The organism is Mariniflexile sp. HNIBRBA6329 (assembly GCF_043558645.1).
Lineage (GTDB): Bacteria > Bacteroidota > Bacteroidia > Flavobacteriales > Flavobacteriaceae > Mariniflexile.
In genome coordinates this window covers 57672-115342 of the sequence record NZ_JBIFXS010000010.1, presented here as the reverse complement: position 1 = coordinate 115342, position 57671 = coordinate 57672, and the positions used below count along the sequence as shown (strand labels likewise).

Below are 57671 nucleotides of genomic sequence, written 5' to 3'. Positions count from 1 at the left end.
GGAAAATAATCACCTTTATTCCCTTCTGCTAATTGTGAAGCAGCATCATAACGAATAGATGCTGTTAGAAGGTACTTATCATCAAAGCCATAGTTAATTCTACCCATGTATGAGAATAACCCAGTTTCTAAAAAATTTGATGAATGGTTTAGTAATGGACCATTTGCAGGAATTAAGGCATTCCATTTGAATTTCGATACTGGTACATTTTGCGAAGACATGGCACTTGACTCTTCTGCGTATTGCGTTTTACTTTGTAATAGCGTTAACCCAAAATCGTGTTTGCCGAATGTTTTGTTATAAAGCAGTAAATTATCTAAAGTATATGAAACTAATTGTTCTTTATTTAACGAAGCAAAACTGGTGCCTGAACGTGCTGAAGATTGACCATCTAAAAACACACCATTACGGTATGATGTTAAATCTGGACCAAAATTCACACGGTATTTTAAACCTGATAATGCAGGAATAAGTCCACCAAAATCTAATTGCGCATAAAAACTACCAAAAGCACGTATGGTTAAACGTTGATCTTGTGATAATTTATGCTCGTCTAAAACATTTCTAATAGTAGAATCTGCACCTGGGTTTTGAATTCTATTACCATTAGCATCTAAAGGAAAAGCATAAGGAAGATTTTGTCTTGCAGTATTATAAATACCCGCAGATGTTGCTACAGCCGATCTACCTACGGTTGATTGACCAAATTCAGTTTCCCCATAACTAACATTAAGATTAACCCCCATTGAAAACCAATCGGTCGGTGTAATATCAACATTAGCAATACCTGTATAACGTTTGAAGCCTTGTCCTTTTAAAGTACCTGTGTTATTAATGTATCCAAAAGACCCATAGGCTTTCATTTTTTCAGTACCACCACTAACACTTAATGTTTGCTGTCTGGTAATGCCAGTTTGGGTTACAAATTTAGCCCAATCGGTTGTAGTTAATTTAGAACCGTCCCAAGTGCCACCAGCCCATCCTTTCTCGATGTTTGCCCACGCAGTAGGATCACCAGTATCAAAAAATATAATACGGTCATTAGCAATGGTTGGTGCATTTCCTTTTGGGAAAACTGTTGGGGTTTCGTAATGTTTCGCCCAACGACGTAACTCAATATAGTCGCCAGCACTCATTATTGGCGCTCTTTCAAAAATTCGTTCTGTTGTAACAGCAGTGTCGAAATTTAGGGTGAACTTCCCGCTTTTACCTTTTTTAGTTGTTACAATAATAACCCCATTAGCTCCACGCGATCCAAAAATGGCGGTTGCAGAAGCATCTTTTAATACGTCTATAGATTCGATATCTACTGGATTTATAAAATCAATACCTCCAGAATTTAAAGGGATACCATCAACAACATAAAGCGGGCTGTTTGATCCAGTGATAGAACGATTACCACGAATTCTTATGGTTCCTACTTGACCTGGTCTCTCATTTGAAGAAATGTCGATACCAGCAGCTTTACCCTGCATAGCTTCAACAGCGTTATTTACAGGACGAGATGCGATATCTTCAGAGTTTACACTAACAAGCGCTCCTGTAACGTCCCTTTTCTTTTGAACGCCGTACCCAACTACTACAACTTCGTCTAATTGAGACGCATCTTCCTCTAATGCTATACTGTAACTGGATTTTGAATCCACTTTAATTTCAGTTGTTTTCATTCCTAGAAATGAAATCACTAAAACATCTCCTGGTTTAGATTGCAATGTAAAATTACCATCAAAATCTGTTTGCGCTCCTGTAGTAGAATTTTTAATAATCACATTTACTCCAGGAAGTGGAATGCCACTGGCATCCGTTACTTGTCCGTTAATAGTTTTTACTTGGGCAGATACTGTAAACCCAGAAAAAACTAAAGAAAGGCAAATCAAATACTTTAAAAATGATTGTTTCATAAATAATTTAGTTTGTTAGTTAATAAATAGTTTGTTGGTTGTGTAGTTTCAACTGTTTTAGAAATGAATGGCTTAATTATTATCAACTATTATCCACAATAAACGGTTATTATAAACAATTGCTAAGCAATAAAAAGTATACATTATTTCTTAAAGAATATCTTTCAAGGCTATCGAACCTCAAAAAATTAAAAAATAGAACGGAGAAAAAAATATGATTTCATAAGCGGTTTAATTGGTATTTTTATAGCTTAATATAACTAACCAAATTACTAATTAATTTTTGACCAAACTATCCTGTACTTACCTGCCTTTATCGCCTAGTTTTCAGTTTGTTACAACAAAAACACAGAATTAAAAAACTAATTATTTGTTAATCAATATGTTAGTTTAACAAAATATTAATAAAATTGTAAGATTTTTTTTAAAAAAATGTTAATAAATTGTCTTTTTTATAAAATAATAATTATTTTGTTGTCATATTTATAGATTTGATAAATTATATTTAAAGATATCTCAATCAATAAAATTCAAATATTAAAACAGGATGCCACAGGATAGCATTTATTAGGTTAGGTTCTATTTTTACTAAATCCTAAAAAGCATTAACTAAAGGATTTATGAAAACAACTAAAACACTACTACTTATCTTAATCTCCATAATATTTTCATGCAAAAAAGAAGATGCTCATATTAAAATAATCGAAATACAAGTTGAAGCACCTTTCGAAATGCCCACTATTAAAATACCTGATTTTAGTAACTGCAAGCAATTTTTAATTACCGATTTTGGTGCTGTAAAAGGCGATAAAGAAGCTACTAGTAAAGCTATTCAACAAGCCATAGACAAAGCTAATAGCATTGGCGGCGGCATTGTAATAATTCCTGAAGGCGAATGGCTTACTAAAAAAATTCATTTAAAAAGCCATGTTAATCTGCATTTAAAAAAAGATGCGGTGTTGCTTTTTTCTGAAAAGCCTGAAGATTATCTACCAGCAGTTCATACAAGCTGGGAGGGTATGGAGTGCTATAACTATTCGCCCCTTATTTATGCTTACCAATGTAAAAACATTGCCATTACTGGTCAAGGGAAACTAAAAGCCAAAATGGATGTATGGAAAGTGTGGTTTGCACGCCCAAAACCACATATGAATAGTTTGAAAAGACTTTACAATTTAGCATCTTACAACAAACCTGTTGAAGAACGTCAAATGGTAAACGACACTGCAAATTTTCGTCCACACTTTATTCAGTTTAACCGTAGCGAAAACATTTTACTAGAAGGTGTTTCAATTGAAAATAGCCCGTTTTGGACCATTCACCCTTACCTTTCAAAAAACGTGGTTATTCGTAATATTAAAGTAAAAGCACACGGCCATAACAATGATGGTGTAGACCCGGAAATGAGTCAAAACATTTTGATAGAAGATTGCATTTTCGACCAAGGTGACGATGCTATTGCTGTAAAATCCGGAAGAAACCAGGATGCTTGGCGATTAAACACGCCCTCAAAAAACATTGTGATGCGAAATTGCACCATGATAAATGGCCACCAATTATTGGCAATTGGTAGTGAACTATCTGGTGGTATTGAAAACGTATTTGTTGAAAACTGTAATGTAGTTGATGGTGCTAAAATGTTTCATTTGGTATTTATAAAAACCAACGAACGGCGCGGTGGTTATGTAAAAAACATCTATGTTGATAATATAAAAGCAGGAGCCATACAAAACGGTATACTTGGCATTGAAACCGATGTGCTTTACCAATGGCGCGATTTAGTACCAACTATTGAAAGAAGGTTAACGCCCATACATGATGTGCATCTTACTAATGTATCGGCCACTAAAACAGAATTTTTATCACGCATTTTAGGTCAAGAAGAACTTCCTATAAAAAATATTTTCTTAAACAATGTGACGGTCGATTCCATTAGCAATCAAAAACACATTCATGAACATGTTATTAATTTTAGTGAGTTACCAAAAATTAAATAACATAAGCCAACTACAACCTAAATGTCAGTCTGAGCTTGTCGAAGACTTTATAAAAAGAAACATTTCGACAAGCTCAATGTGACTAATAGTACATAATTGACTTTTTAGAATGATTAGACCCAACGGGTTAACATATATAAATAAAGACAAATAAATTTACAGGATGCCACAGGATAGAATTAATTCCCGCAAATTATATTTTTACTAAAATTAAAATGTTACCTGTTATCCATACAAAAAAACTTAATACATTAAAAGATGAAACTTATTAAAACGCTCCTTTTATTATTAATTTCAATAAGTTTCTCTTGTAAAGGAAAACTATCAAAATCGGATGTTGTTACAGACACCAAAACAACTAAAATGGAAATTCCAGTTATGGAAACAAGCAAAGCTAGTTCACTAGTTAATGTTTGGATAGATTCTACTACTGGGCATAAAATTGAAAAATTGGTAACCAGAACTGGTGATAACCGTAGTTTTTACTTTCATAACAATCCTTTTTTAAAATCAAAAGACGGAAAAAGCGATTTAATGATTTTCTCTGGGAGCACAGAAACCGGTAACCAATTCTTTTCTATCAATTTAGAAACCAAAGCTATTGACCAAATTACAACACAAAAAGGCAATAAAAGAGGCGAAATTGTTGGCACAAAAACAAGAAAAGTATTTTACATGGTAAAAGATAGTATTTTTGCAACCCATGTTGATACTCATGAAACTGAATTCATTTACAAATTTAATGATGATATTATAGGATCAATCACCAGTTTAAATGCCAATGAAACTTTATTAGGTGGCGCTTTAATAACTAAGGAAGAGAATGATATCTTCAAAAAGAATCCTAAAAAATCGGATTATTTTGATAAGATTTACGAAGCTAAACTTGAAAGAAGCCTCTTTACCATCCATGTAAACACCAAAGAATTCAACAATATATATTCTGAAAACGCTTGGTTAAACCACATTCAATTTTCTCCAACAGATCCCGATTTATTAATGTATTGCCACGAAGGACCATGGCATAAAGTTGATAGAATTTGGAATATCAATTTAAAAACCAAAAAAACCGAATTAATTCACAAAAGAACAGTTTACAGAGAAATTGCGGGTCATGAGTTTTTTAGTCCTAACGGAAAAACCATTTGGTTCGATCTTCAAATTCCTAGAGGCGAAACCTTTTATTTAGCAGGAAAACATTTAGACTCGGGTGAAGAAACCAGATATGCATTAAAAAGAGACGAATGGTCTATTCACTTTAACATATCACCCGATTTAAAAACCTTTGCAGGCGATGGTGGCGATGAAGGTCAAGTGGCACATGCTAAAGATGGCATGTGGATTTACCATTTTACCCCAAAAGGAGATAGTTTAGTTTCAAAAAAATTGGTGAACATGAAAAATCATGATTACAATTTAGAACCTAATGTGCATTTTTCACCTAATGGAAAACAAATTATTTTTAGAGCCAATTTTGAAGGAACCACTCAAATTTATGCTGTTGAAATTGAAAAACCTACCTTATAAGTTTCAGAACAACCCATATTTATATTCAATTAGAAAAGTTTATTTTTAGAAATCAATACATATTAAAGCATTAAATAAATGAAAATCAAGCCTAATCATGTACTCCTGTTTTTAGCCTTTATAACTTTATTCACCTGCAAAGTGAATGACCAAGACAAACCGTCGCCTTGGCCAGAGCAAAACAATGTAACCAAGCCTTGGACACGTTGGTGGTGGATGGGTAGCGCTGTAGACAAACCCAATATTAAATCGAGTTTAATTGACTTTCATAAAGCTGGTATTGGTGGTGTAGAAATAACCCCCATTTATGGAGTAAAAGGACAAGAAGACAACTTTATTGATTATTTATCGCCTAAATGGATAGACATGTTAGGCTATACTATTAAAATAGCAGATAGTTTGGACATGCAAGTTGATATGGTTTTAGGTACCGGTTGGCCTTATGGTGGCCCTCAAGTTACTGCTAACTATGCTGCAACAAAATTATTGGTAGATACCTATGAACTAAAAAAAGGAGAAACATTTAACAAAGATATTGTTGCGAAAAACGACAAAAACAAAGACATCGCTCAACTAATAAATGTTTTAGCCTACGGCAACGACTCAACTTACATAGATTTAACATCAAATTTAAAAGGAAACCATTTAGAATGGAAAGCAACCAACAGCAATTACACCATTTATACGGTTTTTGCAGGTAAAACTGGGCAACAGGTTAAACGTGCTGCGCCTGGTGGAAGTGGCTATACCTTAGACCACTATTCATCTGAAGCATTATTCACTTATACCGAACCTTTCAATAAAGCACTTAAAGAGTTCCATGGTAAATTGCGCGCTATTTTTAATGATAGTTACGAAGTATATGGAACCGACTTTACCCCTATGTTTTTTGGAGAATTTGAAACACGCAGAGGTTACGATTTAAAACCCTTTTTACCTCAATTATTAAGTAATGAAGATACCGAAATTGGTAATAGAATAAAAAGTGACTACAGAGAAACCATATCAGATTTACTGTTAAATAAGTTTGATATACCTTGGACTAATTGGGCGCATTTTAAAAATTTTAAAACAAAATTACAAGCTCATGGGTCGCCCGGAAATTTAATAGACTTATATACCTCTGCCGATATTCCAGAATGTGAAACATTTGGTTCAATGCCCTATGACATCCCAGGGTTTAGACGTGAACAAGAAGATATAAGAGAAGGCGATGCCGACCCAGTTATGTTGAAATTTTCATCATCGGCGGCACATATTTCAGGCAAACCTCTAACCTCTTCTGAAACCTTTACATGGTTGCGCGACCACTTTAAAACAGCCTTATCCCAATGTAAGCCCGAAGTTGAAGATTTACTTTTAAACGGCATCAACCATGTGTTTTTACACGGTTCTACCTACTCGCCAAAAGAAGCCGCTTGGCCAGGGTGGAAATTCTACGCGTCGGTTAACTTTAACGCAACCAATACCATTTGGGAAGATGTGCCTTCTTTATTTTCTTATATAGCAAATTGCCAATCGATGCTTCAATCAGGAAAGCCAGACAATGAAACTTTACTCTATTGGCCCATTTATGATACATGGGGCAAAAATTTAGGAGGTAATTTATTTTTCCAATTTAAAATCCATTCATTAGATGAGTGGTTGCACGATACTCCATTTTACAAGACAACAAAGAAATTAATGGAAAACGGCTATGGTGTCGATTTTATTTCAGATAGTTTTATCGCACAAGCTACTTTTAAAGACGGACTTATTGTACTTCCAGGAGGTAATTATAAATCGCTGGTCATTCCACATTGCGAAAAAATGCCGATGGCAACTTTAGAAAAATTGATTGCCTTAAAAAATGCAGGAGCATCTATTATTTTTGAAGGTTTGCCAAATTCCGTTCCTGGATTTCATAATTACGAAGCACAAAACTCAAAATTATCACAATTGATTTCAAAAAACAGCAGCATTTTAAACCTAACTTCAAACGTGTTTAAAGATTTAGAAACGGCGAAGGTTTACCCAGAAACTTTAGTTAAAACAGGGTTGAAATTTATTAAAAGAGATGTTGATGGCGAAAAAATATACTATGTAGTCAACCATACTTCTAAAACAATCGATGATTATATTCCGCTGGCAATAAAAAACAAAGAGGTCATCATTTTAGATCCTTTAACCAAAAAATATGGCAATGCCATTGTAAAAAAAGAAACCAATGCAACCTTAGTAAAGCTTCGTATAGAACCTGGACAATCGTACATTCTTAAAACTGAAAACACAAAATCTTATCAAAATTGGAATTACTTTAAAGTCAACGGAAACCCCATAGAACTAAAAGGCAACTGGCAAATTAACTTTATAAAAGGTGGTCCAGAATTACCTCCATCGGCAAACATAAACACTTTAAAATCTTGGACAACCTTAAGCCCACAAGCCGAATCTTTCTCCGGAACCGCACTTTACACCTTGGAATTTAACGCACCAAATGTTGATGCCGACAATTGGAAATTAAACCTAGGTGATGTTAGGGAAAGTGCCAAGGTTTGGCTTAACGGTAATTATATTGGAGACCTTTGGTCTGTACCTTTCAGCATCAATTTAGGGCAACTTAAAAAAGGAAAAAACAAATTAAAAGTACAAGTTACCAATCTTGCCGCCAATAGAGTTCGCGCCAAAGAAATGAGAGGTGAAGAATGGAAAATTTTCTACGAAATAAATATGGTAGATAAAGATTATAAAAAATTTGATGCTACCAAATGGCAGCCTATGCCTTCTGGTTTATTAGGTCCCATTTCAATAACACCTTTAAGAGAAACTGAATAAAATTAAAACATTATAAAATGAAAAAAACACTCTTATTTATAAGCTTAAGCTTTTTAGTCGGACAAATTTTGTTCGCACAACAACCTTTTAATAAAAAAGAGGTATTGGCTCAAATGGAATTAGCCAACAAATACTTCATGGAAAAATGGCCAGATGTGGGCAAAACCATAGTAACCAACAAAGAACGCCCAAGTAATATTTGGACCCGTGGCGTATATTATGAAGGGTTGATGGCATTGCATGAAATATACCCAAAAGAGGCATATTACAAATATGCTTATGACTGGTCTGAATTCCACAATTGGGGCTTTAGAAACGGTAACGCAAACCGTAATGCAGACGATTATTGTGCGGCACAAACCTATATTGATTTGTACAATTTAGAACCAGACGCTAAAAAGTTAAAAAACACAAAAGCTTGTATAAATATGCTACTTAACACGCCTCAGTTAGATGATTGGTCGTGGATAGATGCCATACAAATGGGCATGCCTGTTTTTGCAAAATTAGGTGTTCTGGAAAACGATAATCGTTATTATGAAAAAATGTACGACATGTATATGTACACTAGAGACAAACATGGTGATAATGGACTATATAACCCAAAAGACGGACTTTGGTGGCGCGATGCAGATTTCGATCCGCCTTATACAGAACCTAATGGCGAAGATTCATACTGGAGCCGTGGCAATGGTTGGGTTATTGCGGCATTAGCAAAAACCTTATCCATAATTCCTGAAGATGCTCCTCACAGGGAGCAATATATGATCGATTTAAAATCGATGGCAGAAGCATTAGTACCTATCCAGCGAAAAGATGGTTTTTGGAACGTAAGCTTACACGACCCAAAACATTTTGGTGGCAAGGAAACCTCTGGTACTGCATTATTTGTTTACGGTATGGCTTATGGTGTTAACAATGGTATTTTAGATAAAGTAAAATATTTACCTGTAATTGAAAAAGCATGGAATGCCATAACTAAAGAAGCACTGCACACTAACGGTTTTTTAGGCTTTTTACAATCAACAGGAAAAGAACCTAAAGATGGGCAACCATTATCGTATGATAAAATTCCAGATTTTGAAGATTATGGGTTAGGGTGTTTTTTATTGGCGGGTGCTGAAATTTATAGATTACAATAAATTATGAACTATTTAGTTTTTATCTGTTCGCTATTTTTCGGATATACAATAACAGCGAAAAATGCATCTACAGAAAATACTAACACAAACAAATTGCCTGATTTTGAGATTTTCACATCTCAAAATCAGGCAATCATTTTATACAATAAAAATAAAAGTAAGCTAGATTCTATTACTGCTCATTTGTTAGCAGAAGATATTTTTAAGGTTACCAATTACAAGCCTGAAGTTATTACAAATATAAACCAAGCTAAAGGCAACGTTATTGTCATTGGAACTATTAATTCCAAACTTATTGCTTCATTTATAAACAAAAAAAACATAAAAACAGGATTTGAGAACCAATGGGAAAGCTATCTCTTTAAAACCGTTTTAAATCCAAATAAAAAGATAAAAAAAGCTTTTATTATAGCTGGAACCAATCCAAGAGGCACTGCTTATGGCGTGTTTTCAATTTCAAAAAAAATAGGAGTATCACCTTGGTATTGGTGGGCAGATGTTCCTGTTAAACAAAGTAAGAAACTCATTTTAAACCAAACCGACTATTACAGCAATGCGCCTTCGGTGGCGTATCGTGGTATTTTTTTAAATGATGAAGATTGGGGCTTGCAACCCTGGGCAGCCAAAACCCTTGAACCCGAAACAGGCGATATTGGTCCCAAAACATATTCAAAAATTTTCGAATTATTATTGCGCTTAAACGCCAATACCATTTGGCCCGCAATGCACCCAAGCACTAAAGCTTTTTTTCATTATCCTGGCAACGCTAAAATGGCAAGCTTATACAATATCGTAATTGGTTCATCACACGCTGAACCTATGTTGCGAAATAATGTAGATGAATGGGATAAAAATAAATTTGGAAGTTTTAATTATAAAACTAATAAAGACAACGTTTACAATTATTGGGAAACCCGTGTAAAGGAATCAAAGAATATTGATGCCATTTACACCATTGGCATGCGCGGTGTGCACGACAGCGGTATGGAAGGCGTAAAAAACAACAACGAAGCCGTGGCTGTTTTAGATGAAGTTATTACCGACCAACGACAGCTTTTAAAAACATATATAAATAAAAAGGTTGAAAAAATTCCGCAAGCATTTACCGTCTATAAAGAGGTTTTAGATTTATACAAAAACGGACTTAAAGTCCCTGAAGACATTACCCTTGTTTGGACGGATGATAACTATGGATATATTCGAGCTTTAAGCAACACCGAAGAGCAAAAACGTGCTGGAGGTGCTGGCGTTTATTACCACATATCGTATTGGGGAAGACCACATGATTATTTGTGGCTAGATAGCACTAACCCATTTTTGATACAAGAAGAAATGATGAAAGCTTACAACCTAAATAACCGAAAAATTTGGATTGTAAATGTAGGCGACATCAAACCTGCAGAATATAACACCCAATTGTTTTTGGATATGGCCTATGATACTGAAGCGTTTCAAAATCCAGAATACATCATACAACATCAACACCAGTTTTATGGCGATATTTTTGGTGATGAATTTGCTGAAAACATAACCAAAATTAAAGATGTTTATTTTCAATTGGCTTTTGAACGTAAACCTGAATTTATGGGTTGGAGCCAAACGGAACCCACAACCCAAATATTTAACACAGCATATAACCCGTTTGGGAATGGTGATGAAATCCAGCAACGTATAGACGCTTTCAACACCATTGAAAACCAAGTTAAAACTATAGACACACAATTGCCAGAACATTTAAAAAGCACGTTTACACAATTGGTGAGTTATCCTGTTGAAGCTTCTTCTGCAATGAACAAAAAATTCCTATATAGAGATAAAGCTTTAAGTTATGCAAAACAAGGCCGTTTAAGCGCATCGACATATAAAGAATTATCTAACAAAGCATATGAAAATATAATGTCTTTAACAGAAAATTACAATCAATTATCTAACGGAAAATGGCAGGGTATTATGGATATGAAACCCCGAAAACTTCCTGTTTACGATAATCCTTCCATAGCATTAGAAGAAAGCGCATCAAAAGACATCATTGGAATTTCAGTTGAAGATACATTGACCACATCAAATGGAACATTTCGTTTACCAACTTTTTATGTTGGAGATACATCCCCTTATTTTATAGACCTCTTTTTAAAAAATTCGAATGCTGCAAATTGGCAAATCAGTAAGCTTCCTATTTGGATAAAAGTGACTAAAACCTCTGGCGTTTTTGATATTTCAAAATCACTATTGGAAGACAGAATTTATGTTTCTATGGATTGGAGTGCGTGGAAAGCTTCAGGTGAACCAAATTCTGAAAGCATAAAAATTCAATTAAATTCTGAAGTTAAAAACATTCAAATAAATATTTCAAATAGTTATAAAAATATTACTGAAAATAGCTTCATTGAAAAAAACGGAATGGCTGTTATTTATGCAAATCATTTTTCTAAAATCGAAAATAAGGACGATTTAAATTGGGAAAAGCTAGACGGTTTGGGACATTCAAAATCGGTTATGCAAGCATTTCCGTTACATGCCAAACCAGTAATAAATCATAAAAATGCACCTGCACTATATTATGAAATTTTCACGGAAACTATTACAAACAATGCACAACTTACACTTGTTGCCATACCAACACACCCAACAACTACAGATGGTGAACTTCGCGTAGCCGTTCAATGGAATGACGAACCTATTCAAATTATTAATTTTAAAACTGAAGGCAGAAGTAACACCTGGAAACAAAATGTACTTAGCAATAAGGCCAAGATACAAATACAAGTTCCTATACATGAGGAAGGGAAACAAGTACTTAAAATTTATATGGTAGACCCTAGCGTGCTGTTAGACTATTATGTGCTCAACACAACTAGCAACAGTTCAATCCCTTATAAATTAATGCCCGAAACTAAAATAAACACTTTAAAAGATTAATTATGATAAAAACATGCAACATACTAAAAACAACCATGCTGCTATTTCTGTTTTCTTTTAATATAAACCAATCATTCTCACAAGATTTCATAAGAACTAAATACAATTTCAATTCAGATTGGAAATTAAAAACGGGGGATTTGCAAAATGCAAAAACCATGAATTTTAATGATGAAACTTGGAAGCAAGTAACACTTCCCTTTGCTTACAATCAAAATGAAGCGTTTTTAAAAGATATTGAACACCTAACTACGGGCATTGTTTGGTACCGAAAAACATTCAAACTACCAGAAGGTATTTCAAACAAAAAAGTTTTTATTGAGTTTGAAGGTATTCGTCAAGGTGGTATTATTTATGTGAACGGACAAGAAGTTGGCCTGCATGAAAACGGTGTTATGGCATTTGGTTTAGATATTTCCAATTTGGTAAAACCTTTTCCATTTGAAAATGTTATCGCGCTTCGCATAGATAACGACTGGAAATATAAAGAGGTTGCAACAGGTGCTTCCTACCGCTGGAACAATAACAATTTCAACGCTAATTATGGTGGTATACCAAAAAACGTTTATCTGCATATTACCGATAAACTCTACCAAACCTTACCCCTGTACTCCAACCTAAAAACCACTGGCGTTTATGTGTATGCAAAAGATATTGATATTGAACACAAAACGGCATCAGTAAACATTGAAACCCAGGTAAAAAATGAATTCAATACTTCTAAAACAGTTGAATTAGAAATTGAAGTATATGATATAAACAACATCAAAATAGCCTCGTTTTCTGGAAATAAAACAACTATTTCTTCTGGAGAAACCAAACTATTAAAAGCAAATGCTCTAGTTAATAATTTGAACTTTTGGAGTTGGGGTTACGGCTATTTATATACTGTAAAATCCATTTTAAAGGTTGAAGGAAAGATTGTAGATGAAGTTAGCACCAAAACAGGTTTCCGTAAAACAGCATTTAGAAATGGTGAAGTGGTACTGAACGACCGCGTTATCCAAATAAAAGGCTACGCACAACGCACCAGTAACGAATGGCCCGCCATAGGCATGTCGGTGCCACCTTGGTTAAGTGATTTTAGCAATAAATTAATGGTTGAAAGCAACGGCAACTTGGTGCGCTGGATGCATGTAACGCCTTGGAAGCAAGATATAGAATCTTGTGACCGTGTTGGACTTATGCAAGCAATGCCCGCCGGAGATGCCGAAAAAGATTCACAAGGATTTAACTGGATGCAACGTGTAGCACTAATGCGTGATGCTATTATTTACAACCGAAACAACCCAAGTATTATTTTCTATGAATGTGGTAATGAAGTCATCAGTGAAGCCCACATGCACGAAATGAAAAGCCTAAGAAACACCTACGACCCATTTGGCGGACGAGCTATTGGCTCGCGTGAAATGCTAGATAGTCAAGAAGCAGAATATGGTGGCGAAATGCTATACATTAACAAAAGTGCCAGAAAACCCCTTTGGGCAACCGAGTATTCTAGAGATGAAGGCTTACGTAAATATTGGGATGAGTTTTCACCGCCTTATCATAAAGAAGGTGAAGGCCCATTGTACCGTGGTAATGATGCTTCAGATTATAATCATAACCAAGATGCCCATGCTATTGAAAATATAACCCGTTGGTACGATTATTATGTGGAACGCCCAGGGACTGGACATCGAGTGAGTTCTGGCGGTGTAAACATTGTGTTTTCAGATACCAATACGCATCACAGAGGCGAATCAAATTATAGAACAAGTGGTGAAGTAGACCCCATGCGTATTCCAAAAGACGGCTTTTATGCGCATCAAGTAATGTGGGATGGCTGGGTAGATATTGAAAATTACCGAAGCCATATTTTAGGACATTGGAATTATACCGATGCAATAACTAAAAACATGTACGTGGTATCTTCTGGCGATAAAGTGGAGCTTTTTGTAAATGGAACATCTAAAGGATTTGGCAAACAAAGCAAACAGTTTTTATTCACTTTTGAAAACATTACATGGGAAGCTGGAACTATAAAAGCAATAAGTTATGATGCCAACGGAAAAATAGTTAGTGAAGCCACAAAAACAACAGCAGGCTCTCCGTATGCCATTAAACTTACCCAGCATACTAGCCCAACAGGGTTTTTAGCCAATGGTGCTGATGTGGCGTTGGTTGATGTTGAAGTGGTTGATAAAAATGGCAATAGATGCCCTATTGATAATAGCCTCATTGAATTTTCTTTAAACGGACATGCAACTTGGTTAGGAGGTATTGCTCAAGGTCCAGATAATTATATCGGTTCTAAAAAACTTCCGGTTGAAAATGGCGTGAACAGAATCATGATTCAGTCGGGTTTAAAGGCAGGGGAAATTAGTATTTCAGCTAAATCAAATCATTTAAAATCTGCAAAAATCACTTTAGAAACACAGCCTTCTATTACTAAAAATGGACTTTCAACGCAGTTACCAAACCACAATTTACCCTCAAATTTAGAACGCGGACCAACTCCAGAAAAACCTTCTTACACCATAAAAAGACATCCTGTTTTTATAAGTCATGCTACTGCAAAATCTAATAACGATGCTGTTTATAATAGTTATGACGACAATGAACTAACCGAATGGACCAATGATGGCCGAATAAGCACAGGACAAATAACCTATGCTTTAACGAAACCATCGGTAGTAACCGAATGTGTGGTTAAACTTACCGGGTGGCGCACTAAAAGCTATCCTATTCGTATTTTAGCCGATGGTGAAGAAGTTTATAAAGGAAATACGTTGCAGAGTTTAGGATACATTACCATACCTTTAAAACCCGTTTTAGCAAAACAAATTACCATGGAGCTAATTGGCGATAATACCGAAAAGGACGCCTTCGATAAAATTGTAGAAGTAGACCCAACAAAAGAATTAGACTTATATAAAGACAAAAATGCCGCCAATGCCAAAGGGCAATTGCGCATTGTAGAAATTGAATTTTATGAAAAACAAGATGAAAAAAACAAGTAAAGTTTTAATTATAGGATTGATGGTTTTGGGATTAGTAAACAACGCATTTTCCCAAAACAAAGAACTTAAACTTTGGAAAAAAGTTCCTGGTGCTATTGAAAATGAAACCTATAAAGAAGAATTTAGATTAGATAACAACGGAAACCCAAATGCCATTAGAAAAGTTACAGAGCCTACACTTAAGGTTTTTTTAGCAAATAACAACAATTTAAAAAATACGGCAGTAATTGTTTGTCCCGGTGGTGGTTATTCGGTTTTATCGCATGATAAAGAAGGTGATAAAATTGCAGAATGGTTAAACTCTATAGGTATTTCTGCTTTTGTTTTGAAGTACAGGTTGCCAAGTGATATTATTATGGAAGACAAAACCATTGGTCCACTTCAAGATGCACAAGAAGCTGTTAGAACACTTAGAAGAAATGCCAAAGAATGGCATTTAGACCCAAATAAAATTGGTGTTATAGGCTTTTCAGCAGGTGGGCATCTCGCTTCAACCATATCAACGCATTATAATGATACCGTTTATGCTTCAGATGAAACGAGTGCGCGCCCCGATTTCTCCATGTTGATTTATCCTGTAGTTTCTATGGAAGATGGCATTACCCATAACGGTTCAAAAGTGAGTCTTTTAGGAAAAAACCCTTCCGAAGCATTCATTGAAAAATATTCAAACGAAAAACAGGTAAATAAAAATACCCCTCCAACCATTCTAATTCACGCTACCGATGATGGCGCTGTACCTGTTGAAAATAGCATCAACTATTACCTAGCTTTAAAAGAAAATAAAGTACCTGCCGAAATACACATTTATGAAAATGGCGGACATGGTTTTGGTTTGGGCAGATTCGGCACCCACCTTAATTGGCCAAAAGCTTGCGAAAACTGGCTGATAGCAAATAATTTCATTCCTGAAAAGGAAATCTATATGTTCTCTTATTTTAAAGGAAACGGTGAAGACGGTTTACATTTAGCTTTTAGTGAAGATGGTTACAAATGGAAAGCTCTTAAAAACGACACCTCTTTTTTAACGCCCGAAGTTGGTAAAGATAAATTAATGCGCGACCCATGTATTATTAAAGGTGGCGATGGCTTTTACCATATGGTATGGACAGTGAGCTGGACAGATAAAGGTATTGGTTACGCTTCTTCAAAAGACCTAATAAATTGGTCTAAGCAAGAATTCATCCCTGTTATGGAACATGAAAAAGGCACACGAAACACCTGGGCTCCAGAAATAACTTTTGATGAAACTTCAAAAGAATATATAATTTATTGGGCATCTACTATTATTGGCGCTTTTCCTGAAACACAATCTACAGAAGATAGTGGTTACAACCATAGAATGTATTACACGGTTACAAAAGATTTCAAAACGTTTAGCAAAACCAAATTATTATACGACCCTGGATTTAATGTGATTGATGCCACCATTCAAAAGCAAGACAACAAATATGTGATGTTCTTAAAAGATGAAACCAAAAATCCGGTACAGAAGAATTTAAAGATAGCTTATAGCGACCATCTTACTGGCCCATACACCAACGCCAGCGACCCCATTACAGGAAACTATTGGGCAGAAGGGCCAACAGCTATAAATATTAAAAATCAATGGATTGTGTATTTTGATAAGTATAGAGATCATAAATATGGGGCCATCCAATCCAACGATTTAAAAACTTGGGAAGATATCTCAGATAAAATTGAATTTCCAAAAGGTACTAGGCATGGTAGTGTTTTTAAGATTCCTGCTTCATTATTTCTTAAATTAAAAAATCAATAAGCTTTACATCTATTAAAAACGTATTTCATCCATATTCTAATAAATAACAGGTAAGTACAGGATGGTAAAAGTAAAATTCATTTGTATTTTTAGAAAGTGTAAAAATTACATTTATTAACTAATTAAAAACAACTTTACTAAATTATGAAAACAACTTTACTAAAAAACTTTTTAACCCTTTGTGTTTTGGTTTTCTCTGTGGGAGCTATAAATGCACAAATTTGGGTAGGCGGAACAAGTACTGACTTTTTAGATGCTTCTAACTGGAATGACGCGGTTTTACCAGATGCTTCTGATGATGTAATTATCGACCCTTCTTCCAACAATCCAATATTAAATGCATCTTTATCATCAGCTGGTAATGCAGATGATTTTGTTAGTCACTTAACTATAAGCCCTGATGGAGACTTAACCGTTGCTGCTAAACTATGGATTTGGTCTAGTGGTGGTAACTTTTTTGGAAGTGGCACATTAAATGTAGAGGATGGCGCTGACATTAATATTAGAAATCAAGGTCGCTTTGGCACTAGTGCTGGAAACCACCAAATAGTTAATGTCAATGGAGGTTTAGTTAACACCAAAAACCAATTGATAATAGGTGATGCTGGTGATTGTACTTTTAATATAAATGGTGGCACAGTAACTTCTACACTTAACGGAATTATTTTAGGAGGATACGCCGGTGTAGGTATATTGAACCTTAATGGTGGTGTTTTAAAAGTAAATGGTGGTTTCCCTATTGACGAACAACCGTCTCGTGCTGGAACAGGCTATATGACCATTGACAATGGAACTTTAGAATTAACAGGTGATCAAGTATCTTTTGTAGAAGGTTATGTTGCTGCTGGTAAAATAGTTGCAGCTCCAGGTAAAGAAATTGTAATTACTTATGATGCTTTTACAATTGATGTAACATATGTTACTGCTGTAGCTGCTACACCTAAAAATGTACTTTATTTAAACCAAATAGGTGTTGGCCAAGGTGCTGGCGCTTCAGCTCCAGGTGCAGATCCAGTTATAAGAATGTTACAAGGTGATGCTAACTTTAATGTAACATATATAGAATCTGACCAAACTGGAACACAAATTCCTGATCTTTCTGGCTTTGATTTAGTTATTGCTCAAGAAAGTTTTAGTTCAGGAGCTGCTGTTTTTAAACCAGGTGGGAAATTAGGTCTTAAAGATGTTACAATTCCTATTATTTACAACAAATCGTATGCGTTTAGAAATACAAGAGCTGTTACAGATGCAGATGCCTCTGTTCCTAATGGGCAAACTGAAGTTGATGTTACCGTAGATCCAACAAACCAATCAAATATATTGTTTAGAGGTATTAGTTTCGCAGGTGGCAATACAGTTCCAATTTTTGCTTCCGCTACCGCTAATGATGATGGTAGTGTTGGTGGAACAAAAGCAATTGATGCCGTAATTAATTTGGATATCACAGTTGGTGGCGGAAGTTTGGCAACAACTTCTATCACAACAGATCCTGCTACTTCTATGGTAATTAATTTCCTTCCTTCTGGAACTGGACTTGGTACATCTGGAACTGATGTTCTTACTGTAGATGCTGTTGCATTATCATTTAGCTATGGTGCTACAATTTTGGGAGATGGAACAAATGTTACTTCTGAAGCATTAACCATTTGGAGAAATGCGGCTTATATTTTAACAGGATTACCTGTTCCAAATTCATTATTTGTTAATCCAGATCTTGGAACTTTAAGTTTAGATAAAAATACTTCTACGGTTTCTACCGATGTTAGAGCTATTGGAAATAGAATTTATGTTTCTAATGTTAAATCTACTTCAGAAATCAACATTTACAGTATTACAGGTGCTTTAGTGAAATCATTTAAAACAAACGAAGACACTAACTTTAGCTTTCAATCTGGTCTTTATATAGCAACTATTAAAACATTTGAAGGTGCAAAATCTGTTAAATTATTAATGAAATAATATTTCATTAATAATAACAATTCATTTTAAAAAGGGTGTGTATTTTTAAAATACACACCCTTTTTTGCATAAAAAAATCAATATTAATATCATGACACCACAATTAAAAATCCCAAAATTACTATCGTGCTTTACCTTATTTGTGTTTTATGCTCCACATTTTCTTTACATGTCCAAACTGACAAAATAAATATAATACACTTTTTAGACAGCCTCTATTCTATATAAAATATTATAAACCTATTTTTCTAAATTTCCATTAACCAAACGCCAAATATTTAATTTATTATCGGCTTTAAGGGCATCGGGTAAAAAGGCATCTGGATAATCTTGAAAACAAACAGGGCGCACAAAACGCTTTATCGCATTAGTCCCCACAGAAGTAGATTGAGGTGCTGTAGTTGCTGGATACGGTCCACCGTGCACCATAGAATGGCAAACCTCAACACCCGTTGGATATCCATTAATTACAATGCGACCTACTTTTAATTCTAAAATATCAAAAAGGTCTTTATAGTCCTCAAAATCTTGATCCGTTCCATGAATGGTTGCTGTTAAATGGCCTTCTAGATTTCTAGCTGCTTCTAAAATTTCATTTTTTGAAGTGGCTTCTACCAACACACTTGATGGTCCAAAGTTTTCTTCTGATAAAGAATCATTTTTAATAAAATTCTCTATGGTCGTTTTAAATACTTTAGGAACAGCCACATTTGTAGACTCTGAAGCCAAGCCCGATGCTAATTCTTCAACATGTTCAATTGCTAAGGTATTTTGAACACCATTGTTAAACGCCTTTAATATGTTTGAGGTTAGCATGGTTGCAGATGGTGTATTCCTTATACCTTCAGACAATTTATTATAAAATGCATCTATACTGTCAGATTTCTGAATAAAAGATAATCCTGGGCTGGTACAAAATTGTCCAACACCTAATGTAATAGACCCAGCCATTCCTGAAGCAATGTTTTCCCAATTCTCCTTTAAAGCACGGGGTAAAATAAAAACTGGGTTTGTACTTCCCATTTCAGCAAACACAGGGATTGGCTCTGGTCTACTATTCGCATAATTGAATAAAGCCTTACCGCCTCTAAATGATCCTGTAAAACCAACTGCTTTAATTTCAGGATGTTTAACCAGTACTTCCCCTACTTCGTTCGAATTACTATGAAGCAAAGTAAAAGTCCCTTCTGGCATCCCTGTCTTTTTGGCTGCTACTATTATAGCATTAGCTACCATTTCTGAAGTTCCAGGATGTGCTGGATGTCCTTTAAAAACTACCGGGCATCCAGCAGCTAAAGCCGACGCCGTATCTCCACCAGCAACAGAAAAAGCTAACGGGAAATTACTAGCTCCAAATATAGCAACCGGACCTAAAGGCAAAAGCATGTGTCGAATATCTGATTTTGGGATGGGTGCTCGATCTGGAATAGCAGTATCAATTCTTGCATCGACCCAAGAACCTTCGCGAACAACTGTCGCAAATAATTTTAATTGGTTCATGGTTCTACCTCTTTCACCTTGAAGTCTACCTAGTGGCAATGCCGTTTCAAGATGACACCTTTCTAAAAGTGAATCACCTAGATTTAAAATTTCTTCTGCAATCTGATCTAGAAAATTAGCAATACTATCCTTTTCCTTCTTCCTGTAATTTCCAAAAGCTAGCACAGCCTTTTTAACAGCTTCATCTACTTGTTCTTTTGATGCATTTATAAATTCACCTTCTAGTTTTTCATTCGTTAAGGCATTTATTCCGTAAAAAACACTTTCTGTACTCATAAAATTCTATTTTATTAAGGTCGCTGCTTTATCTATTAATTTTTTAAGCGCTTCTACTTCATTATTATTTGGTATTGGCAATGGCGCGCGAACATCGCCTGCGCTTTTCCCTATTAATTTGGCTCCTGCTTTAATCAAACTAACAGCATAACCTTGTGAATTACTTCTTAATTTAACAAATGGAATAAAAAACTCTCTAATAATTAAATTAACAGTTTCTTTATCGCCTGCTCTTAAAGATTTGTAAAAATGATTAGCCATATCAGGAACAAAATTGAATACGGCTGATGAATATGTATTCACACCAATTGAAAGATATGCCTCAGAAATAATTTCGGCCGTAGGAACACCACCAATATAAATTAAACGGCTACCAACAGTTTTAATCGTTGTATTTAAGGCTTCCATGTTTCCCGTTCCATCTTTTAGGGCTATAAAATTAGGGCAAGCATCAGCCAACTTCTGAATATATTCCGCCGGAAGAATGCCATTGGCCCGATTATAATAAATGACTGGTAAATTTGTGCTCTGCATAATGGTTTTAGCATACTCATAAACACCTTCTTTAGCACATTCTGTAAGGTATGGTGGCATTAAAAGCAGAGCATCGATGCCAGCCTTTTCTGCAATGGCTGCAAATTCTATAGCTTCAGGAATACTTCGACCAATACTTGATATGGTAGGCACTCTACCTTTTACAGTTTCTGAAGTCACTTTTACTATACTTTTATATTCATCCTTAGACAAGGAGAAAAATTCACCTGTACCACCAGCTACAAATATTGATGACACTTGATGACTCATAAACCACTCTAATCTATCGGCAAATGTAACGCTATTAAATTGCCCTTTTTCATCCAGATCAGTTACTGGAAAAGATAATAAACCATCGCCTAATGCACTTTTTATAATTTCTAAACTTAATTTCATCTGTTTATATTTATTGTTTTTTAACTATCAAATGGAACATCCGTACAATCACTCTTTTATGAGACTAAATTGTAGCCATTCTTAATCATTTTTTTATGTTAATGGTCCAGGATTAAACAACACTAAATCGTTGTGCAACCCTAATTTATCACAAGCTACTTGTTTTTTCCCACTTGCCACATCTAATATCATATGAAACAATTCCCATCCCATTGCTTCAATTGTTTTTTCTCCTGTTGCTATTTTACCAGCATCAAAATCTATTAAATCAAACCATCGATTACTTAACTTAGTATTAGAACCAACTTTAATTACAGGCACCATGGCTAATCCATATGGGGTTCCACGACCTGTCATGAATAAATGCACATTCATCCCTGCTGCTAATTGTAAAGTTCCACAGGCAAAATCACTGGCAGGAGTGGCTGCAAAAGTTAAGCCCTTTTTTCTGATCTTCTCACCGGGGCTTAGTACATCAACTATTGGACTTGTACCTGATTTAGCTACCGAACCTAAAGATTTTTCTACTATAGTACTTAAGCCGCCTCGTTTATTACCTGGAGTTGTATTGGCACTTCTGTCTGCACTACCAAGAAATAAATAGTCATCATACCATTTCATCTCGTGCAAAAGCGCTTTAGCAACTACTGGATTAGCAGTTCTTGGAACTAATAAATGAATGGCATCTCTTACTTCTGTAACTTCAGAAAACATGACACTTCCACCAGCTCTTACAATTAAGTCGGCCGCAAAACCTGCTGCAGGATTGGCAGTCAAACCTGAAAAAGCATCACTCCCTCCACATTGCATACCTACTACCAAATCTGATGCTGGACATGTTTCTCTTTGACGTTTGTTTAATTTTTCTAGATGAACTTTGGCAGTTTTCAAAATACCTTCAACCATCTCGTTAAAGCCATGAAACGATTCGTCCTGCATATAGGTAATACTATCTCCTGAATCTTTATCTTCACTTATCAAACGTTCCGGACGCAATTTTTCACAGCCTAAACCAATGACCATAATTTCTCCTCCAAAATTTGGGTTTGTTGCAATATTTTGAATGGTTCTTATTGGAATAATAGCAGCCGGAGCATCAATCGCAACACCACATCCATAACTATGATTTAGGGCAACGACATCGTCTACATTTTTATAATGTGGAAGTAAGTCTTGTTTAATTTTTTTTACCACATACTCCGTTGTTCCTGCGACGCATTGCACACTAGTAGAGATACCTAAAACGTTTTTTGTTCCAACACTTCCATCGCTATTCTTGTAGCCTTGAAATGTATATCCTTCTAATGGTTCTATTTCAATATTTTTAGTTTTAGGCATAGAAATATATTCTAATTCAGGAGGATCAGGCAACAGTATATTGGTTTCGTTAACCCAAGAACCCTGTTTTAAATGTTTATCTGCGTATGCTATAACTTGTCCATATCTAATAATTTCTTCACCCTCATTTATATCTTGCAACGCTACTTTATGTCCATTTGGAACATATTCAAGAAGTGCAAAACCAGCATCTACTAATGTTCCTTTTTGCATCCCAAGTTCATTGGCTACAATACCAACATTATCATTTTCAGTAGTTTTAATTAATATATTTTTTATTGTTTCCATTTATATTAAAGGGAATAATTTTGAAAAAATCATAATGGAAAATAAGCCACCAAAAGCCATAACCATTAATAAAATTGAAAAATGACGAATGGTTTCCATTTCTTCCATACCACTCATTTTAGTAATAATCCAAAAAGCACTGTCGTTCATCCATGCAAATATTTTAGAACCACATCCAATCACCAATGCCAAATACACAGGATGGAATGCTAAACCTGCACTGGCCACACCACTCATAATACCAATAGTAGTAACCATAGCAATTGTGGCAGAGCCTTGTGCCGTTCTAACAGCTGCTGTTATAAAAAATGCCATGGGTAAAATGGCCATTTGATAATTTGATGACAGTTCCTGAATTCTGATACCAACGCCTGTTTGCTGTAACATTTGGCCAAAAACACCACCAGCCGAAGTTATTAAAATAATCATACCGGCACTTGTTAAGGCTTCGTACATATACTTTTTAAAACTATCTATGTCGCCAATTCTAGACCACATCAAATACATGGCAATGAGTGCTGAAATAAACAAAGCGATGTTTGGATCACCAACAACAGAAAATACGGCAATCAAACTTTCTTGCCATGTGCTCAAATGACTGTTTCCTTGAGACAGCATTTTTGAAAACGTATTTCCGGTTATCAAAATAATGGGCAACACTACAGGTAATAAAGATAACCATAATCTAGGTAAATCTTTTGTCTCCTTTTCTGAAATTTGTTGAAGTTCTTCGATACTAATATCTGGTGTACTGCGCATGGGTAAATCCCATTTTAAATTTGCCCAAACTGCATAACCATAGCCACATAACACCGTAACGATTCCTATTACTATACCACCAATCATCATAGTTCCTAAGTCAATATTCATAGTTTCAGCAACAAATAAAGGCCCTGGCGTTGGAGGTATTAAGGAATGCGCCATAACACCACCAGCTATTACAACCATTAAATAGAGGCTAAACTTTTTAGGATTTTTTATTCCCATTGATTTTATGACTGGTATCATAAGATAAAAAACCGTGTCAAAAAAAACGGGGATTGCTAATGTGAAACTACTAAATAGCAAGGCAATAGCGCTATTCTTTTTACCAAACAATGACAACAGACTTCTAACGATTCGTTCTGCGCCACCACTTCGCATTAATGACGTACCAATTACCGAAGCTAAGGCTATTAAAATTCCTATTTTACCACTTGTATTGCCGAATGCCTCTCCTAAACGTTTGCCAATTGACACTTTAGAAAACTCTAAGGCTTTTTCATTAGACATACCACTACTTACGGCAAAATTATAAATAAGATCTGGTGATGTTAAAAAGGCTGTTACTAAAGCTGCTAACAACAATGAAATGACAGCATGCATTCGTAATACGATAATGCAAAAAAGCACTACAGTTGTTCCTATTAAAATGATTAATATTGGATCCATGGCTATCTGTTTAATTCAAGAGCAGCCAAAATAAATGGACCCAATCCATGAGAATTATCGGTTAAAATAGGTTCACTCAAATAGTATTCATAAGAGCCATCTCTATAAGGATCTCCGCCTAAACCTGCGCTTTTACATATTTGGTTTAGATGAATCTCACCATCTTTATCAATTGTAACTAATTTATTAATTAAACCATCAAAACCTTTATTAGCAATAGCCTCAAATTTTGCAGGTAAATATCCTTTATTCGAACCTTTTGCAAAAGCGTAAACAAACATAGAAGAACCAGAAGCTTCCAGATAATTGCCTTCTCTATCTTGCATATTTGGCACTTGGTACCACAATCCAGATGTATCTTGAAAATGACTTGCCGCTTCTGCCAATTCATTTAAATAGCCTATGAGTTGTTGTCGTTTTTGATAATCTTCAGGCATATAATCTAAAACATCCACCAACGCCATCGCGTACCATCCTAAGGCTCTTAGCCAAATATTGGGTGCCGTACCTGTCTCTTTATTTGCCCAAGGCATTTGCTTGCTTTCATCCCAAGCGTGAAAATACAGACCCGTCTTTTTATCAAAAGCATGATCGTGTAACAACTCAAACTGATGCACTATGTCATCTAACTTTTCGCCGTTTTCAAATTCAACCGTGTACTGGGCATAAAACGGCTCGCCCATGTACAATCCATCCAACCACATCTGGTTGGGATATATCTTTTTGTGCCAAAAGCCTCCTGATTTGGTTCTTGGTTGGCCTTCTAACTGTTTTCTTAAGGTTTTAAGTGCCACTAAGTATTTCTCTTCTTGAGTTTTGTCATACAAATTAAAAAGCAACTTTCCTGAATTGATCAAATCTATATTGTAGCTGTCTAGTTCATATCCCTTAATAGTACCTGTACTATCAATCATGGTATCTACAAAACCTTTAATATAATTATAATATGTTTCATTTTTTGTGGCCTCATAAAGTCTCTCATAAGCCTTAAGTACCAATCCAACTTTATACTCCCATTTTGGAGCTTCAATATGATCGATATCCCAAGCTTCCGGATTACGTTTCATGATGGATAGAGCCATGCGTTCGGACCATTTTAATGTATCGGAAATCACAACTTGTTTTATATGGGTATCTAATACGCTACTTTGTTTCTTTTCTTGTTTACAACTTACCAATAAAGTTGTACCATAAATTACTATTAGATTCAAACATATAATTTTTATTAATCTCATAATTTAAATGTTTAAAATTCTCATTTATTTACTTATATAATAAATAACCCGCTCCATTTATGTAGCGGGTTATTTTTATTATTAATCAATATTTAAAAATCACAATTATTCCGATGCATGCCCGTAACCTTGTGTAAGCAACCCGTTTGAAGTACTTAGCACAACATATGCTATTGGCATAATATAACGTGGTGGTACGCCAGCAGCATAAGACCCATCTGGATATCCTAAGAAAAAGTTATCAGTGTATTCTGCTGCATTTTTTACTAGATTTATACCCCAATCAGATAATTGATAACCATCAGCTAAAAGTGCTAAACCTTCAGCACTTGCAGGATCAATATATCTAAACATACCACGTTGAGCTATGTGGTTGTTTTGCAATACTGGAGACAACGTTGCTAAATAATCTGCCCATCCGTTATTAGTCCCTCTCCATCCTGGTACTAAAACAGGGTATCTTGGATCTGATTCATTTAGACCTGCAGGCGTTTGATAGGTTAATAAATCTAAAGTAGGATCTACATCTTTAATTTTAACTTTTTTGGTAAAAATATAATTAGAAATTTGCACACCATTGGGGAAAGTATAATACCCATCAGCTGCTAAACCAGCAATCATAGCTCTCATATTGTCACGCATTTCTTGGATATGTTTTGGGAACGTTCCAAAAAGGATGGTATCCCAGCGTCTTTTTCCTTCACCGCCTGTTTCTAACTTAAGTTCTTGTTCGATACCATCTAATAAAGCTTGTCCAGACATTCCATCCACATAAGCATTAACTTTAGTCGCTTGATCTGCAGCAGAAAACGCACGTGCACGTACTTTTTTGAAATAGGTTTTAGCAGTTGCCTCATCACCTGTAGCAGCAGCAGCATAAGCAAGGTCTAACATGACTTCTCCCATACGCACTTGTTGCCAGTTTACACCAGATTGGCGTTGTCTTGGAATGTAAGGATCGGACATACGCGCTTCATCAAACTTATTAGTACAAAAGCCCCCTTTTTCACGGTTACCTCGAGCCCAGCTCATTAATATTTCACCCGCTTTACCGGTATTACCCGTAAAACAAGCCGTTACATCACGACGTTTGTCTGACGGATCGAAATCACCATAGACATAATAAGGATTTATACGACCTTGCCCATAGCATTTGTTTGGATGGTCGTTTGAACCAGCACCTCCTGAAGGACGCCCCCAAGAATACGGCCAATCTGAATTTTGAGTACGGGTGTATCCAGCTTCAAATAACGATTCTGGACTCACTTCTAAGTCCAACAAATATTGGAAGTTCCTTTGAAATGGATTATCGAATTTAGCACCTCTGCCATCTGTTTCAATTAAATGAGCAGTGCCTGAGTTGTTTACGGTTTTTAAAAAGTATTCCTTTGCCGTTTGCATATAACTTTGCCAATTGCTATTTCTAACATATTTAGCATTCCAAGTTGAATTTTCTTGTCCCCATTGGTCAAAACTAATGGATCCATAATCGAAATCTGTACGACGTAATTGATAGCCTGCAGCGTCAAAAGCTAATCTTCCTGTTAAATAATAGGCATACGTACCAGAAAAACGTTCTGCTGTTAAATTACCCCCTAATGGATACATTAATGGTGCTATTTTTTTAAGTGCAGCAATCTCTTTGTCATAAATTTTATCACGAACCGTATAACCTAACGTATCTGTTTGAGCTTGAGTTCTAACTGGGTAATCAAAATATGGCACATCACCAAAATAAGAGATTAATAATTTATAATTGGTTGCTCTATGACAAAGTGCCTCTCCATAAAGCTGTGTCCATGCATTAGGTGTTCCTGCGGCAACTGCGTCTTGAAACTCAGCTTTCCCTTCAACAGCTTCTATTATTGAATTCGCTTTATTAATGATTTGATACCCTTCATTCCAGGTATTAAGTGCATTACCATCATTAATATTATAAGGAACAGGAAAAAGTCCCATTGGTATATGACGTGATTGCGCCGAATACGGCTCAGGATGATGCTCTGAATCAGATCCTACTGACATGACATCGTAATATAAATTTTTATCAAGATCATGCCAAATATCATATAACCCCGCTAAAACCTTAGTAGCCTCTTCTGGAGAACCAAAGACGAAATCATTATCTACACTAGAAGGCGCTTGCACATCTAGAAAGTCTTTCTCACACGATATATTCATCAGAACACATGCTGTGAGCATAAAATAAAATATTTTTTTCATAATTTCTTTTTTTTTAAAATTCAACATTTAAGCCAAACGTAAATGTACGTGGACGTGGATACGCATTTAAATCAAGTCCTGGTGTTGGGAAACCATTTGGGTTATACTGGTTATCATTTTGGTCTCTGTCTTCTTTTACATTAATCTCAGGATCAAAACCTTTATAGCCTGTTAGTGTAAATGCATTAAATATAGATCCATATACACGGAATTTACCAATTCCAAATTTATCAACAATGCGTTGAGGAAGTGAATACCCTAAAGTAAACGTATTCAATCTTAAGTAAGATCCATCTTCAATACCAAAAGAAGTTCCCAAACCATTTTCTGGATACGGTAAAAATGTGGTTGCATTCGCATTAAGCGCATCCAACGCCGCAGGATCAACTACTTTTGTTAATTGCCCATTTACAATGTCATAAATTTTGTAAGCTCCTGCAAGTTCTTGATACCTGTTTCTGTATAAACCTTGTTCTTTATTTCCGGCATAGGCTTCAACATGCGATGCGTTATAAATATCATTACCTACACTCCACGTAAAATCAAAATTAAAGTCAAACTGTTTGTAATTTCCTGCAAGGTTAAAACCTCCGGTATGACCTGGATTCGCATCACCTATAACCGTAATATCATCAGCATTAATTATACCATCTGGCACACCATTTGGACCACTGATATCTTTAATTTTTTGTACACCAGGATATTCTGATTGACCAGCTGGTTTATTTCCAACAGTACCATAAACAGTTCCTAATATACCAGATTCTATTTTGGGTACCCCAGCTTTAGTTGTATATATTTGAGTAGTTGGGTCGTAATCAAAATCATCAGTAGTATACCAACCATCATGTATATATCCACGGAATAACCCCACAGGCTTCCCTACTTCTAGGAAATAATCTTGTCTTGGATTAAAATAAACACCTCCAAAGCCAGAACTATATTTTCCGTCAATACTAGGGTCTAATGAGTCCACATTATTTTTGTTAATATTGATATTAATACTAGCCGTTAAGTTAAAATTTTCAGATTTAACAATATCGCCACCTAATGATAATTCAATCCCTTTATTACTTGTTTGTCCAGCATTAGCATATTTGGTTTCAAACCCAGTTAATGGTGGTACCGGAATTATCATAAGCAAATCTTTAACGGTGTTTTTATATAACTCTAAGGTTCCGTTTAATTTGTTACCAAATAATTGAAAATCTAAACCAAGATTTCTCGAAATAGTGGTTTCCCATTTTAATTCTTCATTAAAAAGTGTTGGTGTTGCATAATCATATCCTGGTTGCGACACATCGTTTAAAGACCATCTTACTGTAACTGGCCTCCAATTTTGTTTCCATAATTCGGCTCTAATATCATCATTACCAACAGAACCGTATGAAAAACGTACTTTTAAATCATCTAACCAACTTGCTCCCTTTAAGAAATCTTCTTCTGACGCTCTCCATGCAATAGCACCTGCTGGAAAATACCCCCAACGGTTAGCTGGTGCAAATCTTGATGACCCATCAGCACGAAAGGTTCCAGTTAATAAATATTTATCTTTATAACCGTAATTTAGTTGACCAAATAACGACTGTAGACGATCTGGTGTTCCACCCGCAGAAGACGCTACAGTTGTAGGCGCTAATGTATAAGAAGCCATATTATCCCATGCGCGTTGCGCATCAAATGAAACAGGATATTGATAGCCTTCTACGGTAACAGATTCAGAACCAGAATCTGCAACTTCATAACCTGCTAAAATACCTAGTTTATGATCTTCACCCAAACCTTGAACTTGATAGTTTAAAGTATTCGCCCAACGATAATTCCATCCTTGTTTTTGTGCTAACTTTGCATCTCCTCCTTGAAGTGGGTTTCCTTCACTATCAAGACGATTGGTAGCTGCAGGCCCTCTCCAAGTTTTTGAACTAGACCAATTAGACACTAATTGAATATTGGTTTTAGCTGTTAATCCAGGAACTATTTCCCAACTTAATGCACCACTACTTACCAATGAACGGCTTAATCCAATATTTTTAGAATCATTTAAAATACTAATAGGGCTAAATGCATCTTGAAGAATGCCATTATAATCTCCTAATTGCGTATTACTTGTTACATCGCTATCTCCAAGAATATCTGAGGAGTTTATAGGGCGGAAGTAATAAGCGTGTGAATCGCCATCATTATTCCCTCTATTAACCTGAGAATAACGAGTATTGATAGACAATTTAAGTTTATCTCCTAAATTTTGATCTAATCTAAACTGCGCATTCGTTCTTTCATAAGAAGACCCTACTTTGTTACCTTCTTGATCTAGGTAGTTTACAGCAAACAAATATCTAGTATTCTCTGTACCGCCAGAAACATTAAAATTATGGTTATGGCTAAATGCACTATTATAAAGCTCTTTATTATAATCGCGACTAGCTACAGTTTTATAATAGTCTATTCCATCAGGATTAGAGAAATTGGTGCTTTGTGGCCCGATAGCCCACAATTTTTCCCATGCATCTCTGTAACCAGAACCAATGGCATCTGCATACCCCCAGTTATAAGCTATATAATCATAACCATTCATAATTGGCACATACTCTGGTATTACACTAAATTGTGTATAGCCATTATAAGACACTTTAGTTTTACCTATAATACCACCTTTAGTGGTTACAATAATAACACCATTAGCACCACTGGCACCATAAATAGCGGTTGAAGAAGCATCTTTTAAAACATCTATACTTTTAATTTGATCTCCTGGTATATCACTTATGGAAGGCACACGAAATCCATCAACTATAAAAAGTGGTTGATTACTTTGGGTTATCGAACCACCACCACGTACTCGAATGGCAATATCGGCTCCTGGACGACCATCTTGCGTAGTAACTCGTACACCAGGCAATTTCCCTTGTAAAGCTTGTGCTGCATCAGCAACCGGAACTGACGCTAATTTCTCTCCCGAAACAGATGAAATAGCACCGGTAACATCACGTCTAGTTGTGCTCCCATATCCAATTACCACCACTTCGTCTAAAACGTTTTTGTCTTCACTTAAATTTAAGTTTATAGTAGTTCTTCCTTTAACCGCAACTTCTTGAGTTTTGTACCCAAGAAAACTAAATACTAAAACATCGTTAGTATTAACAGCTATTGAGTAATTACCATCAAAATCTGTTGCAGTTCCTTTAGTTGTGTTTTTTACAATTATCGACACTCCTGGTAATGGTACTCCAGATTCATCTGAAACAGTTCCTTTTACATTGGATGTGTTTTGCCCGTAAATAGGCAAGCAAAATATTATTCCTAAAATAAGGAAACAATATTTGAAATTCATTTTTGTCTTCATCTTTGTTTAGTTTGGCTTTTGTTTTTTTAATTGTTTAGGTTAATTTAATTGTAATTCTCATTTAAGCATAGGCGTTATCTTTAGTGTTAATTTTTAATGCAATTTTCTTTTAAAATTTCCCAAAAACAAAAACAAAAACAAAAACAAAACATACAACCCATGTTTTGCTTTCTATAATTTCCTATTATTTGTTTTTATTTTTGAAATTATTCATATTAAAAATTGCAATCGATTACAACAAATTTAAAAAAAAATATATACCTTGCAATGTATTTCTTAATTTTTTCTTAAAATTAGAGATAGGCAATTTGAAATAACTGAAAAAAGCATAGCTAAAATTGTAGATAATTAAAAATGAAGAAGCAAGAAGAATGTACCTTTAAATAATTTACAATTATTAACAATAAACCACTAAACTGTTTATAAACAAATTAATAAGTTTGCACTCATTAAGAAAAACCAACCAATTAACTCATGAGAAAAAAAACAACCATATATGATATAGCGGAAAAACTAAATATAACAGCTGCTACAGTATCAAGAGCTTTAAACGGCAATACTAAAATAAGCGAAAGCACTCGTAAATTGGTTAACGATACTGCTAAGGAAATGAATTATGAGCAAAACAAACTTGCTCTTGCTCTAAAAAGTGGTAAAAGTTTTAATGTTGGAGTTATTGTGCCTCGTATTGATAGTAATTTTTTCGCATCAGTGATTCGTGGAATTGAAGATGAATTACACCCAAATGGATATCATGTTATTATTTGCCAAACTCATGATCAAGAAAATTTAGAGATTGAAAATATTAACTCGTTGTTAAACGCTCAAGTAGATGGTATTTTTATGTCCATCTCTAGCCCAAAGTTAGAATCTAATAAACACTTTCAAAATCTCCTAAATAAAGGTGTTCCCTTAATTTTTTTCGATAGAAAAAAAGATGTCCCTGGTGTTAGCTCAGTAACTATTGATGATTTTAAAGGAGCCTACCAAGCAACCCAACATTTAATAGATCAAGGATGCAAGCGCATTGCTCACCTATCAAGTAATAGAGAAATTCTAATTTTTAAAAATAGGTATTTGGGATATAAACAAGCCATTATTGATAATGGCCTTGAGTTTGATGAAAGCATTGTAATTGAAACTCCGAGTAAAGTACTTGAAGGCAGAAAAACAACTAAACAACTTTTAGGCATGAAAACACCGCCAGATGCTATATTTTCTGTGAGCGATTTTACGGCATTGGGGGCCATTGAGGAAATAAAAGCAAATGGACTTAGAATACCAGAAGACATAAGTGTTGTTGGATTTAGTAACGAACCGTTTACCAGGTTTATGGAGCTTTCTATAACCTCAGTAGATCAATCTCCTATAGAAATGGGCAGAATTTCTGCTCAAGTATTTTTAGAGGAAACTAGTAATAACAGTAAAAAAATTAAATCTGAAAAACAAGTTGTTTTATCACCTGAATTAATAATTAGAGATTCTTCATTAAAATCTATGGTTTTAATTGACAAATAACAATCACTGTTGAAACAAGAAAGCATAAAAAAGCCAAGAATTAATTCTTGGCTTTTTTATGCTCTAAATGTTTAATTTTTATAAAGACACACCTCGTCTCCAAGGTATAAAATCATTTTGGTTTAATAATTTTGCTTTGGTTTGAACTTCTCCACTAGCTACTTTTATAATAAATTCAAGCATTTCATCAGCCATTTCTTCAATGGTTTTTTCACCACGAATTACTGCACCTGTTTCTATATCAATAATGTCTGGCATACGCTCTGCTAGCTCTGTGTTTGATGACACTTTAATAATTGGCGCAATTGGGTTTCCTGTTGGCGTACCTAAACCAGTAGTAAACAAAACTACATTGGCCCCTGAACCTACCAATCCTGTTGTGCTCTCCACATCATTACCTGGTGTGCATAATAAATTTAAACCTGGTTTTGTAATATATTCACCATAATCTAAAACGTCTTGTACCGGAGATGTACCACCTTTTTTGGCTGCTCCTGCTGATTTCATTGCGTCGGTTATTAAGCCATCTTTAATGTTTCCTGGAGATGGATTCATATCAAACCCTGAACCGGCATCAACCACCGACTTCTCATAAGCTTTCATTAACTGTAAAAACTTTTTACCATCTTCATCATCAACACATCGGTTTACCAATTCTTGTTCAACACCACATAATTCCGGGAATTCAGCTAAAACAGCAACGCCGTCTAAAGCAGCTAATAAATCTGAAACAGCTCCTAAAGTTGGATTTGCAGAAATACCTGAAAAACCATCGGAACCTCCACATTCTAAACCTACTCTTAATTTTGATAATGGTGCTGGTTTACGTTCTGCATTATTTGCTTTTTTAATAGCTTCAAAAGAATCTTTTACAATTGCAGATAGCATCTCATCTACCGTACCCATTTTTTGTTGTTCGTAAATAATAACGGGTTTGTTTAAGTTTGGATTGATATTGTTCAATGCCTCTTTAAACACGCTTATTTGAAGGTTTTGACACCCTAAACTTAAAACGGTAGCTCCTGCCACATTTGGATTATTAACGTAACCTGCTAATAATTTTGCTAAACTCTCAGAATCTTGACGAATACCTCCACAACCACCTGGATGGGTTATAAATTTCACATCAATGTTATCAAATACATCTGGTGTTGTTGATACAACCTCTGTTTCTTCATTCCCACTAACTAAAGAACGCAGCAACATTTGATGCGGGTTTACCTTTTGTTTTAAAAGTTCTTTTTCAAAAACTTCTTTTAATATTTCAATATTTCGGTTTTCGCAAAACACTAATGGGAAAAATAACCACACATTTTCTGTTCCTACTTGCCCATCTTCTCTATGATATCCTAAAAAGGTTCTGTCTTTCCATTTATCTACATTGGGTGCTGTCCAACTAAAGTTTTCAGTTCTACCAAACACTTTCTCGCTTTGATGCTTTACATTTTCAGTAGTTAGAACATCGCCTTTTTCAATAACACCATTAGCTGAACCAACAAGAACACCATACATAATGATTCTGGCACCAGATTCAAATTTCTCTAAAGCTATTTTGTGCTTAGATTTCGTATCAGACAATACTTTAATGTCTTGCCCTTCAAAAGGAATAACTTCTCCTGCCTTTAAATTAACCAAAGCAACGGCAACGTTGTCTGATGAATTTACTTTTATAATTTTCTTTTGCATTGTGGTAATTTGTTATAGTTATACTATAATACTTAAAACTTTTTGCTGTAATTAGCAAATCCTGCTTCTACTCCATTAGCATCAATTTCTTTTAGAGCTAAGGCAACGGCTTCAGTTAAGTTTTCAACTTTGGTTAAATCTTCACCCCAATAATCAACAATACTTAATGCGTTTTTAGCTACTTCAGTATAATCACTTGATTCCCATATTTTAGCAAACGCTGCTACAATATCATCGCTGTCTTGAACTGGTAACGCTTCACCATTCCAGGTACCTTTGTAAAAACGTATTAAACTTGCAAACGCAAATGTTAGGTTGGTTGGCAGTTTTTTATTGATTTTTACATAGCCTAATAAACTTGGTAATACGCGTACAGTAAACTTAGAAATTGAATTTAACGCAATACTTGATAGATTGTGAATGATGAATGGATTTCTAAAACGATCGAAAATTTCATCTGAAAAACTGTTTAATTCTTCTCTATCCATTTCAAGGGTATCATTTATTTCATCAAATACCGCTTTATGTATAAATGGCCCTGTGAACTCGTTGTCAACAGATTGTTTCACTGTTTTGTTTCCATAAAGCAATGAAAAAGGCACCATGGCTGTATGTGCTCCATTTAAAATACGCACTTTTCTGGTACGGTAAGGTTGCATATCATCAACAATCTTAACATCTAAACTTGTTTTATGGAATGGTAATTTTGCTTTCAAATCATCACCACCTTCAATAACCCAAAGTAAAAATACTTCGGCTGCAACTATTAAATTATCTGAATAATCCAACTGTGCATTGTAAGCTTCAATTTCATCTTTTGGATACCCTGGTACAATTCTATCAACCAATGTGCTGTGGAAAGCATTACTTTCTAAAAGCCACGTTTTGAAGTCATCACCTAAATTCCAATCGATTACATACTTTAATATAATTTCTTTTAAAGTTTCAGAGTTGTGGTTAATCAATTCACAAGGAATGATAGTTAAACCTTTACTTGCATCGCCATTAAAATGTTTGAAACGCTCGTGTAAAAGCAGTGTTAATTTTGCTGGAAATGAACTTGGGGGTTGCATTTCTGCCGTATCTGAACCTACATAAGCAATACCCGCTTCGGTAGTATTGGAAATAATAAACTCTAAAGATGGTTCTTTAGCTAAACTTAAGTAATCTTGAAAATTAGCATATGGATCTACCGCTTTTACGATATTGGAAATTAATTCAACATCTTGAATTTCTTCACCTTTTTTAACACCTTTCATAAAAAGTGTGTATAACCCGTCTTGATCGTTTAGCATGTTTACTAAACCTCTGTCAATTGGTTGTACTACTGCAATACCTGCATTAAAATCGGCTTTTTTATTTAGTTCTTGAAATGCATACCCAATGAACGCTCTAAGGAAGTTTCCTTCGCCAAATTGTACTATTTTAATTGGAAGCTTCTCTTCCAAACCAACGTTTTTTCTATTTAATTTTTTCATTATAATTTATAATTGAACACTTTTTACTCGATTAAACCAAATACTCTAGGAAGCCATAAACTTAACTCAGGCACATAAGTCACCAAGAACAAAACAAGTATCATGGCTAAAAATAAAGGCATAAGAGGTTTTATAACTTTTCCAATAGTGGTGTTGGCAACACCAACTCCAACAAACAATACCGAACCTACTGGTGGTGTACACAAACCTATACACAGGTTTAATACCATGATAATTCCGAAATGGATAGGATCCATTCCTAATTTTTGCACCACTGGCAAGAATATAGGGGTGAAAATTAATACCGCTGGTGTCATATCCATAAAAATACCTACAAACAACAGCAATAAGTTGATAATCAATAATATGATGATTTTATTATCGCTAATTCCTAATAAAGCGTTACTAATATCTTGTGGTATATTCTCGTAAGACATGACCCAAGACATACTCATAGATGCGCCAATTAACAACATTACAATAGCTGTAGTTGCTGAAGAATCCAACAAGATTTCCGGAAGTGATTTGAAAGATATTTCTTTGTATACAAAACCTAAAATCAAGGTATATAAAACAGCTATAGCTGAAGCCTCTGTTGCGGTAAAAATTCCCGTTACAATACCACCAATTACAACTACCAGTAAAAACAAACTAGGTACCGCCGCTATAAATGTTTTGAAAACTTCCTTGATGGAGCTTCTTTCTCCTAACTTATATTTTTTCTTTTTGGCCCAAAACATGGCAACTAGCATTAAAAATAAACCAGTTAAAATACCCGGAATATAACCTGCCAAAAACAAAGCTGCAATAGAAACACCACCACTTGCTAAGGAATAAACAATAAGCACATTACTTGGTGGGATAATCAATCCTGTTGTTGCCGATGTAATATTCACAGCGGCTCCAAATTCTTTTGAATAACCTTCTTTTTCCATTTCTGGCCCTAAAATACTACCCATAGCAGATGCCGACGCCATAGCAGAACCAGCAATAGCCCCCATTAACATAGCGCCTATTACATTTATTAATGCCAAACCTCCTGGTAGTGCACCTACTAATGTCTTTGCAAAAGCAATAAGCCTGTGTGCAATACCCCCTTTGTTCATTAATTGCCCCGAGAGAATAAAAAACGGTATGGCAATTAATGCAAAACTATCGAGACCCGTACCCATACGTTGTGACACTGTAGTAAAAGCAGCTATTGGAGAAATACTTACCAACATGGTTAACATTGCCGAAATAGCAATACTCCATGCTACCGGTGTACCGATTGATAAAAGAAATAAAAAACTAAAGACTAATACAAGAATTGGTATATACTCCATCATAACTATTTTTTTAGAAGATCTGAAATTTTGTAATAAATTATTAAAATGCCGCTAATAGGAATTACCATATAAACGAATGCTAATGGTATTTGTAATGCTGGAGAACTTTGCCCAAGCAAATAACTAATATACACCAACCTAAATCCACCAATAACCAAAGCTGTTATTGAAAACAATATGATTATAATATAAACTACTCGCATTATCTTTTTCTGATTTTCAGGACTTGCTCGTGTAGGTAAAACATCTATAGCTACGTGCATATTACGTCCAGACACATAAGCGGCACCAAGTATGCCTATCCAAATCATCAAATATCTTGCTAACTCATCGGTAAATGAACTTGGAACACCCACTATAAACCTTGTAAATACCTGCCATAGTACATTCACAACCATAACAGCCATAATAACAATAAGGGTATTGCTTAGAATTTTATCAATCTTTTCTCGAAGTTTCATGTCTTTTTTAATATTTGTTTAGTGGTATCTAGTTACACTCAAAAAATCATTCTGTCTTAAATGCCAGTACGCATTAAGAATGTCTTATTCTATTTGGTTTCTAGAATTTGGTTTATTAAACTATTTATTACTTTATCATTTTCATAACCTTTGTAGATGCTTTTTACTTTATCTTGAAACAATGTCTTATCTGGTCTGATAATAGTTACACCTGCTTTTTCAACTTCATGAAGTGCCTCTTCTTCAGCTTCTAACCACAATTTTCGTTGATAGTTTACCGATTTATCGGCAGATGCTTGCAACCATTCTTGTTCTTGCTGTGTTAATTTATTCCAAGATTCTGTTCCAATAACCAAAACATCAGGTAACACAGTATGCTCATCTAAAGAATAATATTTACATACTTCGTAATGGCGCGATAAGTAAAAACTAGGCGGGTTATTTTCAGCACCATCTACAACACCTTGTTGTAGGGATGTATATAATTCACCCCAAGAAATTGGAGTGGCCGAACCTCCTAACGCTTTAACCATATCGATAGCTGTAACGCTTTCCATCACACGAACCTTTAAACCAGTTAAATCGCTAGGAGTGTTAATTGGTTTATTTTTCGTATAAAAACTTCTACTGCCCGCATCGTAATATGCTAACCCTTTTAACCAATATTGCTCGCCATCATCAAGTATTTCTTTACCTATAGGCCCATCTAAAACATCAAAAGAATGTTGTCTGTCACGAAACAAAAAAGGCACTCCAAAAACTTTCATTTTTGGCGCAAAATTTTCCATAACCCCAACAGATACTTTGGTCATGTCTAAACTTCCAATTTGTAAAAGCTCCAAACATTCGCGCTCGCTGCCTAATTGTTGACTTGGGTAAATTTCGAGTTTCATTTTTCCTCCAGATCTTTTTTCTAAATCTGCACCCATCTCAACCATAGCTTTGTGTACCGAATGTTCAATATTTAAACCATGAGCAATTTTAATGGTTTTGGTTTTATTAACTTCGCTACACCCTACCAATAGGACTGCAATTAAAAGCGTTATGAATTTTATTTTTTGCATTTTTTTGTTTTTAATATTATGTATGCGTTTTGCCCTAATATCTTGAGAAGCTAATTAGCACTTCTTAGTTAGAACAAAACTACCTATTTAAAATTTAAAATACTCTTTGGCGTTGAAATAACTAATATCTGAAACCATTTTACCAATCCACTCCATATCATTTGGCAACTCGCCTCTTTTTATTTCATCGCCTAAAAGATTACAAAGGATACGTCTGAAATACTCATGTCTTGGAAACGATAAGAAACTTCTAGAATCGGTTAACATACCTACAAAACAACTAATAAGCCCCATGTTAGATAACGCATTTAGCTGTTTTATCATACCATCTTTTTGGTCTAAAAACCACCAACCAGAACCAAACTGTACTTTACCTTTCACACTTCCGTCGTTAAAGTTACCAATCATAGTGGCCATAACCTCATTGTCAGCAGGATTTAAATTATATATAATGGTTTTTGTTAATTTGTCTTTACTATCTAAAGCATTTAAAAAAGCTGATAATTTTTGTGCTTGTGGATAATCGCCTATAGAATCCCATCCTGTATCTGGACCTAAAATACGGTGCATACGTGCGTTATTATTTCTTAAAGCACCTAAATGAAATTGTTGTACCCAACCAAATTCATGATAGGTTTCACATAAAAACACTAAAACAGCACTTTGGAATTTTAAAGCGTCTTCATTTGAAATAGCTTTACCTTCTCTTTTCTTAGCGAAAATAGATTTTACTTCGCTTTCGGTGTAGTTTTCAAAATAAATTTGATCTAATCCATGGTCGCAAAGTTTGCATCCATTGGCATTAAAAAATTCAATTCGTTTTCTTAAAGCACTTAATAAATCTTCATAAGAATTTATAGAAACTTCAGCAGCATCCGCCAAAGAATCCAAATAAGCATTGTAGCCATCTGCATTAATTAAAATGGCTTTATCTGGTCTAAAAGCAGTACTAACTTTTACATTAAAATCGCTTTTTGCTAATTGTTGATGATATTGTAAGTTATCAATAGGATCTTCGGTAGTGCAAACCAATTCCGCATTTACTTTTTGAAGTAATTGGCGACAACTGTAATTACCAGACGTTAATTTATCTTGCGTTTGTTCCCAAACTTTTTCGGCAGATTTTTCATTTAACAATTCGTTAATATCAAAATACCTTGCCAATTCTAAATGCGTCCAATGGTATAATGGATTACGCATGGTATAAGGAACCGTTTTTGCCCAGTTTAAAAACTTATCTTTATCAGAACCGTTTCCTGTAATAAATTTTTCATCAACGCCCAAAGTACGCATGGCACGCCACTTGTAATGATCGCCATTAATCCACACATTTGTAATGTTATTAAACGTTTTATCCTCTGCTATTTGTTGTGGAGGCAAGTGATTATGATAATCTATAATTGGCTGATTTTTAGAATAAGTATGATATAATTCTTCAGCGTATTTGTTTTCTAATAAAAAATTGTCGTGGATAAATTTTGTGCTCATTATATATAAAAAAATATTAATCTTCGTTTGAAGGTTTCCCAATAGTAGCTAAAATACCACCATCTACATAAACTACTTGCCCATTTACAAAATCGCTTGCTTTTGAAGCTAAGAAAATAGCTGCTCCAGCCAAATCTTCAGGATCTCCCCAACGTGCGGCAGGAGTTCTACTAATTATAAAATCGTTAAAAGGATGGCCATCTACACGAATTGGCGCTGTTTGGCTGGTTGCAAAATAACCCGGACCAATACCGTTTACTTGAATATTATGTTTAGCCCATTCGGTTGCTAAATTTTGAGTCAGCATTTTCAATCCTCCTTTTGCAGCGGCATAGGCAGAAACACTATTTCTACCTAACTCACTCATCATGGAGCAAATGTTTATTATTTTACCCTCTTTACGCTCAATCATTTGTTTTGCAACTAATTGAGACATAATAAACGGCCCTACTAAATCTACATCAATAACACGTCTAAAATCTTCAACTGGCATGGTAATAGCCAATTCGCGTTTTATAATACCAGCGTTATTTACTAGAATATGGATATCACCTATTTCATTAGCAATAATAGCTAAATTTTCTTTAGCAGCATCTTCATTCGTAACATCAAACAAATAACCACTGGCCTTATACCCTTTACCTCTATAGTAATTTAAAGCCTCTTCCATCTTAGATGGTGTCGTGCCTGTTATTATAAGTTCTGCTCCTGCACTTGCAAGTCCTTCAGCCATAGCCATACCTAAACCATGAGTACCACCTGTAATAAGCGCTCTTTTCCCTGTTAAGTTAAATAAATTCATATATTATATTAGATCAATGTAAGTGTTAAATTCTTTGTGATTTTTGAGGAAATAACAATAATTACAAAGTTAAAATTTAATTAGAATTACAAAAACAATTGTAATCGATTGCACAAAAATAATAAAATTAATTTAAAATACTAATATTATTATTTTTATGATAGGAAATAACTCTTAATAATTTAATTAAAAACAAAAAAAGTATTTTCTCGAATAATGTCAAAACATTATAGCCTCTCCTAAATTAGAGCCGAAATTTAAATTAAAATTTAATAGTCCGCATCCTGTACTGTACCGTTCTACCATACCCTTTAACAATTAAAACAAAAAAAGCCGAATCTTTCGATTCGGCTTTTTTCTGTACAGGCGGGGAGACTCGAACTCCCACACCTCGCGGCACTAGATCCTAAGTCTAGCGTGTCTACCAATTCCACCACGCCTGCAAAAGGAGTGCAAATATAAACAAGATTTTTAAATTGCAAACTTCAAACCGCTAAAAACATTCATTTTTTTATACTTTTAAAAAATAATATAATAAAGAGATTAATTGCTTCTTAAAAAACACCTTATAGTTATGAACAAAAAAATGATTTTAATCTTATTTGTTTCCATATTTAGTAACGCCATAACATCACAATCTAAAGAGGAACCTATTGTTTTAAATACCGAAACTGGAGATATTTATGGAACATTGCTAATCTCTGATTCGTTAAAAACAACACCTATTGTTTTAATAATAGCTGGTTCTGGTCCAACTGACAGAAACGGAAACAACCCTATGATGGCAAATAATTCTTTAAAAATGCTTGCAGAAGGTTTAGCTGAAAATGGTATTGCTTCCGTACGTTTTGATAAACGAGGCATTGGTGAAAGTGCAAATGCTAGCACTAAAGAATCTGATTTACGCTTTGAAAATTATATAGAAGACGTAAAAGATTGGTGTAACTTTATTAAAAAAGATCATAGATTTAGTAATTTAATAGTTTTAGGGCATAGTGAAGGCTCACTAATAGGCATGATTGCTTCACAAGAAAAACAAGTTGAAAAATTTATTTCATTGGCTGGAACTGGATTTCCTGCTGGTGAAATTTTAAAACGACAACTAAAAGAACAACCTCCTTTAATTTTAGAAATGTCTGCCCCAATAATCGAAAAACTAGAAAAAGGAGAAACGGTTAACAACCCACCACAAATGCTTAACTCTTTATTCCGCCCAAGCGTTCAACCCTATTTAATTTCATGGTTTAAGTATAACCCGCAATTAGAAATTTCAAAATTAAATATCCCCATTTTAATTATCCAAGGAAGCACCGATATCCAAGTAAGTGTTGAAGATGCAGAAAAATTATCAGAATCAAACAAAAAAAGCAAAAGAATAATTATTGAAAACATGAATCATATTCTTAAAGAATCTGAAGCTGATAAAACTAAAAACATTCAAACTTATAGTAATCCTAAATTGCCTCTGAAAGAAGAATTGATTCCTGCCATAGTAAACTTTATTCACGAGCATTAAAACCAAGGTTACTTCAAAGAAATAAATCAAAAACATTCTTTTTTGTACTTTTGAAACAACTATAAAAATACTTCATGAAAAACATTCAATTATATATAAAAGAACACAAAGACCGATTTTTAAACGAATTAATTGATTTACTTAAAATCCCATCTATAAGTGCCGATTCAGCTTATAAAAACGATGTTCTAAAAACCGCCGATGCCATTAAAATCAGTCTAGAAAAAGCAGGTTGCGATAGCGTCGAAATTTGCAAAACAGATGGCTACCCCATTGTTTATGGCGAAAAGATAATCGACAAAAACTTACCAACCGTTTTAGTATATGGGCATTATGATGTACAACCACCAGACCCATTAAATTTATGGAATTCACCTCCTTTTGAACCTGTTATTAAAAAAACCGACTTACATCCCGAAGGCGCTATTTTTGCACGTGGTGCTTGCGATGATAAAGGGCAAATGTACATGCATGTAAAAGCGATGGAATTCATGACCGCTACAAACCAACTACCCTGCAACGTTAAATTCATGATTGAAGGCGAAGAAGAAATTGGAAGTTCCAACCTTGCCATTTTTGTGAAGAATAATCAAGAAAAATTAAAGAATGATGTCATTCTTATTTCAGACACTGGTATGATTGCCCAAGATGTGCCATCCATAACCACCGGGTTACGCGGATTGAGTTATGTTGAAGTAGAAGTTACAGGGCCAAACCGCGATTTACACTCTGGTTTATATGGCGGTGCCGTAGCAAACCCCATCAATATTTTAACTAAAATGATTGCATCACTTCACGATGAAAACAACCACATCACCATCCCAGGATTTTACGATAAGGTGGAAGAACTTTCAAAAGAAGAACGTGCAGAAATGGCAAAAGCGCCCTTCAATTTAGAAAACTATAAAAAAGCTTTAGATATTGAAGCTGTTTATGGAGAAACAGGTTACACCACCAACGAGCGCAATTCCATACGCCCAACCCTAGATGTTAATGGTATTTGGGGTGGTTACACGGGCGAAGGTGCCAAAACCGTTATTGCAAGTAAAGCCTTTGCAAAAATATCCATGCGTTTGGTACCGCATCAAGATTGGGAAGAAATTACCCAATTGTTCAAAACCCACTTCGAAAATATTGCTCCAAAAGGTGTTATCGTAAAAGTAAAACCACATCATGGTGGGCAAGGTTATGTAACCCCCATAGACAGTATTGGCTACCAAGCAGCAGCTAAAGCCTATCAAGATACTTTTGGCAAAACCCCAATACCTCAGCGTAGTGGCGGTAGTATTCCTATTGTCTCGCTTTTTGAACAAGAACTAAAAAGCAAGACCATTTTAATGGGATTTGGGTTAGATAGTGACGCCATTCATTCACCAAACGAACATTTCGGCATTTTCAATTATTTAAAAGGCATTGAAACTATCCCGTTATTTTATAAATATTTCACTGAACTTTCAAAATAATATGGGCGTTACCCCCGAAGAAAAATCGGGGGTCGCGCTATACACTATTAGTTTTGGCTCGATGCTGCCGCTCGCCAAAAGCTAACCGTTTCTATCGCTAACGCAAGTAGCAACACATTATGAAAAACCAACACAGCAACCACCTTTTACTACTTACATTAGCCACTTTACTAATTAGCACATCGGGCACATTAGGCCGATTTATAGATTTACCAACCCCTGTAATTATTTGGTGGCGTGCTTTTTTAGGAGCTTTATTCTTGTTCACGTATTGTTGGTTTAAAAAAGTCAACCTTAAAATTCATTCAAGAAAAGATTTTTTTACTTTACTAATAAGCAGTCTTTTCATGGGAGGTCATTGGCTTGCTTATTTTTATGCCTTAAAACTCTCAAATGTGGCTTTAGGTATGTTATCCATGTTTACATTCCCAATTATAACCACATTTTTAGAACCGCTTTTTACAAAAACAAAACTTAGCGTTGTTCATATTGGCTTAGGCTTTCTGGTTTTGTTGGGTATTTATATTCTTTCACCCGATTTCGACTTTGAAAACACCCACGTAAAAGGCATTTTATTTGGAGTACTTTCTGCACTATGCTACGCCATTAGAAATTTATTGCTTAAAAAACTGGCAGCCAGATACGATGGTACGTCACTTATGATGTACCAAGCTGTAATTGTAGCCGTTATATTGGTTCCTGTTATGTTCTTTTACGATACAAGCAATATTTCAACACAATTTCCATACATCATCCTATTAGGCTTGGTTACTACAGCTATTGGTCATTCTCTGTTCGTTGGCAGTTTAAAACATTTCTCGGTAAGTACCGCCAGTATTATTGGCAGTACCCAACCTATTTTTGGAATTATTATCGCTTTTATCTTCCTAAATGAAATGCCATCATTTAACACATTTATTGGAGGCTCGTTAATTTTAGCCACTGTTATTATTGAAAGTGTGCGATCTAGGAATAAATAGTATTCATTTTTTTATCAGACCCCACAGGTTTTTAAAACCTGTGGGGTCTTTTTTTTATACAATTTTGTAACAAATTAGCAGCTTTAAACATTTTTCAGCAAATACCGCCCGCATCATTAGTAGTACACAACCAGTTTTTGGTATTATATTAGCGTTTCTATTTTTAAATGAGACACCTACTTTAAACACCTTTTTAGGTGGTTTTTTAATTCTTGCCACAGTTAGAAAGTGTAAGGTCTAGCAATAAATAAGAATAAAATAACCCTAAAACGAGGACTATTTATAAATTTATGGCAAATATGAATAGCCTTTTTTTGTTTTCCAAAGAAAGTATTTTTCAAATAAAATTTTAGAAAAATCATAAAAAATGTTAGGAATCATAATTGCAAATTTTCTAGGTTTAAATAGTTTATCACTTAAAATAATAACTTCTTTTTTTCCTGCATCCATAATACATATTCCAGGTATTTTGCCCCAGGATTTTTTCTTTAATTCTGTTTTTCCTTCAGAAACTCTAATAATGTTTTCTGCTACAATTTTTCCAGTCTCATCTGATGGATAACCTGTTTTTGGACCTGAAAAAGGCACTTTGCCCGGTTTAAATGGCAATTTCACATCTACAGCTATACCAGCAGCCCATACATTAGGAATTTCCATATGTCTGTAATCGTCAGTTACTGGAATATACCCTGTAGCAGTTGCTTTAAGTTCTGGAGAGTTACTCACAAAATCTACTCCTATGAAAGGAGGCATAAGCATTGTAAACTTGCTTGGAAGTTCTTCGTCGGTGGTTAAAATTACTTTATCTCTCTTCACCTCTTTAACACCAACTTCAGTTCTATAATGAATATTGAACATTTTCATAAAAGATTTTAGCATAGTTTCCCCGCCTGTTATACCATCAATACCAAAGTGGCCTAAAAACGTTTCAGGGGTTATCCAATATAAATCTACTTTCTTTCTAATTTGTTGTTCTCTTAACCATTTTTCTATGTTAAACAAAAACCCATAAGCAGCACCCATACAGCCTGCATTTTGAGTTGCTCCTATTACTATTGGCCCAGGGCTTTGTTTAAATTCTTCTAAAGCTTTTCTTATTTTTAACGCTCCATTTGGAGTGCCTACATAATAAGCAAATTCTTCAACACCTGGCGCAGCATCATATTTTACTTTAGGGCCTGTAGCTATTACTAAATTATCATAATATACTTCCTCATTGTTAGTTATTACAACTTGTTTTTTAACATCTACTTTTAGTGCTTCTGCAATTTTAAAATCAATTCCTTTCTTTTTTAATATTTCATCTTTTCTAAAAGATATATCTTTAATTTCCCGTCTACCAAAAGGCACCCAAATTAACGATGGAATAAATAAAAACAAAGGAGATTTATCTATCATAATCACTTTATGTTGGTCTTTTCCTTTACGCTTAACCTCAAGAGCTGCCGTCATACCAGCAAAATTACCTCCTACTACTACTGTTGTTGTCATAACTTTAAGTTTTAATAATATAAAGTTAATGACTAACTTTTTTTTTTGGTGTAACCAATGTTACATAATCATAAAACTCCATTTAATTTGTTTTTAATGTAACAAATTAACTGTCTTTACGTTCTAATAATCAATCATCAATCAAAATCAATCATTATGTTAAAGCAATTCTTCATTATTTGCTCAGGCTCCGACACCGATATTTTAAACACTTGTTCAAAAGGCGAACAAAATAAATATGCAGGTATTGGCGCTACCGTATTTTTTACTGCACTTATGGCATTTATAGCTGCTAGTTTCGCACTTTACACGGTGTTCGACAATCTGTACACTTCTATATTTTTCGGACTTATTTGGGGATTTCTTATTTTTAATTTAGACCGCTACATTGTTTCAACCATCAAAAAAACAGGCAATGTTTTAGATGAACTTGTACAGGCTACTCCCAGAATTTTACTGGCCATTATTATTGCCATCGTTATTTCAAAACCATTGGAACTCAAAATTTTTGAAAAAGAAATCAATCAGGTGCTATTGGAACAGAAAAACGATTTAACACTTGCCAACAAAAAACAAATTGCAGAACAATTCAATCCAAATATTGACAATTTAAACAAAGATATTACCACGTTACAGCAAGAAATATCCAGTAAAGAAGCTGAAGTAAATGCGCTTTACGACACATATATTGCCGAAGCCGAAGGAACTGCCGGTACCAAACTATTGGGAAAAGGTCCTGTTTACAAAGAAAAACGTGATAAGCACGATGCCCTTCTAGCCGAATTACAGCAACTTAAGGCGGAAAACAAAGAAAAAATTGTCGCTACAAAATCTCAAATAGCAAAATTAAAAGGCGATTATGAAGCCCAAGTTACAACCACACAACCTATCATAAATAATTTTGATGGTCTAATGGCACGCGTAAATGCTTTGGGTAAACTCCCTTGGTTACCGTCATTATTTATTTTCTTGTTGTTTTTGGCTATTGAAACGTCGCCCATATTCGCAAAGTTATTATCTCCAAAAGGGGCTTACGACTTTAAATTGGAAGATGAAGAAACTGCTTTAAAAACAAATGTGATTCAAAACAAAAACCAAAGAGAAGCCCTATTAAAAGCAGATTTTGCCATTAACGATCGTATTTATTCCGATTTAGAAAACGAAGATGAACTCTACAACTACAAGCGTACAAAAGCGAGGGAGCTAATGCAGCTTCAGGTAGATGCCTTTTTAAAACGTCAAAAATCCGTTTTATAGTTATTTTTTTTTAAAAAATGTTTCCAAAAAAAATAAAATAATCATGATGAATTTATTCAGCCAATTATAAGTTTTAAAATAAACAATTACTATTTTTACCACTAATGAAAATAGAAGAAATTTTTACTTTATGAAAAAAATTATTTTCCTTGTTTGCTTTACTTCTACGCTTTATTCATTTGCACAAACATCCAAACAGGATGATAAAGAAGCTATTATGGCTGTTTTAAAAGCGCAAAGAATTGCCTGGTCTAAAAACAATATTGAGGAATTTATGGAAGCCTATTGGAAAAGTGATTCTCTTAAATTTTATGCCTCCAACGGTGTAACTACGGGTTGGGAAAATATTTTGATTCGCTATGAAAAAGCATATCCTACTGAAGACCATACAGGGAAACTAAGTTATAAGATAAACGATATTACCAAAATAAGTGATGATGCATATTACGTTTTAGGCGAATACCATATTAAGCGTAAGGTTGGAAATGCCGATGGTATTTTTATGCTTATTTTTAAACGTATTGATGGCGAATGGAAAATTGTTGTTGATACTTCTTGCTGATTTCGTTTGAATTTTGGGATTGCGTTAGGGATTACTCATCCATTCTATTTTTAAATCAAGGAAATCGTGAATGCTACGCATTTGCAACGGCATTCTTTTGTTTTTTTTTTGGAAGTGAAAAAACCTTAAAAACAAACTTATAGTTTTAAATGTGGATTCCTGCCTTCCCAGGAATGACAAAACCAAAAGATATAGTGGAAAGCCCGACCTTTAGGGAACGCCCAAATATTATAACTTTTTAACGTATTTGGTTATAATTACTATGTGTTGATTATCTACTTTGCCTTCAATATATTCGGCATTTTCGTGGTCTAAACGAATGTTTCTAACTGCTGTACCTTGTTTTGCAACCATACTAGAGCCTTTTACTTTTAAATCTTTTACCAAAACAACCGAATCGCCCGCTTGTAAAATAACCCCATTTACATCGCGGTGTATTATTTTGCTGGCTTCATCTTCATGCTCGCCTGTTGCTCGGGCTAATGCCAAAGCTTCATCGTCCAGATACATCATATCCAACAAATCTTTTGGCCAACCTTCATTACGCAACCTTTGCAATATTCTCCACGCCATAATTTGTACTGCAACAAACTCGCTCCACATACTATCGTTCAAACAACGCCAGTGGTTGGCATCCATTTCTGTATTGCTTTCTATTTGATCTAAACACGTCCTACAAACCAATAAACTATTGTCTACGTTTTCATTTAATGATGGCGGAATGATGTATTGTTTTAAGTTTTTTGTTGCTGTACATAATTCGCAAGCAGCATTGCTTCTTTCATATAATGTTTGTACTACGCTCATGGTGTGATTTTATATTTTGCAATATTACGTTTAATAAAAAGTTTCCACAAGTTTAGATTTTTAAGAAGTTCTTGTCTTAAACAAAAAAAGACACATTTAAGTGTCCTTTTTTATAATCTAAAAATACTTTTATTTTGAAAGATCGTGTATAAACGTATACAAATAATCGCCATGAACCCCTGTAAAATATTTGCGCCAAGCTTCGCCTTTAGTTTTATTAGCTGCAGTGTCTGGAAATGCTGCTTTCATTAACTGATCATTCCTATCAAACATTTTATCTAAATCTGATAAAGAATCAATGAAAAACGCTTCTATAAACTCGGTTTTATCTGAACCCCAAGCATGTACATTTGGATAGTATGCTTTTATAAATTCATTTTTTTGTACAATGGCTGCATTACCTTCCATGCTTAATTTATTAAACTCTTCCATGGTACCATCTTCCGGAAAGGCAAAATGACTTTTTTTAATATATAACACCATATCTTTTGTTGGTTTCTCAGTCATAAATTTAACACCAGAAATAGGTGTATAAATCTCATCGGAATGCTTGTTGGCATAATAGGATTTTAGATTTTTTAAGAAGGCTTTACGCTTAGTTTCATCTGGCCATGCTTCTTTTTCTAATTCAGTATTTCTTTTTCCAAATTTGCCTATATCTTCCCATGAAGCAAAAGTTTGAACTGTGAGAAACTCGGTATTATCGGGCGTCATATTATGTAAATAAACAGAAGCTCCCATGATGTATTGATTTTTCATGGTTACTTTTTCCAGATACTCTTTTTCGGCAGCTTTCCACTCACTCATTTTAAAATCTTCTTTATCCATATTCCAATGGTTGGTGGTTACGGTAATAAATTCCGGTCGTTTAGGAGCATCATCCTGTGCTAAAACTGTTGCTGTACTAAATAAAAATAGCACTAAAGCTATTACTGAAAATAATTGGTTGGTTGTTTTCATAATCTGTTAAAAAATTAAAGTTAATATATGGGTTAGTTAAATACTACTTTAAGATTTTAGGGCGTACTCGATTATGCTACTAATAAACTTTGGGAGAGAGTTGCGAACTACGTAAATATACAAAAAAGCACTGAATTACAACTATTTATATTTTAATATTAATTACAACGTGTCTCTTAATTTTTTGGGCATACTTTTAACAACCATTTCATATGAATGATCTATAAGCTCTAAAATAAACTTAGGTTGCAAATCGCTGTCTTGAAGATACACGGTGTTCCAATGCTTTTTACTCATGTGGTATCCTGGTTGAATACAGCTGTATTCTGCACGAAGTTCTTCGGCGTAGTCGGGATCGCATTTTAGGTTGATGGCTTTTTCTCCCGATTCCCATTTTTTTAAACCGATTAGGGCAAACATTTTACCTAGCACTTTAAATACTAAAGTATCTTCATCAAAAGGAAAATCTTCTGTTACGCCTTTCTTACTTAAACAATATTGATGAAGTTCTTCTATGTTCATTATAATACTTTATATAAAACGGGCTTACTAGGTGTGGCATCATTTTCAAAAGGGGCTATTTGGAGGTTTAAAATATAACTACCATCTTCAATTTTATTGGCAACATAAATAAATTCTGTTATGGTAGCGTCCAGCCTTAATTTGCCATCAAAATCCCAAAAAGCCTTGTGCGCCAATAATTTTCCACCATCGTATTCCCTATCCACACTTGGCAAATCAATTAGCAAATGTTTAATGCCTTTATTGCGAATAAACACCATGGCTTCTTCTGTAATATAGGTCCAATTGGTATTGGAATACTGCCGCTTTTTTTTATCAGCTGTATTTGGCATCGTTCTTATTACCAATGCCTCAGGTGTATTATCTTTTAGTAGCAATTCTATTTGTTTTTTTGAAATAACAGTGTCTTTCATGTATTTTTCCGCCGCAACCGAAATTAATTCAGCCGTGAAAAAAAACTGTTTGAGGTTTTTATTTACGGAATGAAACGCTTTAGTAATATGCCCTACGCATTCGGTATGGGTTCCATGGGCATGCGGACTAAATTGAATGTTATTAAAATTTACAGAGGCACCTTTTTTAACGCTTCCCACCCAATCATCTATAATTACGGGCTCCATTTTAGGCTCGCCAATATACCATGCGTTCACGTTGCTTTTTGAAGCCTTTAATGGCATTGAAATATCGAGCGGTTTAGATAAATCTATTTGATATTTTTTAGACTTGTATTGAATGGTAGCAAACATAGTCTCAAATATAATCAAATCATAAACAAATCGGATGCTATGCCGTCAGCTAAAAATTTGCCTTTTTTAGTCGTTGTTAAAACGCTTTGATGCGATTGCTCACTAAGTTTTGAAATGGTAAGCAGTTCTAAATTCACAAATTTCTTTGAAGCTTTAAGCAGATGTTCTAAAAATGGCTTCCCAAAATCCTGTTCTACTTTTTCTAAGGAAACACCCCAAACCGTTCTTAATCCTGTCATGATATATTCATTGAATTTATCTGATTCCGAAAGTGTTTCCGTTTCTATAGGCAGTATATGTTGTTCTAACGATTTTATATACTTTGAATTGTTACGCACATTCCATCCCCGTTCATTGCCGTTGAACGAATGTGCCGAAGGACCAATACCCAAATACGGTTTCCCTTGCCAATACGCCGAATTATTTTTACTGAAATAATCAGGTTTTCCAAAGTTTGATAATTCATAATGTACAAACCCTGAAGCTTCTAATTTTTCAATTAAAATATGGAATTGCTGTTGCGCCAAATCATCGTCAACATTTTTAATAACGCCTTTTTTTATAAAGGCATCTAGAGCCGTTTTAGGTTCTACCGTTAAAGCATAACTTGATATGTGTGGGATATTGAAACTTAAAACGGTTTCAATGTTTTTTATCCAGTTCTCATTTGTTAGCCCTGGAATACCGTAAATTAAATCGATGGAAATGTTATCAAAATGGCGAGTCGCTTCTGATAAGCATTTTTTGGCTTCTTCGGCATTGTGTGCGCGATTCATAAGTTTTAAATCGGCTTCGAAGAAGGATTGGATGCCTATGGAAAGTCTGTTAATTCCAATTTCTAAGTAATCTTCAAAAATAGAATTACCAGTGAGACCTCTCGACTGCGCTCGAGGTGACATTTGTGATTGGATTAAATCGTCTGGATTTGCTTCTAAAGTAATCTCTGGATTTTCTGCAACTTTATAGTTTTTATAAACCGTATCAATCAAAAATCGTAACTTATCAATCGTCAATAAAGAAGGTGTGCCGCCTCCAAAATAAATGGTTTCAACAGTTTTGTTTTTGAATTCATCTTTACGCAAAACCAATTCTTTGGCCAAAGCATTCACCAATGCATCCTTCTTATTCAACGAAGTTGAAAAATGAAAGTCGCAATAATGACATGCTTGTTTGCAAAATGGGATATGGATGTAAAGAGCCCCCCAACCCCCAAAGGGGGCTTTTTCATCATATATATATTTGGCTGAATTATTCAATGAAGATTAAGCATTCACTTTTTACGAAGATTTATAATGTGTGTGTTTTTAGCTCCCCCTTTGGGGGTTGGGGGGCTATTCTGCTTCACAAAAGCATCCCAACCTGAATAGCTTTTTCCAATTTCTACTTTTCCTTCATTATAAAAATGGCATACCGCGGCTGCTAAACCATCGGTGGCGTCCAGATTTTTCGGCAATGTTTTCAAGCCCAATAAACTTTGAAGCATTTTTGCCACTTGTTCTTTTGTCGCATTTCCGTTGCCCGTAATAGCCATTTTAATTTTTTTTGGCGAATATTCCGTAATGGGGATTTCCCGACTCAAACCTGCTGCCATGGCAACACCTTGAGCACGCCCCAGTTTTAACATACTCTGAACATTTTTACCAAAAAACGGTGCTTCAATGGCTATTTCGTCTGGATTGTGGGTATCAATAAGCTCAATAGTCCGTTCAAAAATGAGTTTTAATTTTAGGTAGTGATCGTCGTACTTTTTTAAATCGAGTTCGTTCAATTGTAAAAAAGACATAGTTTTACCCACCACTTTAATGAGTCCGAAACCCATAATGGTAGTTCCAGGGTCGATACCTAAAATAATTTTTTCTTTACTCATTAACGTATGCTTATTTGATATGATACCAGAATAATGGTTTAATTTGCAGCTTGAGTTTATGATATACCCGTTGCCATACAAAACTAAACAATTCTTTTTTGTGCTTATTAAAATAAGCATTGTTGTTGCAGCATTTTATTTTATATACATAAAATTGACCAAAAACACAGATTTTGATTACCCAATCTTTTTTGACTTTTCAAACAAAAACAACCTGTTTTCAATAAAAACCATGATTTTCTTATTGATTTTAACTGGTTTTAACTGGTTTTTTGAAATTTTAAAATGGCAAAAGTTAACCGCTTCAATAAAAAGAAATAGTTTTAAAGATGCATTAGAACAAAGTTTGGGTTCTTTAACCGCATCGTTATTTACACCCAACCGTATTGGTGAATATGGTGCCAAAGCCATTTACTACACAAAGGGCTATAGAAAACGCATCATGCTAATCAATCTATTAAGCAATATTTTGCAAATGGGCATTACCTGTATTTTGGGTGTTATTGGGTTTAGCTTTTTTATTTCAAAATATCCTATTTCAATTAATTATTCTAAAATATTGCTTGTATCACTATTCTCAGTTTTTCTAATAGCCTTTACAACTTTCATATTAAGCAAAACGAAATTCAATATTAAAGGGTTTTCTTTTGAAAAAATAAAGACATTCATTTTAAATTACCCTAAAAAACTCATTGTTTACGGGTTTTGTTTTTCGCTGTTGCGTTATGCATTTTTTTCATTTCAATTTTATTATTTATTAACCGTTTTCGGAATAAACATTTCTTATTTACAGGCGATGATAGTAATTTCCACCATGTATTTATTTACCTCCATAATGCCTTCTATTTTTATTTTTGATGTGGTTATAAAGGGAAGTGTTGCTGTTTATTTATTTAGCCTTCTTGGAATAAATACATTAACCGTTTTAAGCATCATAACTGTGATGTGGTTTTTTAATTTTGTGCTACCAAGTATCATTGGCAGCTATTTTGTTTTGAATTTTAACTTCCCTAAAGATTAATCATGGTTTTAATTAGCGTTATCATAACTGTTTTATACTTACTTTTAATTGGAAGTTTCACCATTGGCTTTGATAAGGTAACACTTTTTAAACTTGAAGATTTACCTGCTAAAACAAAATTTTCAGTAGTGATTCCCTTTCGAAATGAAACTGATAATTTACCTGCTTTATTGAAAACCATCCGTTCTTTAGAATATCCCAAGGAATTATTTGAAGTTATTTTTGTTGATGATGCATCGGAAGACAATTCAATAGAAATCATTAAAAATTTCATAAATGAAAGATCCTTTGATGATGCACAGATAAACATTCGCGTTATTTCAAATGAACGCAAAACGAATTCACCAAAAAAAGACGCCATTACCACAGCCATAATACAAGCAAAAAACGAATGGATCATTACCACCGATGCCGATTGTTTACTACCTAAATACTGGCTTGATAGTTTTGATGCATACATTCAAAAAAACAATGTCCAATGTATAGCATCACCTGTAACGTATGTCATAAAAAATAGCTTTTTAGATCGGTTTCAGCTTTTGGACCTATTCAGTTTACAAGGCGTAACCATGGGAGGTTTTGGCATAAACAGGCCTTTTTTGTGCAATGGTGCTAATTTTGCCTATACCAAAACATTATTCAATGAATTAAATGGTTTTGATGGTAATACCCACACCGCAAGTGGCGACGATATTTTTATGTTGGAGAAAGTCGCTAAAAAACACCCAAAACAACTCCACTATTTAAAATGCGAATTAGCTACTGTTTTTACCAAAACACAACCAACCTGGAATGCTTTACTATCGCAACGTGTACGCTGGGCTGCAAAAACCAGCGCTTACAACAATTGGTTTGGAAAGCTTACAGGGCTTGTAGTTTTACTTATGAACGCGCTTATTATAGCCTTACTGACACTTACAGTTGTTGGCATTTTCAATTTGAAGGTTTTTATTTATCTAGTAATAATAAAATTTAATATCGATTTCTTTTTAATTTATAAATCGGCTATGTTTTTCAATCAAAAAGGGGTGCTAAAAAGCTTTATTGTAAGTTTTATATACTATCCTTTTTTTAGTGTTTATGTTGCTTTTATTTCTATGTTTTCAAGCTACAAGTGGAAAGGACGCACTTTTAAAAAATAGCATTAATTGGCTTGTATAATAACCGGTAGTTCAAATTCGGTTTTAACTTGTTGTCCGCGTTTTATAGCAGGAAACACTTTTGGCAACGAATCCAAACTTGAATAAATTAATGCTTCAATATTTGGTATTTCGTTAATTATCAAACTATCTGCTTCAATTTTTAAAAGTGACAAAATACCTGTTTCAGACACTTGGAATTTTAAATTTATGGTATCGGTTACATCTTGGGTTACAACTATGGAGTCCTTTTGAAGCTTTTCTAAAATATGAGAGGTTAAAACCTCAGTAAAACAATTGGTTTTCCCATTTTTGGTTTCAATAGAATCGCACTCCGAAAAAGTTGGATATACATCTACATCATTCCAATTAAAAGTTTGCAACTCTTCATTTAAAATGGCTTCGGGAGTTATTTTTTTTGCATTGAAATACTCGCAAGACATAAGTGCTAAAACTAATATAAAAACACAAATTTGTTTCATCTGTTTACATTTATTGTTTTTTAATTGTCAGATGGTATCGCCTTATCATTGGTATGTGTTTGCAACAAATATGTTATCAATGGCGATTTCATAGATTAAAACTGAAGCCGAAAAGTACAATTTTTTTGGTTTTTAATATCGATGTCACTTAGAAAATTGTTTTAAAAAGAAGAAACCCTATGGGTCTCTCACATCCATAGGGTTTATGTAAATTGCTATTATCAACAAAAAAATTGAGGGATTACTTAATTTTTGAAGTGTTGACAGTACAAAGGTACAAATAACATATATCTTTAAGTTACGGGTTTCCCGCAACTGCATTACGGGTAAAGTATAGATTTCAAGTATATCAGGTGAATCAAGAGCAAAAAAAAAAATGAAAAAAAAATTTTTTAGTTTTTGTTAACAAGAAAGGTCTCACTAAATCATACAAATCCCTTGTTTTTAGCAGCACTTACTAGTGTTTCATCTTGTCCATCTTGAACATCAAAAATTTCTCTTAATTGCTTTTTGCGCTTTTCAACAGCACTTAGAGACAGGTCTAAATGAGATGCTAAATTTTTTGTTTTTACACCTTGCGATAATAAATGGAGAATTTTTCGGTTCTTTTCATCTATTACAATATCGCTAGTAATGGCTTTTCTTATAAAACTATTTACAGTACCACTATAAAATGGTGGATTATTTAGTACAGCCTGAAATGCACTAGCAAGTTCGCTAGAAGTTAAATCACTTTTTATTAAAAATCCTTCTGGATCAATGGTTTTAATAATATTATGAATTCTAAACGATTCATTAAACATGGTTAAAATTATAATTTTAGATTTAGGCAACACTTTACGCGCATAGGCTGCTAAATCTTCACCCGAAGTCATTAACCCATCTGTTGATGGTGGCAAACTAATGTCTACAAACAACACATGGTATGGATTTTCTCTTTCAACAGATTTATCCATAAAAGCAATGGCTTCATCACAATTATTGGCTATGTCTATTTCTAATTCCTGCGTTTCCTTTTTTGTAAAAAGCAATGTGTTTTGATAACCTTCAATAATCATTGGGTGGTCATCAATCATTAAAATTTTAATTTTTTGGTTCATAAATTTGGTTGAGTTATTGGGACTTGTATGGTTACAGTTGTACCTGTTTCTTTTTTAGATTCTATATTTATAATGCCATTTATTTCTTTAATTCTAGAGTTCATGTTTTTTAAACCAATTCCAGATTTTGCCTTATTAACATCAAACCCAACACCATTGTCAGTTAGGTTAAGCCAAATTACATTTTTTTTTAAATTAAAGCTAATATTAACTTTGGTTGCGCCAGCGTGTTTATAAATGTTGTGCAACGATTCTTGAATGATTCTATATATATGAATCTTATTTTTATTAGGCACTTCATCCCAATTGATACTGTCATCATAACTTA

42 protein-coding genes and 1 tRNA gene (2 of these 43 cut by a window edge) are annotated in these 57671 nt (G+C 34.5%); 17 read left to right on the top strand and 26 right to left on the bottom strand.

Features of this window, described 5'->3' with window-relative positions; all coding sequences use genetic code 11:
- Positions 1-1901: the 5' portion of a SusC/RagA family TonB-linked outer membrane protein gene (locus ACGK9U_RS11980; RefSeq protein WP_394466615.1), read on the bottom strand. It extends 1168 nt beyond the left edge of the window; only the first 1901 of its 3069 coding nucleotides appear in the window; the start codon lies at positions 1899-1901; the stop codon falls past the left edge of the window.
- Positions 1902-2521: 620 nt separating this feature from the next.
- Between ACGK9U_RS11980 and ACGK9U_RS11975 the strand changes: the two genes are divergently transcribed.
- The 8 genes from ACGK9U_RS11975 (at position 2522) to ACGK9U_RS11940 (ending at position 19041) form a co-directional block, all read left to right on the top strand.
- Entirely contained in the window at positions 2522-3898 is a 1377-nt protein-coding gene (locus ACGK9U_RS11975; RefSeq protein WP_394466614.1) for a glycoside hydrolase family 28 protein, read from the top strand.
- Positions 3899-4156: 258 nt separating this feature from the next.
- A complete protein-coding gene (locus ACGK9U_RS11970; RefSeq protein WP_394466613.1) occupies positions 4157-5425 on the top strand; it encodes an oligogalacturonate lyase family protein in 1269 nt (422 codons plus the stop codon).
- Between the two features lie 78 nt (positions 5426-5503).
- Positions 5504-8239 (top strand): glycosyl hydrolase, encoded by a 2736-nt coding sequence (locus tag ACGK9U_RS11965; RefSeq protein ID WP_394466612.1) that lies wholly within the window; start codon positions 5504-5506, stop codon positions 8237-8239.
- Positions 8240-8256: 17 nt separating this feature from the next.
- Positions 8257-9381 carry a glycoside hydrolase family 88 protein gene (locus ACGK9U_RS11960; protein ID WP_394466611.1) on the top strand — a complete coding sequence of 375 codons (1125 nt, stop codon included), beginning with the start codon at positions 8257-8259 and terminating at the stop codon, positions 9379-9381.
- A gap of 3 nt (positions 9382-9384) precedes the next feature.
- Positions 9385-12300, top strand: a complete 2916-nt coding sequence (locus ACGK9U_RS11955) for a glycosyl hydrolase 115 family protein (protein ID WP_394466610.1) — start codon at positions 9385-9387, stop codon at positions 12298-12300.
- Positions 12301-12302: 2 nt separating this feature from the next.
- Positions 12303-15302 (top strand): sugar-binding domain-containing protein, encoded by a 3000-nt coding sequence (locus ACGK9U_RS11950; RefSeq protein WP_394466609.1) that lies wholly within the window; start codon positions 12303-12305, stop codon positions 15300-15302.
- A complete protein-coding gene (locus ACGK9U_RS11945; RefSeq protein ID WP_394466608.1) occupies positions 15286-17082 on the top strand; it encodes an alpha/beta hydrolase fold domain-containing protein in 1797 nt (598 codons plus the stop codon). The genes ACGK9U_RS11950 and ACGK9U_RS11945 overlap by 17 nt, the downstream gene beginning before the upstream one ends.
- A 144-nt stretch (positions 17083-17226) precedes the next feature.
- Positions 17227-19041 carry a T9SS type A sorting domain-containing protein gene (locus ACGK9U_RS11940; RefSeq protein ID WP_394466607.1) on the top strand — a complete coding sequence of 605 codons (1815 nt, stop codon included), beginning with the start codon at positions 17227-17229 and terminating at the stop codon, positions 19039-19041.
- A 240-nt stretch (positions 19042-19281) separates the two neighbouring features.
- Here ACGK9U_RS11940 and ACGK9U_RS11935 read toward each other — a convergent pair whose 3' ends face one another.
- The 7 genes from ACGK9U_RS11935 to ACGK9U_RS11905 form a co-directional block, all read right to left on the bottom strand.
- The gene (locus ACGK9U_RS11935) at positions 19282-20817 is read right to left on the bottom strand and encodes an aldehyde dehydrogenase (NADP(+)) (RefSeq protein WP_394466606.1); all 1536 of its coding nucleotides are present in this window, start codon (positions 20815-20817) and stop codon (positions 19282-19284) included.
- A 6-nt stretch (positions 20818-20823) separates the two neighbouring features.
- Positions 20824-21747, bottom strand: a complete 924-nt coding sequence (locus ACGK9U_RS11930) for a 5-dehydro-4-deoxyglucarate dehydratase (protein ID WP_394466605.1) — start codon at positions 21745-21747, stop codon at positions 20824-20826.
- Positions 21748-21840: 93 nt separating this feature from the next.
- The gene (gene garD, locus ACGK9U_RS11925) at positions 21841-23373 is read right to left on the bottom strand and encodes a galactarate dehydratase (protein ID WP_394466604.1); all 1533 of its coding nucleotides are present in this window, start codon (positions 23371-23373) and stop codon (positions 21841-21843) included.
- Positions 23374-24804 carry a GntP family permease gene (locus tag ACGK9U_RS11920; protein WP_394466603.1) on the bottom strand — a complete coding sequence of 477 codons (1431 nt, stop codon included), beginning with the start codon at positions 24802-24804 and terminating at the stop codon, positions 23374-23376.
- Between the two features lie 2 nt (positions 24805-24806).
- Positions 24807-26039, bottom strand: a complete 1233-nt coding sequence (locus ACGK9U_RS11915; protein ID WP_394466602.1) for a glycoside hydrolase family 105 protein — start codon at positions 26037-26039, stop codon at positions 24807-24809.
- 105 nt (positions 26040-26144) lie between these two features.
- Positions 26145-28262 carry a RagB/SusD family nutrient uptake outer membrane protein gene (locus ACGK9U_RS11910; RefSeq protein WP_394466601.1) on the bottom strand — a complete coding sequence of 706 codons (2118 nt, stop codon included), beginning with the start codon at positions 28260-28262 and terminating at the stop codon, positions 26145-26147.
- Between the two features lie 13 nt (positions 28263-28275).
- Entirely contained in the window at positions 28276-31605 is a 3330-nt protein-coding gene (locus ACGK9U_RS11905; protein ID WP_394466600.1) for a SusC/RagA family TonB-linked outer membrane protein, read from the bottom strand.
- Between the two features lie 474 nt (positions 31606-32079).
- Between ACGK9U_RS11905 and ACGK9U_RS11900 the strand changes: the two genes are divergently transcribed.
- On the top strand, positions 32080-33123 hold the full coding sequence (locus tag ACGK9U_RS11900) for a LacI family DNA-binding transcriptional regulator (RefSeq protein WP_394466599.1): 1044 nt from the start codon (positions 32080-32082) through the stop codon (positions 33121-33123).
- A gap of 78 nt (positions 33124-33201) precedes the next feature.
- Here ACGK9U_RS11900 and ACGK9U_RS11895 read toward each other — a convergent pair whose 3' ends face one another.
- The 8 genes from ACGK9U_RS11895 to ACGK9U_RS11860 all read right to left on the bottom strand — a co-directional run bounded on the left by ACGK9U_RS11895 (position 33202) and on the right by ACGK9U_RS11860 (position 41873).
- Positions 33202-34809, bottom strand: coding sequence for a UxaA family hydrolase (locus ACGK9U_RS11895; protein WP_394466598.1), 1608 nt, complete (start codon positions 34807-34809; stop codon positions 33202-33204).
- Positions 34810-34841: 32 nt separating this feature from the next.
- Positions 34842-36287 carry a tagaturonate reductase gene (locus ACGK9U_RS11890; protein ID WP_394466597.1) on the bottom strand — a complete coding sequence of 482 codons (1446 nt, stop codon included), beginning with the start codon at positions 36285-36287 and terminating at the stop codon, positions 34842-34844.
- 23 nt (positions 36288-36310) lie between these two features.
- Complete coding sequence (locus ACGK9U_RS11885; RefSeq protein WP_394466626.1) at positions 36311-37612, bottom strand: TRAP transporter large permease; 1302 nt, start codon at positions 37610-37612, stop codon at positions 36311-36313.
- Positions 37613-37617: 5 nt separating this feature from the next.
- Positions 37618-38076 (bottom strand): TRAP transporter small permease, encoded by a 459-nt coding sequence (locus ACGK9U_RS11880; protein ID WP_394466596.1) that lies wholly within the window; start codon positions 38074-38076, stop codon positions 37618-37620.
- 89 nt (positions 38077-38165) lie between these two features.
- Entirely contained in the window at positions 38166-39140 is a 975-nt protein-coding gene (locus ACGK9U_RS11875) for a TRAP transporter substrate-binding protein (protein WP_394466595.1), read from the bottom strand.
- 87 nt (positions 39141-39227) lie between these two features.
- Complete coding sequence (gene uxaC / locus ACGK9U_RS11870) at positions 39228-40628, bottom strand: glucuronate isomerase (RefSeq protein ID WP_394466594.1); 1401 nt, start codon at positions 40626-40628, stop codon at positions 39228-39230.
- Between the two features lie 16 nt (positions 40629-40644).
- The gene (locus tag ACGK9U_RS11865) at positions 40645-41430 is read right to left on the bottom strand and encodes a gluconate 5-dehydrogenase (RefSeq protein ID WP_394466593.1); all 786 of its coding nucleotides are present in this window, start codon (positions 41428-41430) and stop codon (positions 40645-40647) included.
- A gap of 361 nt (positions 41431-41791) precedes the next feature.
- Positions 41792-41873, bottom strand: a tRNA-Leu gene (locus ACGK9U_RS11860).
- A gap of 131 nt (positions 41874-42004) precedes the next feature.
- Here ACGK9U_RS11860 and ACGK9U_RS11855 point away from each other — a divergent pair.
- The 4 genes from ACGK9U_RS11855 (at position 42005) to ACGK9U_RS11840 (ending at position 45630) form a co-directional block, all read left to right on the top strand.
- Positions 42005-42946 (top strand): alpha/beta hydrolase, encoded by a 942-nt coding sequence (locus tag ACGK9U_RS11855; RefSeq protein ID WP_394466592.1) that lies wholly within the window; start codon positions 42005-42007, stop codon positions 42944-42946.
- 74 nt (positions 42947-43020) lie between these two features.
- A complete protein-coding gene (locus tag ACGK9U_RS11850) occupies positions 43021-44409 on the top strand; it encodes a dipeptidase (protein ID WP_394466591.1) in 1389 nt (462 codons plus the stop codon).
- A 119-nt stretch (positions 44410-44528) separates the two neighbouring features.
- Positions 44529-45389, top strand: a complete 861-nt coding sequence (locus ACGK9U_RS11845; protein ID WP_394466590.1) for a DMT family transporter — start codon at positions 44529-44531, stop codon at positions 45387-45389.
- A gap of 73 nt (positions 45390-45462) precedes the next feature.
- Positions 45463-45630 carry an EamA family transporter gene (locus ACGK9U_RS11840; protein WP_394466625.1) on the top strand — a complete coding sequence of 56 codons (168 nt, stop codon included), beginning with the start codon at positions 45463-45465 and terminating at the stop codon, positions 45628-45630.
- Between the two features lie 47 nt (positions 45631-45677).
- Here ACGK9U_RS11840 and ACGK9U_RS11835 read toward each other — a convergent pair whose 3' ends face one another.
- Positions 45678-46880, bottom strand: coding sequence for an NAD(P)/FAD-dependent oxidoreductase (locus tag ACGK9U_RS11835; RefSeq protein WP_394466589.1), 1203 nt, complete (start codon positions 46878-46880; stop codon positions 45678-45680).
- Positions 46881-47036: 156 nt separating this feature from the next.
- Between ACGK9U_RS11835 and ACGK9U_RS11830 the strand changes: the two genes are divergently transcribed.
- Both ACGK9U_RS11830 and ACGK9U_RS11825 read left to right on the top strand, forming a co-directional pair.
- Complete coding sequence (locus ACGK9U_RS11830; protein WP_394466588.1) at positions 47037-48137, top strand: DUF4407 domain-containing protein; 1101 nt, start codon at positions 47037-47039, stop codon at positions 48135-48137.
- Between the two features lie 130 nt (positions 48138-48267).
- Positions 48268-48699: a YybH family protein gene (locus ACGK9U_RS11825; protein WP_394466587.1), complete on the top strand. Its 432-nt coding sequence runs from the start codon at positions 48268-48270 to the stop codon at positions 48697-48699.
- Between the two features lie 228 nt (positions 48700-48927).
- Here ACGK9U_RS11825 and ACGK9U_RS11820 read toward each other — a convergent pair whose 3' ends face one another.
- From ACGK9U_RS11820 to ruvC, 6 genes are all read right to left on the bottom strand, one after another.
- The gene (locus ACGK9U_RS11820) at positions 48928-49506 is read right to left on the bottom strand and encodes a PhnA domain-containing protein (RefSeq protein WP_394466586.1); all 579 of its coding nucleotides are present in this window, start codon (positions 49504-49506) and stop codon (positions 48928-48930) included.
- Positions 49507-49635: 129 nt separating this feature from the next.
- Positions 49636-50466, bottom strand: a complete 831-nt coding sequence (locus ACGK9U_RS11815; protein WP_394466585.1) for a hypothetical protein — start codon at positions 50464-50466, stop codon at positions 49636-49638.
- A 162-nt stretch (positions 50467-50628) separates the two neighbouring features.
- On the bottom strand, positions 50629-50988 hold the full coding sequence (locus ACGK9U_RS11810) for an MmcQ/YjbR family DNA-binding protein (protein WP_394466584.1): 360 nt from the start codon (positions 50986-50988) through the stop codon (positions 50629-50631).
- Positions 50988-51734, bottom strand: coding sequence for a cyclase family protein (locus ACGK9U_RS11805; protein WP_394466583.1), 747 nt, complete (start codon positions 51732-51734; stop codon positions 50988-50990). The genes ACGK9U_RS11810 and ACGK9U_RS11805 overlap by 1 nt, the downstream gene beginning before the upstream one ends.
- A 14-nt stretch (positions 51735-51748) precedes the next feature.
- A complete protein-coding gene (gene hemW / locus ACGK9U_RS11800) occupies positions 51749-52969 on the bottom strand; it encodes a radical SAM family heme chaperone HemW (protein ID WP_394466624.1) in 1221 nt (406 codons plus the stop codon).
- A gap of 35 nt (positions 52970-53004) precedes the next feature.
- Positions 53005-53601, bottom strand: coding sequence for a crossover junction endodeoxyribonuclease RuvC (gene ruvC, locus ACGK9U_RS11795; protein WP_394466582.1), 597 nt, complete (start codon positions 53599-53601; stop codon positions 53005-53007).
- Between the two features lie 154 nt (positions 53602-53755).
- On the opposite strand from ruvC, the gene ACGK9U_RS11790 reads away from it, so the two are divergent.
- Complete coding sequence (locus ACGK9U_RS11790; protein WP_394466581.1) at positions 53756-54622, top strand: lysylphosphatidylglycerol synthase domain-containing protein; 867 nt, start codon at positions 53756-53758, stop codon at positions 54620-54622.
- A gap of 2 nt (positions 54623-54624) precedes the next feature.
- Positions 54625-55764, top strand: coding sequence for a glycosyltransferase (locus tag ACGK9U_RS11785; protein ID WP_394466580.1), 1140 nt, complete (start codon positions 54625-54627; stop codon positions 55762-55764).
- 2 nt (positions 55765-55766) lie between these two features.
- On the opposite strand, the gene ACGK9U_RS11780 is transcribed toward ACGK9U_RS11785, so the two are convergent.
- The 3 genes from ACGK9U_RS11780 to ACGK9U_RS11770 all read right to left on the bottom strand — a co-directional run.
- A complete protein-coding gene (locus tag ACGK9U_RS11780; RefSeq protein ID WP_394466579.1) occupies positions 55767-56243 on the bottom strand; it encodes a hypothetical protein in 477 nt (158 codons plus the stop codon).
- Positions 56244-56668: 425 nt separating this feature from the next.
- A complete protein-coding gene (locus tag ACGK9U_RS11775; protein WP_394466578.1) occupies positions 56669-57343 on the bottom strand; it encodes a response regulator in 675 nt (224 codons plus the stop codon).
- Positions 57340-57671, bottom strand: partial view of a tetratricopeptide repeat protein gene (locus ACGK9U_RS11770; RefSeq protein ID WP_394466577.1) — the end only. It continues 1585 nt past the right edge of the window; 332 of the gene's 1917 nt are visible here — the last part of the coding sequence; its start codon lies beyond the right edge, outside the window; the stop codon is at positions 57340-57342. The genes ACGK9U_RS11775 and ACGK9U_RS11770 overlap by 4 nt, the downstream gene beginning before the upstream one ends.

What these genes read in the sequence shown, in the direction of transcription:
- garD (WP_394466604.1), bottom strand. Translation starts at nt 23,373, where the DNA reads ATGGAAACAATAAAAAATATATTAATTAAAACTACTGAAAATGATAAT.
- ACGK9U_RS11945 (WP_394466608.1), top strand. Translation starts at nt 15,286, where the DNA reads ATGAAAAAAACAAGTAAAGTTTTAATTATAGGATTGATGGTTTTGGGA.
- ACGK9U_RS11785 (WP_394466580.1), top strand. Translation starts at nt 54,625, where the DNA reads ATGGTTTTAATTAGCGTTATCATAACTGTTTTATACTTACTTTTAATT.
- ACGK9U_RS11855 (WP_394466592.1), top strand. Translation starts at nt 42,005, where the DNA reads ATGAACAAAAAAATGATTTTAATCTTATTTGTTTCCATATTTAGTAAC.
- ACGK9U_RS11850 (WP_394466591.1), top strand. Translation starts at nt 43,021, where the DNA reads ATGAAAAACATTCAATTATATATAAAAGAACACAAAGACCGATTTTTA.
- ACGK9U_RS11960 (WP_394466611.1), top strand. Translation starts at nt 8,257, where the DNA reads ATGAAAAAAACACTCTTATTTATAAGCTTAAGCTTTTTAGTCGGACAA.
- uxaC (WP_394466594.1), bottom strand. Translation starts at nt 40,628, where the DNA reads ATGAGCACAAAATTTATCCACGACAATTTTTTATTAGAAAACAAATAC.
- ACGK9U_RS11895 (WP_394466598.1), bottom strand. Translation starts at nt 34,809, where the DNA reads ATGCAAAAGAAAATTATAAAAGTAAATTCATCAGACAACGTTGCCGTT.
- ACGK9U_RS11965 (WP_394466612.1), top strand. Translation starts at nt 5,504, where the DNA reads ATGAAAATCAAGCCTAATCATGTACTCCTGTTTTTAGCCTTTATAACT.
- ACGK9U_RS11845 (WP_394466590.1), top strand. Translation starts at nt 44,529, where the DNA reads ATGAAAAACCAACACAGCAACCACCTTTTACTACTTACATTAGCCACT.
- ACGK9U_RS11815 (WP_394466585.1), bottom strand. Translation starts at nt 50,466, where the DNA reads ATGAAAACAACCAACCAATTATTTTCAGTAATAGCTTTAGTGCTATTT.
- ACGK9U_RS11825 (WP_394466587.1), top strand. Translation starts at nt 48,268, where the DNA reads ATGAAAAAAATTATTTTCCTTGTTTGCTTTACTTCTACGCTTTATTCA.
- ACGK9U_RS11930 (WP_394466605.1), bottom strand. Translation starts at nt 21,747, where the DNA reads ATGAAATTAAGTTTAGAAATTATAAAAAGTGCATTAGGCGATGGTTTA.
- ACGK9U_RS11805 (WP_394466583.1), bottom strand. Translation starts at nt 51,734, where the DNA reads ATGTTTGCTACCATTCAATACAAGTCTAAAAAATATCAAATAGATTTA.
- ACGK9U_RS11955 (WP_394466610.1), top strand. Translation starts at nt 9,385, where the DNA reads ATGAACTATTTAGTTTTTATCTGTTCGCTATTTTTCGGATATACAATA.
- ACGK9U_RS11935 (WP_394466606.1), bottom strand. Translation starts at nt 20,817, where the DNA reads ATGAGTACAGAAAGTGTTTTTTACGGAATAAATGCCTTAACGAATGAA.
- ACGK9U_RS11865 (WP_394466593.1), bottom strand. Translation starts at nt 41,430, where the DNA reads ATGAATTTATTTAACTTAACAGGGAAAAGAGCGCTTATTACAGGTGGT.
- ACGK9U_RS11890 (WP_394466597.1), bottom strand. Translation starts at nt 36,287, where the DNA reads ATGAAAAAATTAAATAGAAAAAACGTTGGTTTGGAAGAGAAGCTTCCA.
- ACGK9U_RS11940 (WP_394466607.1), top strand. Translation starts at nt 17,227, where the DNA reads ATGAAAACAACTTTACTAAAAAACTTTTTAACCCTTTGTGTTTTGGTT.
- ACGK9U_RS11875 (WP_394466595.1), bottom strand. Translation starts at nt 39,140, where the DNA reads ATGCAAAAAATAAAATTCATAACGCTTTTAATTGCAGTCCTATTGGTA.
- ACGK9U_RS11830 (WP_394466588.1), top strand. Translation starts at nt 47,037, where the DNA reads ATGTTAAAGCAATTCTTCATTATTTGCTCAGGCTCCGACACCGATATT.
- ACGK9U_RS11975 (WP_394466614.1), top strand. Translation starts at nt 2,522, where the DNA reads ATGAAAACAACTAAAACACTACTACTTATCTTAATCTCCATAATATTT.
- ACGK9U_RS11775 (WP_394466578.1), bottom strand. Translation starts at nt 57,343, where the DNA reads ATGAACCAAAAAATTAAAATTTTAATGATTGATGACCACCCAATGATT.
- ACGK9U_RS11910 (WP_394466601.1), bottom strand. Translation starts at nt 28,262, where the DNA reads ATGAAAAAAATATTTTATTTTATGCTCACAGCATGTGTTCTGATGAAT.
- ACGK9U_RS11780 (WP_394466579.1), bottom strand. Translation starts at nt 56,243, where the DNA reads ATGAAACAAATTTGTGTTTTTATATTAGTTTTAGCACTTATGTCTTGC.
- ACGK9U_RS11885 (WP_394466626.1), bottom strand. Translation starts at nt 37,612, where the DNA reads ATGGAGTATATACCAATTCTTGTATTAGTCTTTAGTTTTTTATTTCTT.
- ACGK9U_RS11880 (WP_394466596.1), bottom strand. Translation starts at nt 38,076, where the DNA reads ATGAAACTTCGAGAAAAGATTGATAAAATTCTAAGCAATACCCTTATT.
- ACGK9U_RS11970 (WP_394466613.1), top strand. Translation starts at nt 4,157, where the DNA reads ATGAAACTTATTAAAACGCTCCTTTTATTATTAATTTCAATAAGTTTC.
- ACGK9U_RS11835 (WP_394466589.1), bottom strand. Translation starts at nt 46,880, where the DNA reads ATGACAACAACAGTAGTAGTAGGAGGTAATTTTGCTGGTATGACGGCA.
- ACGK9U_RS11915 (WP_394466602.1), bottom strand. Translation starts at nt 26,039, where the DNA reads ATGAGATTAATAAAAATTATATGTTTGAATCTAATAGTAATTTATGGT.
- ruvC (WP_394466582.1), bottom strand. Translation starts at nt 53,601, where the DNA reads ATGAGTAAAGAAAAAATTATTTTAGGTATCGACCCTGGAACTACCATT.
- ACGK9U_RS11900 (WP_394466599.1), top strand. Translation starts at nt 32,080, where the DNA reads ATGAGAAAAAAAACAACCATATATGATATAGCGGAAAAACTAAATATA.
- ACGK9U_RS11920 (WP_394466603.1), bottom strand. Translation starts at nt 24,804, where the DNA reads ATGGATCCAATATTAATCATTTTAATAGGAACAACTGTAGTGCTTTTT.
- ACGK9U_RS11950 (WP_394466609.1), top strand. Translation starts at nt 12,303, where the DNA reads ATGATAAAAACATGCAACATACTAAAAACAACCATGCTGCTATTTCTG.
- ACGK9U_RS11810 (WP_394466584.1), bottom strand. Translation starts at nt 50,988, where the DNA reads ATGAACATAGAAGAACTTCATCAATATTGTTTAAGTAAGAAAGGCGTA.
- ACGK9U_RS11905 (WP_394466600.1), bottom strand. Translation starts at nt 31,605, where the DNA reads ATGAAGACAAAAATGAATTTCAAATATTGTTTCCTTATTTTAGGAATA.
- ACGK9U_RS11820 (WP_394466586.1), bottom strand. Translation starts at nt 49,506, where the DNA reads ATGAGCGTAGTACAAACATTATATGAAAGAAGCAATGCTGCTTGCGAA.